This window comes from Saccharopolyspora sp. CA-218241 (genome assembly GCF_050954615.1).
GTDB lineage: Bacteria > Actinomycetota > Actinomycetes > Mycobacteriales > Pseudonocardiaceae > Saccharopolyspora > Saccharopolyspora cebuensis.
In genome coordinates this window covers 1,969,226-2,026,222 of record NZ_CP191860.1, presented here as the reverse complement: position 1 = coordinate 2,026,222, position 56,997 = coordinate 1,969,226, and the positions used below count along the sequence as shown (strand labels likewise).

General features: G+C 72.0%; 52 protein-coding genes, 3 rRNA genes and 1 pseudogene (2 of these 56 only partly in view). 14 read left to right on the top strand and 42 right to left on the bottom strand.

Annotation, left to right across the window (positions count from 1 at the left end):
* From ACQP0T_RS09880 to cutA, 3 genes are all read left to right on the top strand, one after another.
* Positions 1 to 123, top strand: partial view of an FAD-binding domain-containing protein gene (locus ACQP0T_RS09880; protein WP_433872376.1) — the 3' portion only. It extends 78 nt beyond the left edge of the window; 123 of the gene's 201 nt are visible here — the last part of the coding sequence; its start codon lies off the left edge, out of view; its stop codon occupies positions 121 to 123.
* Between the two features lie 197 nt (positions 124 to 320).
* Positions 321 to 1,304 (top strand): CobW family GTP-binding protein, encoded by a 984-nt coding sequence (locus ACQP0T_RS09875; protein WP_433872375.1) that lies wholly within the window; start codon positions 321 to 323, stop codon positions 1,302 to 1,304.
* Positions 1,305 to 1,329: 25 nt separating this feature from the next.
* A complete protein-coding gene (gene cutA / locus ACQP0T_RS09870; protein WP_433872374.1) occupies positions 1,330 to 1,647 on the top strand; it encodes a divalent-cation tolerance protein CutA in 318 nt (105 codons plus the stop codon).
* A 34-nt stretch (positions 1,648 to 1,681) separates the two neighbouring features.
* Here cutA and ACQP0T_RS09865 read toward each other — a convergent pair whose 3' ends face one another.
* Positions 1,682 to 1,948: a DUF3817 domain-containing protein gene (locus ACQP0T_RS09865; protein ID WP_433872373.1), complete on the bottom strand. Its 267-nt coding sequence runs from the start codon at positions 1,946 to 1,948 to the stop codon at positions 1,682 to 1,684.
* A 3-nt stretch (positions 1,949 to 1,951) separates the two neighbouring features.
* Positions 1,952 to 2,410 (bottom strand): DUF2269 family protein, encoded by a 459-nt coding sequence (locus ACQP0T_RS09860; protein ID WP_433872372.1) that lies wholly within the window; start codon positions 2,408 to 2,410, stop codon positions 1,952 to 1,954.
* 176 nt (positions 2,411 to 2,586) lie between these two features.
* Here ACQP0T_RS09860 and ACQP0T_RS09855 point away from each other — a divergent pair, with 176 nt between their 5' ends.
* The 3 genes from ACQP0T_RS09855 to ACQP0T_RS09845 all read left to right on the top strand — a co-directional run bounded on the left by ACQP0T_RS09855 (position 2,587) and on the right by ACQP0T_RS09845 (position 4,878).
* Complete coding sequence (locus ACQP0T_RS09855; RefSeq protein WP_433872370.1) at positions 2,587 to 3,525, top strand: GlxA family transcriptional regulator; 939 nt, start codon at positions 2,587 to 2,589, stop codon at positions 3,523 to 3,525.
* A gap of 77 nt (positions 3,526 to 3,602) precedes the next feature.
* Entirely contained in the window at positions 3,603 to 4,286 is a 684-nt protein-coding gene (locus tag ACQP0T_RS09850; protein WP_433872369.1) for a hypothetical protein, read from the top strand.
* The gene (locus ACQP0T_RS09845) at positions 4,273 to 4,878 is read left to right on the top strand and encodes a TetR/AcrR family transcriptional regulator (RefSeq protein ID WP_433872368.1); all 606 of its coding nucleotides are present in this window, start codon (positions 4,273 to 4,275) and stop codon (positions 4,876 to 4,878) included. Before ACQP0T_RS09850 ends, ACQP0T_RS09845 begins: the two co-directional genes overlap by 14 nt.
* A 73-nt stretch (positions 4,879 to 4,951) precedes the next feature.
* Here ACQP0T_RS09845 and ACQP0T_RS09840 read toward each other — a convergent pair whose 3' ends face one another.
* Positions 4,952 to 5,464 carry a hypothetical protein gene (locus ACQP0T_RS09840; RefSeq protein WP_433872366.1) on the bottom strand — a complete coding sequence of 171 codons (513 nt, stop codon included), beginning with the start codon at positions 5,462 to 5,464 and terminating at the stop codon, positions 4,952 to 4,954.
* 260 nt (positions 5,465 to 5,724) lie between these two features.
* Here ACQP0T_RS09840 and ACQP0T_RS09835 point away from each other — a divergent pair, with 260 nt between their 5' ends.
* Complete coding sequence (locus tag ACQP0T_RS09835; RefSeq protein ID WP_433872365.1) at positions 5,725 to 6,984, top strand: hypothetical protein; 1,260 nt, start codon at positions 5,725 to 5,727, stop codon at positions 6,982 to 6,984.
* 371 nt (positions 6,985 to 7,355) lie between these two features.
* Here the strand turns inward: ACQP0T_RS09835 and ACQP0T_RS09830 are convergent, their stop codons facing one another.
* The 6 genes from ACQP0T_RS09830 to ACQP0T_RS09805 form a co-directional block, all read right to left on the bottom strand.
* A complete protein-coding gene (locus ACQP0T_RS09830; RefSeq protein ID WP_433873655.1) occupies positions 7,356 to 8,027 on the bottom strand; it encodes a class II aldolase/adducin family protein in 672 nt (223 codons plus the stop codon).
* Between the two features lie 11 nt (positions 8,028 to 8,038).
* Positions 8,039 to 8,512: a ribose-5-phosphate isomerase gene (locus tag ACQP0T_RS09825; protein WP_345363114.1), complete on the bottom strand. Its 474-nt coding sequence runs from the start codon at positions 8,510 to 8,512 to the stop codon at positions 8,039 to 8,041.
* A gap of 73 nt (positions 8,513 to 8,585) precedes the next feature.
* Positions 8,586 to 10,313: a dihydroxyacetone kinase family protein gene (locus ACQP0T_RS09820; RefSeq protein WP_433872364.1), complete on the bottom strand. Its 1,728-nt coding sequence runs from the start codon at positions 10,311 to 10,313 to the stop codon at positions 8,586 to 8,588.
* Positions 10,314 to 10,371: 58 nt separating this feature from the next.
* Positions 10,372 to 11,841 (bottom strand): FGGY family carbohydrate kinase, encoded by a 1,470-nt coding sequence (locus ACQP0T_RS09815; RefSeq protein ID WP_433872363.1) that lies wholly within the window; start codon positions 11,839 to 11,841, stop codon positions 10,372 to 10,374.
* Positions 11,838 to 12,896: a 2-hydroxyacid dehydrogenase gene (locus ACQP0T_RS09810; RefSeq protein ID WP_433872362.1), complete on the bottom strand. Its 1,059-nt coding sequence runs from the start codon at positions 12,894 to 12,896 to the stop codon at positions 11,838 to 11,840. The genes ACQP0T_RS09815 and ACQP0T_RS09810 overlap by 4 nt, the downstream gene beginning before the upstream one ends.
* A 25-nt stretch (positions 12,897 to 12,921) precedes the next feature.
* Positions 12,922 to 13,620, bottom strand: coding sequence for an HAD family hydrolase (locus ACQP0T_RS09805; RefSeq protein ID WP_345363106.1), 699 nt, complete (start codon positions 13,618 to 13,620; stop codon positions 12,922 to 12,924).
* Positions 13,621 to 13,756: 136 nt separating this feature from the next.
* On the opposite strand from ACQP0T_RS09805, the gene ACQP0T_RS09800 reads away from it, so the two are divergent.
* The 3 genes from ACQP0T_RS09800 (at position 13,757) to ACQP0T_RS09790 (ending at position 18,178) form a co-directional block, all read left to right on the top strand.
* A complete protein-coding gene (locus ACQP0T_RS09800) occupies positions 13,757 to 14,545 on the top strand; it encodes a DeoR/GlpR family DNA-binding transcription regulator (protein ID WP_433872360.1) in 789 nt (262 codons plus the stop codon).
* A 145-nt stretch (positions 14,546 to 14,690) separates the two neighbouring features.
* Positions 14,691 to 15,998, top strand: a complete 1,308-nt coding sequence (locus ACQP0T_RS09795) for an MFS transporter (protein ID WP_345363102.1) — start codon at positions 14,691 to 14,693, stop codon at positions 15,996 to 15,998.
* 101 nt (positions 15,999 to 16,099) lie between these two features.
* Entirely contained in the window at positions 16,100 to 18,178 is a 2,079-nt protein-coding gene (locus ACQP0T_RS09790; RefSeq protein WP_433872359.1) for a prolyl oligopeptidase family serine peptidase, read from the top strand.
* Between the two features lie 8 nt (positions 18,179 to 18,186).
* On the opposite strand, the gene ACQP0T_RS09785 is transcribed toward ACQP0T_RS09790, so the two are convergent.
* The 6 genes from ACQP0T_RS09785 to cmk all read right to left on the bottom strand — a co-directional run bounded on the left by ACQP0T_RS09785 (position 18,187) and on the right by cmk (position 23,719).
* A complete protein-coding gene (locus tag ACQP0T_RS09785; RefSeq protein WP_433872357.1) occupies positions 18,187 to 19,008 on the bottom strand; it encodes an aldo/keto reductase in 822 nt (273 codons plus the stop codon).
* A 17-nt stretch (positions 19,009 to 19,025) separates the two neighbouring features.
* Positions 19,026 to 20,060, bottom strand: a complete 1,035-nt coding sequence (locus tag ACQP0T_RS09780) for a sensor histidine kinase (protein ID WP_433872355.1) — start codon at positions 20,058 to 20,060, stop codon at positions 19,026 to 19,028.
* Between the two features lie 38 nt (positions 20,061 to 20,098).
* Positions 20,099 to 20,785, bottom strand: a complete 687-nt coding sequence (locus ACQP0T_RS09775; protein ID WP_345363086.1) for a response regulator transcription factor — start codon at positions 20,783 to 20,785, stop codon at positions 20,099 to 20,101.
* A gap of 68 nt (positions 20,786 to 20,853) precedes the next feature.
* Positions 20,854 to 22,293 carry a ribosome biogenesis GTPase Der gene (gene der, locus ACQP0T_RS09770; RefSeq protein WP_433872353.1) on the bottom strand — a complete coding sequence of 480 codons (1,440 nt, stop codon included), beginning with the start codon at positions 22,291 to 22,293 and terminating at the stop codon, positions 20,854 to 20,856.
* Entirely contained in the window at positions 22,290 to 22,970 is a 681-nt protein-coding gene (locus ACQP0T_RS09765) for a lysophospholipid acyltransferase family protein (RefSeq protein ID WP_433872352.1), read from the bottom strand. The genes der and ACQP0T_RS09765 overlap by 4 nt, the downstream gene beginning before the upstream one ends.
* The gene (gene cmk / locus ACQP0T_RS09760) at positions 22,967 to 23,719 is read right to left on the bottom strand and encodes a (d)CMP kinase (RefSeq protein WP_433872351.1); all 753 of its coding nucleotides are present in this window, start codon (positions 23,717 to 23,719) and stop codon (positions 22,967 to 22,969) included. Before cmk ends, ACQP0T_RS09765 begins: the two co-directional genes overlap by 4 nt.
* Before the next feature lie 89 nt (positions 23,720 to 23,808).
* Here cmk and ACQP0T_RS09755 point away from each other — a divergent pair, with 89 nt between their 5' ends.
* Both ACQP0T_RS09755 and ACQP0T_RS09750 read left to right on the top strand, forming a co-directional pair.
* On the top strand, positions 23,809 to 24,291 hold the full coding sequence (locus tag ACQP0T_RS09755) for a cation:proton antiporter regulatory subunit (RefSeq protein ID WP_433872350.1): 483 nt from the start codon (positions 23,809 to 23,811) through the stop codon (positions 24,289 to 24,291).
* An 82-nt stretch (positions 24,292 to 24,373) separates the two neighbouring features.
* The gene (locus tag ACQP0T_RS09750; protein WP_345363078.1) at positions 24,374 to 25,546 is read left to right on the top strand and encodes a cation:proton antiporter; all 1,173 of its coding nucleotides are present in this window, start codon (positions 24,374 to 24,376) and stop codon (positions 25,544 to 25,546) included.
* Between the two features lie 161 nt (positions 25,547 to 25,707).
* On the opposite strand, the gene ACQP0T_RS09745 is transcribed toward ACQP0T_RS09750, so the two are convergent.
* From ACQP0T_RS09745 to xerD, 6 genes are all read right to left on the bottom strand, one after another.
* Positions 25,708 to 26,466, bottom strand: a complete 759-nt coding sequence (locus ACQP0T_RS09745) for a pseudouridine synthase (protein ID WP_433872349.1) — start codon at positions 26,464 to 26,466, stop codon at positions 25,708 to 25,710.
* A 254-nt stretch (positions 26,467 to 26,720) separates the two neighbouring features.
* The gene (gene scpB / locus ACQP0T_RS09740) at positions 26,721 to 27,386 is read right to left on the bottom strand and encodes an SMC-Scp complex subunit ScpB (RefSeq protein ID WP_369774743.1); all 666 of its coding nucleotides are present in this window, start codon (positions 27,384 to 27,386) and stop codon (positions 26,721 to 26,723) included.
* Positions 27,383 to 28,228 carry a segregation and condensation protein A gene (locus tag ACQP0T_RS09735; protein WP_433872348.1) on the bottom strand — a complete coding sequence of 282 codons (846 nt, stop codon included), beginning with the start codon at positions 28,226 to 28,228 and terminating at the stop codon, positions 27,383 to 27,385. Before ACQP0T_RS09735 ends, scpB begins: the two co-directional genes overlap by 4 nt.
* The gene (locus tag ACQP0T_RS09730) at positions 28,225 to 28,551 is read right to left on the bottom strand and encodes a hypothetical protein (protein ID WP_433872347.1); all 327 of its coding nucleotides are present in this window, start codon (positions 28,549 to 28,551) and stop codon (positions 28,225 to 28,227) included. The genes ACQP0T_RS09735 and ACQP0T_RS09730 overlap by 4 nt, the downstream gene beginning before the upstream one ends.
* A gap of 73 nt (positions 28,552 to 28,624) precedes the next feature.
* Entirely contained in the window at positions 28,625 to 29,569 is a 945-nt protein-coding gene (locus ACQP0T_RS09725; protein ID WP_433872346.1) for a ParA family protein, read from the bottom strand.
* 153 nt (positions 29,570 to 29,722) lie between these two features.
* Positions 29,723 to 30,673, bottom strand: a complete 951-nt coding sequence (gene xerD / locus ACQP0T_RS09720; RefSeq protein ID WP_433872344.1) for a site-specific tyrosine recombinase XerD — start codon at positions 30,671 to 30,673, stop codon at positions 29,723 to 29,725.
* A 40-nt stretch (positions 30,674 to 30,713) separates the two neighbouring features.
* On the opposite strand from xerD, the gene ACQP0T_RS09715 reads away from it, so the two are divergent.
* Positions 30,714 to 31,232 (top strand): DUF1707 domain-containing protein, encoded by a 519-nt coding sequence (locus tag ACQP0T_RS09715; RefSeq protein ID WP_433872342.1) that lies wholly within the window; start codon positions 30,714 to 30,716, stop codon positions 31,230 to 31,232.
* A 4-nt stretch (positions 31,233 to 31,236) separates the two neighbouring features.
* Here ACQP0T_RS09715 and ACQP0T_RS09710 read toward each other — a convergent pair whose 3' ends face one another.
* The 10 genes from ACQP0T_RS09710 to ACQP0T_RS09665 form a co-directional block, all read right to left on the bottom strand.
* Positions 31,237 to 31,899 carry an NUDIX domain-containing protein gene (locus ACQP0T_RS09710; RefSeq protein ID WP_433872341.1) on the bottom strand — a complete coding sequence of 221 codons (663 nt, stop codon included), beginning with the start codon at positions 31,897 to 31,899 and terminating at the stop codon, positions 31,237 to 31,239.
* Between the two features lie 25 nt (positions 31,900 to 31,924).
* On the bottom strand, positions 31,925 to 33,631 hold the full coding sequence (locus ACQP0T_RS09705; protein WP_433872340.1) for a CTP synthase: 1,707 nt from the start codon (positions 33,629 to 33,631) through the stop codon (positions 31,925 to 31,927).
* 236 nt (positions 33,632 to 33,867) lie between these two features.
* Complete coding sequence (locus ACQP0T_RS09700; protein WP_433872338.1) at positions 33,868 to 34,806, bottom strand: copper transporter; 939 nt, start codon at positions 34,804 to 34,806, stop codon at positions 33,868 to 33,870.
* The gene (steA, locus tag ACQP0T_RS09695; RefSeq protein WP_433872336.1) at positions 34,803 to 35,987 is read right to left on the bottom strand and encodes a putative cytokinetic ring protein SteA; all 1,185 of its coding nucleotides are present in this window, start codon (positions 35,985 to 35,987) and stop codon (positions 34,803 to 34,805) included. Before steA ends, ACQP0T_RS09700 begins: the two co-directional genes overlap by 4 nt.
* Before the next feature lie 91 nt (positions 35,988 to 36,078).
* Positions 36,079 to 37,860, bottom strand: coding sequence for a DNA repair protein RecN (gene recN, locus ACQP0T_RS09690; RefSeq protein WP_433872334.1), 1,782 nt, complete (start codon positions 37,858 to 37,860; stop codon positions 36,079 to 36,081).
* An 89-nt stretch (positions 37,861 to 37,949) separates the two neighbouring features.
* Positions 37,950 to 38,843 (bottom strand): NAD kinase, encoded by an 894-nt coding sequence (locus ACQP0T_RS09685; RefSeq protein ID WP_345363053.1) that lies wholly within the window; start codon positions 38,841 to 38,843, stop codon positions 37,950 to 37,952.
* On the bottom strand, positions 38,840 to 39,682 hold the full coding sequence (locus ACQP0T_RS09680; protein ID WP_433872332.1) for a TlyA family RNA methyltransferase: 843 nt from the start codon (positions 39,680 to 39,682) through the stop codon (positions 38,840 to 38,842). Before ACQP0T_RS09680 ends, ACQP0T_RS09685 begins: the two co-directional genes overlap by 4 nt.
* A 1-nt stretch (position 39,683) precedes the next feature.
* On the bottom strand, positions 39,684 to 39,908 hold the full coding sequence (locus ACQP0T_RS09675) for a hypothetical protein (protein ID WP_433872330.1): 225 nt from the start codon (positions 39,906 to 39,908) through the stop codon (positions 39,684 to 39,686).
* Positions 39,909 to 39,981: 73 nt separating this feature from the next.
* On the bottom strand, positions 39,982 to 40,977 hold the full coding sequence (locus tag ACQP0T_RS09670) for an HAD-IIA family hydrolase (protein WP_433872328.1): 996 nt from the start codon (positions 40,975 to 40,977) through the stop codon (positions 39,982 to 39,984).
* Complete coding sequence (locus ACQP0T_RS09665; protein ID WP_433872326.1) at positions 40,974 to 41,951, bottom strand: hypothetical protein; 978 nt, start codon at positions 41,949 to 41,951, stop codon at positions 40,974 to 40,976. Before ACQP0T_RS09665 ends, ACQP0T_RS09670 begins: the two co-directional genes overlap by 4 nt.
* Here ACQP0T_RS09665 and ACQP0T_RS09660 point away from each other — a divergent pair.
* The gene (locus ACQP0T_RS09660; RefSeq protein ID WP_433872324.1) at positions 41,916 to 43,259 is read left to right on the top strand and encodes a hypothetical protein; all 1,344 of its coding nucleotides are present in this window, start codon (positions 41,916 to 41,918) and stop codon (positions 43,257 to 43,259) included. The genes ACQP0T_RS09665 and ACQP0T_RS09660 overlap by 36 nt on opposite strands.
* A gap of 166 nt (positions 43,260 to 43,425) precedes the next feature.
* On the opposite strand, the gene rrf is transcribed toward ACQP0T_RS09660, so the two are convergent.
* The 11 genes and pseudogenes from rrf to argB all read right to left on the bottom strand — a co-directional run.
* Positions 43,426 to 43,542, bottom strand: a 5S ribosomal RNA gene (gene rrf / locus ACQP0T_RS09655).
* Between the two features lie 155 nt (positions 43,543 to 43,697).
* A 23S ribosomal RNA gene (locus ACQP0T_RS09650) occupies positions 43,698 to 46,782 on the bottom strand.
* A 258-nt stretch (positions 46,783 to 47,040) separates the two neighbouring features.
* A 16S ribosomal RNA gene (locus ACQP0T_RS09645) occupies positions 47,041 to 48,563 on the bottom strand.
* The 16S, 23S and 5S rRNA genes sit together here, the layout of an rRNA operon.
* A 510-nt stretch (positions 48,564 to 49,073) precedes the next feature.
* Positions 49,074 to 50,348 carry a tyrosine--tRNA ligase gene (gene tyrS / locus ACQP0T_RS09640; protein ID WP_433872322.1) on the bottom strand — a complete coding sequence of 425 codons (1,275 nt, stop codon included), beginning with the start codon at positions 50,346 to 50,348 and terminating at the stop codon, positions 49,074 to 49,076.
* Between the two features lie 45 nt (positions 50,349 to 50,393).
* Positions 50,394 to 51,017, bottom strand: coding sequence for a DNA-3-methyladenine glycosylase (locus ACQP0T_RS09635; RefSeq protein ID WP_345368024.1), 624 nt, complete (start codon positions 51,015 to 51,017; stop codon positions 50,394 to 50,396).
* A gap of 34 nt (positions 51,018 to 51,051) precedes the next feature.
* Complete coding sequence (gene argH, locus ACQP0T_RS09630) at positions 51,052 to 52,473, bottom strand: argininosuccinate lyase (protein WP_433872320.1); 1,422 nt, start codon at positions 52,471 to 52,473, stop codon at positions 51,052 to 51,054.
* 73 nt (positions 52,474 to 52,546) lie between these two features.
* A complete protein-coding gene (locus ACQP0T_RS09625) occupies positions 52,547 to 53,740 on the bottom strand; it encodes an argininosuccinate synthase (protein ID WP_433872318.1) in 1,194 nt (397 codons plus the stop codon).
* The gene (locus ACQP0T_RS09620) at positions 53,733 to 54,266 is read right to left on the bottom strand and encodes an arginine repressor (RefSeq protein ID WP_433872316.1); all 534 of its coding nucleotides are present in this window, start codon (positions 54,264 to 54,266) and stop codon (positions 53,733 to 53,735) included. The genes ACQP0T_RS09625 and ACQP0T_RS09620 overlap by 8 nt, the downstream gene beginning before the upstream one ends.
* Positions 54,263 to 55,189, bottom strand: coding sequence for an ornithine carbamoyltransferase (argF, locus tag ACQP0T_RS09615; RefSeq protein WP_433873653.1), 927 nt, complete (start codon positions 55,187 to 55,189; stop codon positions 54,263 to 54,265). Before argF ends, ACQP0T_RS09620 begins: the two co-directional genes overlap by 4 nt.
* Positions 55,189 to 56,379, bottom strand: coding sequence for an acetylornithine transaminase (locus tag ACQP0T_RS09610; RefSeq protein ID WP_433872314.1), 1,191 nt, complete (start codon positions 56,377 to 56,379; stop codon positions 55,189 to 55,191). Before ACQP0T_RS09610 ends, argF begins: the two co-directional genes overlap by 1 nt.
* A gap of 22 nt (positions 56,380 to 56,401) precedes the next feature.
* Positions 56,402 to 56,997: pseudogene (argB, locus tag ACQP0T_RS09605) on the bottom strand (acetylglutamate kinase); its annotated part runs 295 nt beyond the window's last position; the annotation flags it as partial.

The following is a 56,997-nucleotide window of genomic DNA, read 5'->3' as shown; positions in this document are numbered from 1 at the left end:
GCGCGGGTGCACGACCCGCACCGGCTCGGCGAGGACGAGCTCGACCGCCTCGGCTACCCGCCGCCGCTGGTCGACCTCGCCGAGGCCACCAAGCGGTTCCGCCGCGCCCGGGGCAAGGCATGACGCTCGCCGACCAGGTGCGCGCGGTGCTCCGGGAACGCGCGGCTGGTCGAACAGCACGGCGCCGCGAGGCCACGCATGCGACCCGCCGCGGCCACCGAGGCGTCGGCGAGCGCCCCGGGGGACCGCGCCGCCCGCGGTCGGCGCGGCCCTAGACTCGCCGCCGGAGCCGAGGTCGAGGGCGGGGAGGCGATCGCGCGGTGTCCCGGAAGAAGGTGCCGGTGCTCGTCGTCGCGGGATTCCTGGGCGCGGGCAAGACGACTCTGCTCAACCACCTGCTGCGCCACCCGCGGGGCGCGCGGATCGGCGTGGTGGTCAACGACTTCGGCAAGATCGGCATCGACGCGATGAGCGTGGCCGGGCAGGTCGACGCCGCGGTGTCGTTGAGCAACGGATGCCTGTGCTGCGCCGTCGACCCGGAGGGGCTCGACGAGATGCTGGGGCGGCTGACGCGGCGGCCCATCGACGTGGTGGTCGTCGAGTCCAGCGGGCTGGCCGATCCCCGGACGCTGATCAAGATGCTGCTCAACAGCACCGACGAGCGGATCAGCTACGGCGGTCTGGTCGAGGTCGTCGACGCCGCCGAGTTCGCGACCACCCGCCGCGACCACCCCGAGCTCGACGGGCACCTGCGGTTCGCCGACCTGGTGCTGCTGAACAAGGCCGACCGGGCCGCCGACCTCGACGGCGTGCTGCGCCTGGTGCGCGAGCTCGCCGGGGGCACCCCGGTGCTGCCGACCAGCCACGGGCGGGTCGACCCGGAGCTGCTGGTCGACGCCCGCGCGGCTCCGGTGGCCCAACAGCTCTCGTTCGACGAACTGCTCGCCGACGACGAGGACGACCACCCGCACGCGGCCTACCAGAGCGTCGAGTTCAGCACCGGCGAACCGCTGCACCCGCGCCGCTTCATGCGCTTCCTGGACGAGCGGCCCGCCGGCGTCTACCGGATGAAGGGGTTCGTCCACTTCGGACCGGCGGACCCGCGCGCGTTCTCGGTGCACACGGTCGGCAACTTCGTGCGCTTCGCGGCGACGCGCCGACCGGCGACCCCGGGCACCCACCTGGTGCTGATCGGCGCGGGCATCGACACCGACCGGTTGCACGCCGACCTCGCCGCGTGCCGGGGCGTCCCGGACGACACCGACGAGCACGCCATGCTCGACGTCCTGCGCTACCTCCGCTGACGCCGGCGGCCGATAGCCTGGGCGCATGGGTGATTACGTGCAGGTCGTGACCACGACCGACTCCGAGGAAGCCGCCGCGGCGCTGGCCCGCGGGATCGTGGAGTCCCGGACCGGCGCCTGCGTGCAGGTCGTGCCGATCCGCAGCTTCTACCGGTGGGACGGCGCCGTGCAGGACGACCCCGAGTGGCAGCTCCAGGTCAAGACGCCCGCCGGGCGGCTGGACGCGCTGGTGGCGCACATCCAGGAGCACCACGGCTACGACGTGCCGGAGATCATCGCCACGCCGATCACCGGGGGCGGCGACGCCTACCTGCGCTGGCTGGACGACGCGACCCGGGTCTGACGACGCGCACTTCCCCGGCCGGTCGCGGCGTCGCTCAGCACCCGCTCGGCGGCCCGGTCGGCGCCGGGCACCGGTCGAGCCGCCGCAGCGCGAGCAGGCCGCCGACCGCGGGCAGCAGCGCGAGGGCCCTCGACCCCGCGTCGGGCCACCGCCACGTCCCGAGGACGACGACCAGGTAGGCGCAGCCGTGCGCGGGCCCGAGCAGGGCGGACACCTGCGGGAGGTGCGCGGTGGCGAGGTTGGCCAGCATCAGCGCCAGCGTGACGAGTTCGGCCCGGGCGGCCCAGCGCAGCACGCGCACCGATCACACCCCCGTGGTGGAACCGGGGCGGACGATCATCAGCACGGTGACCACCGCCCACAGCAGGTTGAAGACTCCGGTGAGCATGGCCAGCCGCGCGGTGGTGCGCCGTTCCAGCACCGCGCCGGGCGCCTCGGCCGCCGCCAGGGCCGCGTCCTGCCGGGGCAGGACCAGCAGCCCCAGCACGACCGCGGCGATCCCGGTGAGCACCACCGAAGCGATCAGCCACGGGTCGCCGAGCACCCCGAGGCTGCTCGCGGTGGCGAACCCGAGGACCAGGACGGCGAGGCCGACCAGGGCGTACACGCGGCAGATCCGGTGCACGGTGCGCAGCGCGGGCAGGGCGGCGCGGTCGGCGTGCGCGCGGCGCAGCACCGCGGGGAACATGCTGGCGGCGACCGCGACCGGGCCGATCGCGAGGATGGCGGCGAGAACGTGCAGGGACAGCAGGAGCTTCGGCATGGCGGGGGGTTCCTGGTAGTCGGGCGGTGGGACCGGCACCGACGCTAAGCGGAGCGCGACCGTCGCCCCAGTGGCATTCCCGCCGATCCGCAACGGGATCCCGCCAACACCGGTTCGCGCAGGTCACCGCCCGGAGGCCCGGTGACGCCGGAGCAGCGGACGGGTAGGTTCCGGCCATGCACGTCGTCGCCGTCCTCGCCCTCGACCAGGTGATCCCCTTCGACCTCTCGACGCCGATCGAGGTCTTCACCCGCACCCGGCTGCCCGACGGCCGCCCGGGCTACCAGGTGCGGATCTGCGCCGAGCGGCCCGAGGTCGACGCCGGGGCGTTCACCCTGCGGGCGCCCCGGGGGCTGGACGGGCTGGTGGACGCGGACACCATCGTCGTGCCCGGCACCGCCTCCCCCACCGCGCCGCCGCCGCGCGCGGTCGTCGAGGCGCTCACGTCGGCGGCCGCGGCAGGCACCCGGATCGCCTCGATCTGCTCCGGCACGTTCCCGCTGGCCGCCACCGGACTGCTCGACGGCCTCCGCGCGACGACGCACTGGTCCGCCGCCGGGCTGCTCGCCGAGTCCTTCCCGGACGTCGAGGTCGATGCGGACGTGCTGTACGTGGACAACGGGCAGGTCCTCACCTCCGCGGGCGCCGCCGCCGGGCTCGACCTCTGCCTGCACCTGATCCGCCGCGACTACGGTTCCGCGGTCGCCGCCGACGCCGCCCGGCTGTCCGTGATGCCGCTGGAGCGCGAGGGCGGCCAGGCGCAGTTCATCGTGCGTCCGCTGCCACCGACCCCGCGCGGCTCCGAGCTGGAGCCGCTGTGCGCCTGGCTCCAGGACAACCTCGCGCGGGAGCTCACGCTGGCCGACATCGCCGCCCGGGCGCACACCAGCCCGCGCACCCTGATGCGCCGCTTCCGCGAGCAGACCGGGAGCACGCCGCTGCAATGGCTGCACCGCGCCCGGATCCGGCAGGCGCAGCACCTGCTGGAGACGACCGGGCACACCGTCGAGCGCATCGCCGCGCAGGTCGGTTTCGGTTCTCCCACCGCCTTCCGGGACCGGTTCAAGCGCACCACCGGCGTCAGCCCCCAGGCCTACCGCCGCTCCTTCGCCTGAGCCCTCACCTGGAACGGGGCGGCTCGATTTCGACGGATCGCATTCATAGACCGAGCGCTCGGTTTACGATAGGTGCCATGAGGGCCGCGGGGCATGTGCTGGAACGGGATGGGACGCACTTCGAGCTGGCGGTGCGGCGCACCGGCGCGCGGACCGAGGTGGAGCTGTTCCGCGACGCGGAGCGGGTGGGCTCGGCCACCGGACTCGGGCCGCTGCGGATCCCGCTCGACGAGGACGATCCGACTACCGCCGTGCGGGTGCTCAGCCCGCTGCCCGGTCTCGTCGTCGGCGCGCACCTGCGGGTGCCGGAAGCCGACGACCGGGCCGCCGAGCAGGTCCCGTTCGAGCCGCCCGCCGGAACGCCCGCCGCCCGGCTGCTGGCGTTCCAGCGGGCGCACCCCGCGCTGTACGCGTCGCGGCACGTGGTCGGCGCGGTGGCCAAGGTGCTGCTGGGCGTGCTCGGCGTCGCGCTGCTCGGGCAGCTCGTGCTCCGGCGGATCGTCGAGTGGGTCCTCGACCGGTTGCCCCCGATCGAACTGCCTCGCATACCCTGGCCGGACATCGATCTGCCGTCGATCCCGTGGCCGGACATCCCGTGGCCGGAGATCGAGTTCCACCCGCCCGGATGGCTGCTCGCGGTGCTCGGCACCGCGAAGTACTGGGGCCCGGTGCTGCTCGCCGCCGCCGTGGCGGTGCGGGAATTCCGGCGGCGGAACCGGCGAGCGGGTGGGGAGGACGAACGCGACGATGCGCACCGCTGATCCGGAGCTGCACCGGCAGCGCAGGCAGCAGATCGTGGGCGCAGCGGTCGAGCTGTTCGCGACCAAGGGCCTGGCCAAGACCACCACGGCCGAGATCTGCCGGGCCGCCGGGGTCAGCACCGGCAACCTCTTCCACTACTTCCCGTCGAAGCTGGCGATCTTCTACGCGCTGTTCGAGATCGACCGCGACGAGTGGGACGAGCTCTTCGCCGCCACCGCCGCCGATCCGGATCCGTGGGCGGGGCTGATGCGGGTGGTCGACCAGCTCGCCGCCGACGCCGCGCACCCGGTGCTGGCCGGGTTGCTGGTGGAGATCTTCGCCCAGGCGCACCGCGACCCGGAGTGCGCGGCGCTGGTGGCCGAAGGCGACCGGCGGATGCTGCGCGGCATCACCGCGCTGGTCGAGCGGCTGGTGGCGGACGGCCGGGCGGATCCGGTGGTGCCCCCGCCGGACGCCGCGCGCTGGGTGCTCACCACCACCGACGCGTTCCACACCCGCGGCTACCCCGAACCGGACCGGGACCGCACGACCGAGATCGCCCAGGCCAAGCGAGTCATCGCCCGGCTGCTCGGTCACCCGGAAGGGCGGTGAGTGGGGGGCACTTCGAGCGGGCTCGCGCTGGGGTCGGTCGTGACCTGCACGGACGTGGTGGGACGGGCGAACCTCACGTCCGCGCCCCAGCGATCTGCTCGCACTCAGCGCACATCGGCCACTCACCGGGGACGATCGTCCGTGGCCCCCAACCGAGCCCGCCGCACTGCCCGATCACGAGCGGACGACCGTCGATTCGGGTGCGGGCGGCGTCGGGCGCGACGCGGTGAACCTCCCGCTCGCGCCAAGACAGCGCGTAGAGCTCGCCCGGCGCGGAAGCGCCGACGATCTCCTCCGGCTGCGACTCGTCGAGCTCCCGCACCGACGGTGCATCGAGCTCGGCGCGGGAGACCGGCGGGGCGTCGCTGGACAGCGCGGCGATCATCGCGCACTGGGCGCACGGCGCCCCGGTGAACGCCTGCACGACCTCGGCAGCGTCCGGCTTGATCCGCGCCCCACACGGAGCCCGCCAGACATCTTCGCCGTCAGGTACCCGGTAGGCGTGCACCTCCGGCGGGTGCCCGGGCGGTGCGTACTCCGCCCGGAGCCGCGCCAGGATCACCGGCCCGGAACGCTGCCCGATCATGCGGCACGCCCCTGAGCGCGGCGGCGCAGCCGTTCCTGCCGGTGTAGGTGCGGCCGCCTTGAGCGCTCGCTTCTTCCGATGCCCTGGCAGCCACCACGCGATGAAGAGGGGAAGGAAGATCACCGACCAGACCAGCAGCCCGAGCAACATCGCCAGCGCGTCATTCATGCCTGGAACATCGCCCCCTAGAACGCGCCACACCTAGGGCATTCGGGTTGGGCAGGTTGGGGCAGGCAGGGGCACCTGGCAGCATCACCAGCATGGCCCGCGCCCGCAACGACCGACTCCGCGCCGCCCGCGAGGCGACCCCCTCGCCACGGGTACCAGGCGATGCGCTGTCCCGTGCCGAGCTCGCCGAAGCCGTCAACACCTGGGTCGCGCAGCACGCCCGCAGGGCCGGAGCGCTGGACGTGCACTACATCGCCCGCCTGGAACGCGGCGCGGTGCGCTGCCCCGGACGCGACTACCGCGCCGGATTCCGGGCCGTGCTGGGCGCTGCCGACGACGCCGAACTCGGGTTCGCCGCAATCACCCCGCCGGCCGCGAAGGTTCTGATAGCTCCAGAGTCGGCCGAACTCGCCGAGACCGGATCCCCCCCGATGGCCGATCCGGACGCACCAGCAGCGAGTGACTACCTCGACGAAATGCGCCGGACGATCTCCCACCTAGTCGCCCTCGATGGCGTGCACGGGGGCGCCGAAGTCGCCTCGATCGCGCTGCGGTGCTTCCGGCGGGCGCAACGCATCCTCGCCGAAGGCCACTACCTCCCGACCATCGAACGAGACCTCGAAGCCGTCACCGCCGAGCTTGGCGAACTCTCCGGATGGCTGCTGTTCGACGCTGAACGGCACGACGAGGCACGAGCGGTCAACGCTGAAGCGCTCGAACTCGCCCACGTCGCGGGCGACGCCTCAATGCAGTGGTTCATTCTCACGAATCAAGCACTCGCCAGCGTGCACGTCGGCCGCGACCGCGAAGCGCTGCGGATCTCGACCCGCATGAGCGACCGCGCCGACCTACCGGGACGGGTCCGGGCACTGTTCGACGTGCGCGCCGCCCGAGCCCTGGCCTCACTCGGCGACGAGACCGGAGCCCTGCGGGTCTTCGATCGCGCCCGCTCCGCATTCACCGGCGGCACCACCGGCCGCGACCCCGTATGGTCCTGGTGGTTCGACGAACGCGAACTCGCCGGACACGAAGGCATGGTGCACGCCAGCCTCGGCAACCACGCCAAGGCGCTTCCCCGCCTGGCAACCGCCGTCGAACGTTCCACAGGGCGCGAACACTTCCGGTGGGCGCTCTACATCCATCGAGCGAACCTGCTCCGGGCATACCTGCGCGCCGGATCGTGGTTCGATGCCGAACAGGTCGCCGTCGACGTGGCCCCGATGGTCGGCGAGATCGCATCAGCACGGACGGAAGGCATCCTTCACCGGACCGTGGCGATCCGGGACCGGCCACTGTCGTTGCCGTCCACCCTGAGCGACGCACTCGACCACATCGCACGTCGCATCTCGTAGCTTGCAATCCGCTCGGGGGCATCACCACCCACCGCACCCGCCGTAGTCTCAGCTGCCCGGTTCGTAGCGGGAGCCATGCCGACGACCGGGCCGGGCACTGGGGCAGACAACGTCCTCCCGCCCTGTCGTCCCGTGGGGCACGGGCCAATCACAACCTGGGGCGAACGTGGGTCCGAAACCGTCGCACCACGTACTGACCACAGGTCGGCTACGTCTGGACTGCGTACGCCCAAACCGCCGGTCACACCACCCGTGACCAGTTTTTCCCCAGGTCAGCGCCAAGCCTCCGCGAGGAGGGGCATCCTCGTCCCAGATGCTCGGACGAGGGTGCCCCTCACCTCGACGAAGAGCACGCGATCGGGGGCGTGGGGTCAGCGCGGGGTCTGGCCGTAGCCGCTGAACAGGTCCACGCAGCGGGCCAGCTCGGCGTCGTCGAGCAGCCGCGGCTCGCCGACCCGCGAGGCGGTCAGCCACAGCTCGCACAACCACTCCAGCTGCCGGGCCCGGTTGTAGGCCTTGCCCAGCGTGTCGCCGGTGGTCACGGTCCCGTGGTTGCGCAGGATGCAGCCGGTGCGCCCGGCCAGCGCGGCCGACACCGACCTCGCCAGCTCGTCGCTGCCGAAGGTGGCGTACTCGGCCACCGCGACGCTCCCGCCGTAGTCGGCGAGCTGGTAGTGCACCGCGGGCACGTCGTCGCGCAGCAGCGACAGGGCGGTGGCGTGCAGCGAGTGGGTGTGCACCACCGCGCCCGCGTCGTGCTCCCGGTAGGCCACCAGGTGCATCGGCAGCTCGGAGGTCGGCTTCAGCGCGCCGTCCACCACCACGCCGTCGAGGTCGACCAGCGGGACGTCCCGCAACCGCAGCAGTTCGTAGTCGACCCCGGACGGCGTCACCGCCACCAGGTCGCCGCAGCGCACCGAGACGTTGCCGGAGGTGCCCACGACCAGCCGGTCGTCGGTCATCCGGCGGGCGGTGGCGATGACCTCGCGGCGTTCCCGCGCGCAGCGCACCTCGTCGGCTTCCGCGTCGGCTTCCGGATCCATCGCCGACCCGCTCAGCACGCCGACGGCTCGTAGCCGTCGATCGCCGCGACCTTCTTCGCCGACGACGAGTTCTCGTCGAACCGGTGGTCGAGCCACTCGGAAGCCAGCTTGCGGGCCAGTTCGAGGCCCACCACCCGCTGGCCGAAGCAGAGCACCTGGGCGTTGTTGCTCAGCACGGCCCGCTCCACCGAGTAGCCGTCGTGCGCGGTCACCGCGCGCACGCCCGGCACCTTGTTGGCGCTGATCGCCACGCCGAGCCCGGTCCCGCACACCAGCAGCGCGCGGTCGGCCTTGCCCTCGGCGACCAGCCGGGCGGCGGCGACCGCGACGTGCGGGTAGTCGGTGTGCTCGTCGCTGCCGACCCCGACGTCGGTCACCTCGGCGACCCGCGCGTCCGCGCCGAGGTCCGCCTTCAGCGCCTCCTTGTACTGCAGTCCCGCGTCATCGCAGCCGACCACGATGCGCCACGGCGCCTGCTCGGTCATCTCGACCTCCTCCTCCGATGCTTGTCCGCGATCTCGTCGTGCTCGCCCGCCGGGCTCCACCGGCGGCGAGTGCTCAGGATTCGGCGAGCACCCCGCCGATCCAGGTCAGCGCCATCGCCAGCGAGGTCGCCCCCGGGTCGGGGGTGCCGACGCTGCGCTCGGCCAGCGGCCGGGCGCGGCCGGTGCGGGGGCGCAGCTCGGCGGTCCCCGCCGCGGTCTCGGTCGCGACCTCGGCAGCCCGCTGCCAGGCCCGCGCCACGCCCGACCCCGACCCGGCGGCCTCGCGCAGCGCATCGACGAACGGCACCAGCGCGTCCACCAGCGTCTTGTCCCCGAGCTCGGCCCGGCCGAGCCGCTGCACCGAGGCCAGCGCCGCCGCCGCGCCGGAGGTCACGTCATCGGCCGTCACCGCGCGGTCGGCAGGCAGCAGGTCGCCGAAGGAGCGCAGCGCGGCGCCCCACAGCGCACCCGAGGTACCGCCGGCCTTGCTCGCCCAGGCATCCCCGGCCGCGAGCAGGACGGCCGCCGGGCCGACCCCCCGCGCGGCTTCCTCGGTCGCCGCCTCCGCCGCCGCCGCACTGCCCTTGGTCATGCCTCGGCCGTGATCGCCGTCGCCCGCGATCGCGTCCATCCGGCCGAGCTCGTCCTCCGCGTCGCGGAGCCGCTCGGCGACCACGTCCAGCGCGCGCACCACGAGCGCGGCGGTCGCCTTCCCCTCGGCCGGGGCCTCGACGACCTCCTGCTCGACCGGCGCGGGCGGTTCGTAGGCCGGTTCGGACCCGTCGGCGACCGGGATGCCCACGTCGCCCTTGCGGTAGGCCGGGGAATCGGCGGGGGCCTGCCACAGCCGCTCCAGCTCCGGGTCCAGCCAGGTGACGGTGAGCGAGCACCCGGCCATGTCCAGGCTGGTCACCAGCTCCCCGACCTCGGGGGCGACGACCTCCACCCCGGCCTCGGCGAGCAGCCGGGACGCGGTGCGCCACACCACGTACAGCTCCTCGTACTTGGTGGCGCCGAGGCCGTTGAGGATGGCGGTGACGCGCGGGCGCTGCCCGGCGTCGGTTGGGGCCTCCGCCAGCACGCCGTCCACCAGGATCGTCGCCAGTTCCGAGGCCGAGGGCAGATCCCGCTCGGAGACGCCCGGCTCACCGTGGATGCCCAGCCCGAGGCCCATCCGGCCCTCCGGCACCTCGAACAGCGGCTCGTCCTGCCCGGGCAGGGTGCAGCCGTCGAAGGCCACGCCCAGGCTCCGGGTCCGGTCGTTGGCGTGCTCGGCGACCCGGACCACCTCGTCGAAGTCGTAGCCCTCCTCGGCGGCGGCCGAGGCGACCTTGAACACCACGAAGTCGCCGACCACGCCGCGCCGCTTGCTCGCCTCCGAGCGCGGCGCGCTGGCCACGTCGTCGGTGACCACCACGTTGTGCGCCCGGACGCCCTCCCGCTCCAGCCGTTCCACGGCGAGGCCGAAGTGCATGTTGTCGCCCTGGTAGTTGCCGAACGAGAACACCACCCCGGCGCCGTTGTCGGCCGCCCGCGCGACGGAGTAGGCGTCCTGCGCCGACGGCGAGGTGAAGATGTTGCCGATGACCGCGCCATCGGCGAAGCCCGGTCCCACCACCCCGCAGAACGCCGGGTAGTGCCCGGAACCGCCGCCGGTGACCACGGCGACCTTGCCGCGCCGGGGTCGGCGGGACCGCACCACGCCGCCCGGGACCTGCCGGACGTGGTCGGGGTGGGCGGCGACGAAGCCGGCCACCATGTCCTCGGTGAACGTCGCCGGGTCGTCGTACAAGCGCGTCATCGCACTGCTCCTCGTACAGGGTTCATCGCGGCCTCGGTGGTTGCCGGACGGGCGGTCCTCAGTCGGTCGGGCGCTGCCGCCACAGCGGGCGGGCGCGGTCGATGGAGTCCAGGTACTCGCGGTAACCCCGCTCGTAGAACTCGACCGCGCTCGGGTGCGGCTGCACCACCCGCCGGGCCTGCGCCCAGCGCTGCCGGTCCACGGGTTCGCCCAGCGAGTCCCAGGCGGTCATGGCCGCGCCCCGCGCCCCGACGCCCTCCTCGTGCGGCACGTGCAGCGGACGACCGAGCACGTCGGCGAAGATCTGGCTCCACGCAGCCGACCGGGCACCGCCGCCGCACGCCGAGACCTCACCGGTGAGCCCGGCGGTCTCCAGGTTGTGCCGGGCGGCGTAGGCCACCGCCTCGCACATGGCGCGCACCAGGTCGGCCGGGGTGGTCTCCAGCGACAGCCCGGTGAACTGGCCCCGCGCGTAGGGCTCGACGAACGGGGCGCGCTCGCCGGAGTTGGACAGGAAGGACAGCGCCGAGACCCCGCCCGCACCCGGTCGGCTGCCGCCCAGCAGCGGTTCCAGTTCCTCGATGCCCGCGCCGACGGTGCGCAGCACCCAGTCCAGGTTGGCGGTGCCGACCATCGCGGGCATCACGCTGAGGTAGCGCTGCGGCTGCGGGGTGGCCAGCCACATCCCGGCGGCCTCGCCGTCGGGGTCGAAGTCGACCTCGTCGCGCAGCACCTGGCAGCCCAGCGTGGTGCCGATGACCAGGGTGCCGTCGCCGGGTTCCCGGATGCCCGCGCCGAAGGCGCACGCGGGAAGGTCGAACGGTCCGGCCGAGACCGGCAGCCCGCTGGGCAGCCCGAGCTGCTTGGCGGCGCGCCCGCTGAGCGCGAACAACTTGCCCAGCGGCGCCGGATCGGCCAGCAGCTCCCGGTACCCGGACAGGCCCGCCGCCGCGATCGCCCGCTCCGAGTACGCGCGGGCGGCGACGTCCAGGAACGGCAGCGAGGCGTCGGAGGCGTCCACCGTGATCTCCCCGGTGAAGCGCTGCACGATCGCGTCCACGCAGTACCCGGCCACGGCGGCTCGCCGCAACCGGTCGGGGTCGTGCTCGGCGAGGTGGGCCAGCAGCGGACCGGCCGAGCCGGAGAACATCCCGGAGCCGGTCAGCCGGTAGACCTGCCGCAGCACCCCGGTCTCCGCCCAGCGGTCCATCACCCCGGAGGCCCGCGCGTCCAGCCAGGACAGCGCGGGACCGACCTGGTCGCCCTGCTCGTCGCGCAGCCAGAGGCCGTCGCCCTGGCCGGTGATGGCCAGCGCCTCGATCGGCTGCCGCTCGCGCTCGGCCTCGGTCACGACCTGCCGCACCACGCGCACCACCGAGTCGACGACCTCGTCGAGGTCCTGCTCGACCCGGCCACCGGGGGCGCGGCGCAGCGTGCTGCGCACGCTGTGGGTGACCATCGCCGAACCTTCCCGGTCCAGCAGCGACGCCTTGGTCACCGACGTCCCGACGTCGACTCCGATGATCATGGCCGCAGACCCTCGATCCGGTCCAGCACCTCCGGGTTGGCCACGAAGCGGGGCCGCCGGCCGTCCAGGTACCGGGCCACTTCGCCCGCGACGATGTCGGCGGCGCGGTGCGCGGTCTGCCGGGTGGCCCCGGCCAGGTGCGGCGTGGTGATCACGTTCGGCGCGTCGAACAGCGGCCAGTCCCGCGGCGGCGGCTCGATGTCGTAGACGTCCACCGCCAGGGCGCCGAGCTTGCCGGACTTGAGCAGCTCCGGCAGCGGCGCGTAGTCCAGCAGCCCGCCCCGCGCGGAGTTGATCAGCGCGGCGCCCTCGGGCAGCAGCTTGAGGTTCTCGGCGTTGAGCAGGTGGTGGGTGTCCTCGGTCAGCCGGGCGTGCAGGCTGACCACCGAGCTGCGGCGCAGCAGGTCCTCCAGGCCGACGAGCTCGACCCCGTCGCGGCGGACGTCCTCGGGGTCGGCGAACGGGTCGGACACCAGCACGTGCGCGCCGAAGGCGGACAGCACCCGGGCCACGATCCGGCCGATCGCGCCGTAGCCGACGAGGCCGGCGGTGGAGCCCTCCAGCTCGATGCCCGCGTTCTCGTAGGCGTAGTAGTCGCCGCGCCAGTTGCCCGCCTTGAGCTCGGCGTCGGAGCCGGGGATGCGGCGCAGCGCGGCCAGGATCAGGCCGACGGCGAACTCGGCGGCGGCCGCGGCGTTGCGCCCCGGGGCGTAGCTGACGATCACGCCGTGGTCGGTCGCGGCCTCGAGGTCGACGTTGACCGGGCCGCCCCGGCAGACGCCGACGAACTTCAGGTCGGGGGCGGCGGCGAGCACCTCGGCGGTGAACGGCGCCATCTGGGTGGCCACGATCTCGGCCCCGCCGAGCGCGTCGAGCAACTGCTGCTCGGTGCCGCTGGCCTCCTGGACGTTGCCGACCGGGCCGAACGGCTCCACCGGCCACGGCAGCCGCAGGGTGCTGAAGTCCAGGTCGTGCGCGCCCGCGCTGCGGCGCAGGGCGTCGACGAACACCTGCGGTGCGACGAAGTGGTCGCCCGCGGCGAGAACACTGGTCATGACGACTCCTTTGTCTGTCGTGGGGTCAGCGGCCGACCGGCTCGACGAGCTCGCCCAGCAACCGCTCGCGCACGTCGTCGAGGTCGGCGGCGACGTAGGCGGCACCGGCGAGGGCGTCCTCGGCGGGCGGGTAGTCGGAGTTGGGGATGGCCACCACGGTCATCCCGGCCGCCGCGGCGGCCCGCAACCCGTTGCTCGAGTCCTCCACGGCCAGGCAGGCCGCTGCCTCCTGCCCCAGCTTGCCAGCCGCCGCCAGGTACACGTCCGGGCTCGGCTTTCCCTTGGGGACCTCGGCGCTGGAGACGGTCGCGGTGAACCGCTCGGTGAGCCCGTGGCGGTCCAGCACCGCGTCGATGAGCCGACGCGGCGCCGAGGAGGCCAGCGCGATCGAAGCCCGGTCGGAGACCTCGACGACCATCCGCTCGGCGCCGGCGAGCAGTTCGATCTCACCGCCGTCGAGGGCGCCGATCATGCCGTCGACGACCTCGCGCTCGGTCTCGGCCGCGGTCTTGCCGGTACCGCTGAAGCGGGCCAGGAAGGAGGCCCACTCGGGAGCGCTCATGCCCTGGACCTGCCGGGTCTGCTCCCCCGTCCAGGTCGTGCCGTGGTCGGCCGCGAACCGGGCCCACATCCGTTCCCACAGGTGCTCGCTCTCGACCAGAACGCCGTCCATGTCGAACACCACGGCGCGGTGGACGCCGGTCGGCCCCTCGGGCTGGGTCATGCTCACTACCTCCCGCGAATCACGTCTGAGCGTCAAATTAACACGAGGATAGTTAATTGTCACCGTTGGTGTGATAGTTCGCCGATCCGCCGCTCCGGGCCCCGCTCCGCGGCGCGGAGCAGGCAAGATTGACCGCATGGCGTCCGCACCGAAGAAGCAATCGCCCCGCCTGCTGCGGCAGCAGAAGATCATCGACCACGTGGTCGCCCAGGGGTTCGCCAGCGCGGCGGAGCTCTCCGCGCTGACCGGGGTCAGCCTGATGACGGTGCACCGGGACCTCGACGACCTGGCCACCCGGGGCCTGCTGCGCAAGTACCACGGCGGGGTGTCGGCCCAGCCCTCCACGGTGTTCGAGAGCAGCTCGGACTTCCGGCTGCACACCCACACCGCGGAGAAGGACGCGCTGGCCCGGGACGCGGTCCGGTTCATCCACCCCGGCATGTCGGTGATGCTGGACGACTCCACCACGGCGCTGGCGCTGGCCCGGCTGCTGCCCGACGTGGGCCCGCTGACCGTGGTGACCAACTACCGGCAGGTCGTCGACGCGCTGCGCGAGGTCCCCGACATCCGCCTGATCGGCCTGGGCGGGGAGTACTCCCGCACCCACGACTCCTACCTCGGGCTGCCCTGCCAGGAGATGGTGCGCTCGTTCTCGGTGGACATCGCGTTCCTGTCCACCTCGGCGATGAACGCCCGCCTGACCTTCCACCAGGAGCAGGAGATCGTGCTGGTCAAGCGGGCGATGATGGACACCGCGGCGACCAGGGTGCTGATGATGGACGCCAGCAAGGTCGGCCGCGCGGCGCTGCACCAGTTCGCCCCGGTGGACTCCTTCCACCACGTGCTGCTGGCGGGCGAGCTGGACGCCGAGCTCGTCGAGGCCATGCGCGAGCACACCGACGTCCGGCTCGCGGCGGTGGAGTGAGGTTCCCTCCATCACAGCGATGCGCTCGTTATTAACATGGGTGTTGAGATTTTTATCTAGACGTATGAGGATGGTGCGCACGTAAGCGAGGGCGGAGGCCGTTGCACCACGCCCCTGCACCAGCACCTCAACGTGGAGGTTTGGCGTGTCTACAGCCACTCCTGCGGGATCGACATCCCTGCTCGACCGATGGGGCCTGCCCAAAGCGCTGGTCTACGGCTACATCGGCGTTCTGCTGTTCATGATCGGCGATGGGGTCGAATCGGGCTTCATCGCGCCGTACATGGCCGACCACGGCGCGGGCACCGACGTCCGCGCCGGCTACGTCATCACCGTCTACGGCATCGCCGTGATGATCGCCTCGTGGTTCTCCGGCGCCCTGTCCGACGTGTGGGGCCCGCGCCGGGTGATGTTCCTCGGCTTCGCCATCTGGGCCGTGTTCAACGTGCTCTACCTGGTGTTCGCCCTGGGCACCGAGAACTACGTCCTGATGATGGTCTTCTACGGGCTGCGCGGATTCGGCTACCCGCTGTTCGCCTTCGGCTTCCTGGTGTGGATCACCGCCACGGCGCCCACCCCACGGCTCGGCGCGGCCGTCGGCTGGTTCTACTTCGCCTTCACCGGTGGCCTGCCCACCCTGGGCTCGCTGTGGTCGAGCTTCACCATCCCGTTCCTGGGCCAGTACGGCACCCTGTGGTCGGCCATGGTCCTGATCCTGGCCGGTGGCGCGTTCGCCCTGCTCGGCGTCAAGGAGCGCACCGGCTACCAGCGGCTCATCCCGGCCGACGTGACGCTCGGCGAGAGCCTGCGCAACAGCGTGTCGATCATGTGGACCCACCCGCGGGTGCTGGTCGGCTGCCTGGTGCGCATCATCAACACCACCCCGCAGTTCGGGATGCTGGTGTTCCTGCCGCGGATCTTCTCCGACGACATCGGCTTCGGCGAGAGCAAGTGGTTGCAGCTCCTCGCGATCATCTACGGCACCAACATCGTGTTCAACCTGATCTTCGGCGCCCTCAGCGACCGGATCGGGTGGCGCACCACCATCGCCACCTTCGGCGGGCTGGGCTGCGCGGTCAGCGTGACGCTGCTGTACTTCATCCCGACCGCGCTGGGCCCGGACTACTACTGGGCCGCGGTGCTGGTGGGCATGTTCTTCGGTGCGACGCTGGCCGGGTTCGTCCCGATCTCGGCGCTGATCCCGTCGATGGCCCCGACCAACAAGGGCGGCGCGATGGCGCTGCTGAACCTGGGCGCCGGCGGCGCGACCTTCGTCGGCCCGGCCATCGCGAGCCTGTTCTTCCCGCTGGTCGGCGCGGGCGGCGTGACGCTCATCTTCGCCGCGCTGTACGTCGTCGCCATCGGGCTGACCATGCTGCTCAAGCTGCCCCAGGACGCGGAGGCCGCGATCGCCCGCGGCGACACCCTGCAACAGGCGGCTGCCAAGAGCTGACGGTCCCCGACGCCGCCCGCACCCGACCGGTGCGGGCGGCGTCGTGTTCGGCGCCCCACCTGCCTGCTCGCCGGGCCGCGCGGTTTGGCAGGCTGCCGGACATGCCCGCAGCGTCCTTCCCCCGCCGAAGCGCCCGCACGCAGGGATTCACCCTGGGCGCGCCTCGTGACCTCACCACCGCAGGTGACGGTTCCGCCGTGTTCTTCCTGCGGTCGGCGAGCGGCACCGACCGCAGCAACGCGCTGTGGGCGCTGGACGTCGCCACCGGCTCGGAGCGGCTGCTCGCCGACCCCGCGACCCTCCAGGAGCAGGAGCAGGTGTCGGCGGAGGAGCAGGCGCGCCGGGAACGCGCCCGGGAACGCGCGGGCGGCATCACCGGCTACGCCACCGACCGCACCGGCGCCCTGATCACCTTCGCGCTCGCCGGGCGGCTGTTCGTCACCGCCACCGGCACCGGCACCACCCGCGAACTGGCCGTGCCGGGCCCGGTCGCCGATCCCCGGCTCGACGCCGACGGGCGGCAGGTCGCCTACCTCGCCGCCGGAGCGCTGCGGGTGATCGCCGTGGACGGCACCGGCGACCGGCCGCTCGCCGAGCCCGACGGGTCCGACGTGACCTGGGGCGCCGCCGAGTTCATCGCCGCCGAGGAGATGTCGCGCCACCGCGGCCACTGGTGGAGCCCGGACGGGGCGGCGGTGCTGGCCGCCCGGGTCGACGAGTCCCCCGTGGGGCACCTGCACCTCGGCGACCCGGCCGAGCCCACCCGGCAGCCGACCGTCCTGCGCTACCCCTTCGCGGGCACCCCGAACGCCGACGTCGGGCTGGCCGTGCTCGGGCTCGACGGCGGGCGCACCGACGTGCGTTGGGACCGCAGCGCCTTCCCGTACCTGGTCAACGCGCACTGGTCGGACCGGGGCCGACCGCTGATCGCGGTGCAGAGCCGCGACCAGCGCACCCAGCTCGTGCTGGCCATCGACCCGGCGACCGGCGCCACCGAGGAGCTGCACCGCGACGAGGACCCGCACTGGGTGGACATCAAGACCGGGGTGCCGGCCTGGACCCCGCGCGGCGAGCTGGTGCGCGTCGAGGCCGCGGCGGGCAGCTACCGGCTCGTCGTCGGCGACCGGCCCTGGACCTCCGCACCCCTGCAGGTCCGGTCGGTCCTCGACGTCGGCGAGGACGACGTCCTGGTCTCCACCTCCGGGGACGACCCGGCCGAGGTCCACCTGCACCGGGTCACCGCCGCCGGCGCGGAGCCGCTGACCACCGCCGCCGGCGTGCACGGCGGCACCCGCGGCGGCGGCCTCCTGGTGGTCACCAGCACCACCCTCGACGAGCCGCACGCGCGGGTCCGGGTCTTCCGCGACGGCGTCCACGTCGCCGAACTCGGTTCCCACGCCGAGGACCACGGGCTGCGGCTCACCGCGGAGCTGCTGCGGCTCGGCGACCGCGAGCTGAGCAGCGCCCTGCTGTTGCCCGCCGACCACGGCCCCGGCGACGGACCGCTGCCGGTGCTGCTGGACCCCTACGGCGGGCCGAAGTCCCAGCGCGTGCTGTCCCGCCAACAGGGCTACCTGACTTCGCAGTGGTTCGCCGACCAGGGCTTCGCGGTGCTGATCACCGACGGGCGCGGGATGAACGGCCGCGGTCCGGAGTGGGAGCGGGCCATCGCCGAGGACCTCGCGGGGCCGGTGCTGCAGGACCAGGTCGACGCGCTGCACGCGCTGGCCGAACGGCGCCCCGAGCTCGTCGACCTCGACCGGGTGGCGATCCGCGGCTGGTCCTTCGGCGGCTACCTCGCCGGGCTCGCCGTGCTGCGCAGGCCGGACGTCTTCCACGCCGCGGTGGTCGGCGCCGGGGTGGTGGACTGGCGGCTCTACGACACCCACTACACGGAGCGCTACCTCGGCGACCCGAACGAGCGGCCCGAGACCTACCGGGCGAATTCGCTGCTCGACGACGCCGCCCGGCTGGACCGGCCGATGCTCGTCGTGCACGGCACCGTCGACGACAACGTCGTCCCGGCGCACGCGCTGCGGCTCTCCGCCGCGCTCACCGCCGCCGCCCGGCCGCACACCGTGCTCCCGCTGCCCGGCGTCAGCCACTTCCCCACCGACGAGGTCACCACCGAGAACCTGCTGCTGATGGAGGTCGACTTCCTCCGCCGCGCCCTGGGCTGAGGCGGCGGTCAGAGGATCTCCAGGGGGACCGGGTTCGCCGGGGGTGGGAAGGCCGCGTCCAGCGCGGCGAGGTCGTCGTCGTCCAGGCGCACGTCCAGCGCGGCCCGGTTCTGCTCGACGTGCTCGGTGGTGGCCGCCTTCGGGATCGCGCAGACGTCCTGCGCCAGGACCCACGCCAACGCGATCTGGGCGGGTGTCGCACCGCGCCGCCGGGCGACGTCGACCAGCTCCGGGCGGTCCAGCAACCGGCCCTGCTCGATCGGCGAGTACGCCATCACCGGCATGCCGCGCTCCCGGCACTGCGGCAGCAGGTCCAGCTCGATGCCGCGCCGGGTCAGGTTGTAGAGGACCTGATCGGTCACCGCCTCCCGGCCGAGCGGGAGGCCGGCGAGCTCGTCGAGGTCCGCCGGGTCGAAGTTGCTCACCCCGAAGGCGCCGATCCGGCCCGCCTCGCGCAGCTCGGCGAACGCCTCCAGGGTCTCCGCCAGCGGCACCCGGCCGCGCCAGTGCAGCAGGTACACGTCGAAGCGGTCGGTGCCGAGCCGGCGCAAGCTGGCCTCGCACGCCTCGACCGCCGCGCGCCGCCCCGCGTTGCCCGGCAGCACCTTGCCGACCAGGAACACCTCGTCGCGCCGGCCCCGGATGGCCTCCCCGACGACCTCCTCGGCCCCGCCCGCGCCGTACATCTCGGCGGTGTCGATCAGGCCGAGCCCGAGGTCGAGGCCGTGGCGCAGCGCGTCGACCTCGGCGCGGCGGGCGTCCGGCCGCTCCCCCATCCCCCAGGTGCCCTGGCCGAGCACCGGCAACATCCGTCCGTCCGGCAGGCGCATCGCGATCCTCCTCCTGGTCAGGTGCGCGGGAGCTCGGCGACCACGTCGAACCCGCCGTCGGCGCGCGTACCGGCGTCCAGGGTCCCGCCGGCCACCCGCACCCGCTCGGCCAGGCCCGCCAGCCCCGAACCGGTGCCGCCGACGTCGACCGCCGGCGCCGCCGGGGGCTCGTTGGCGACCACCACCCGCAGCGCGTCGTCCCGCTCCGCCAGCTCTACCACGACCACCGCCCCCGGCGCGTGCTTCGAGGCGTTCGTCAACGCCTCCTGGACCACCCGGTAGGCCGCTCGTCCGGCGGCCGGGGCGACCGCGTCGTCGGCCACCGCACCCCGCAGCTCGATCGGCAACCCCGCCGCCCGCGCCGACTCGACCAGGCCCGGGACCGCCGACAGCGCCGCCCGGTCCCGGGCGGCCTCACCCAGGCCGAGGGCGCTGCGCACCTCGTCGAGGGCCTGCTTGGCCAGCCCGCGCAACCGGTCCGCCGCCTCGGCGGTCCGGGGGTCCGGTGCGGTGGCGCCGAGCGCGGCGGACTCGACCGCGATCAACGTGACCTGGTGGCCGACCGCGTCGTGGATCTCGCGGGCGATGCGGGACCGCTCCTCGGCGCGGGCCCGCTCCGCGTTGGCCTCCAGCGCCGCGTCGGTGGCCTCCTCCAGCCGGCGCAGGCTCTCCGCGAGCCGCGCGCGCAGCGACACCAGCGCGCCGAGCGCCACCGGCGCCCCGGCCGCCAGCAGCACGAAGGCGACCGTCAGCACCACCGCGCCCGGGGCGAGGGACTGCACGAGCAGCACCGGCGCGAGCGCGGCCACCGACACCAGCAGCACCCACCCGCTCAGCGGGCCGACGCTGGGCCGAGCCCGGCCCAGCGCGAACAGCGCCACGATCGCCGGAGCCCAGCCCAACCCGCCGGCCATCGCGGGCAGGCACACCAGCACCGCCGTCCGCGGCCAGTGCCGCCGCAGCACCAGGCCCGCCGCACCGACCAGCCCCGCGACCAGCGGCCAGACCCGATCCGAGGAGGCGAACCACACCGCGAGCGCGGGCACTCCCACGGCCGGCACCTCGACCAGCAGCCGCGGCCACCCGGTCCTCACCGGACCCCGCCACCGGCCGCCCGCTGCGCGATCAACGCCGCCTGCACCCGGTTCTGCGCGCCGAGCTTGGTCAGCACCGTGGACACGTAGCTCTTCACCGTCGCCTCGGTCAGCCCCAGCCGGTCACCGATGTCGGCGTTGGCCCGGCCGTCCGCGAGCAGCCCCAGGACCTGCTGCTCGCGCGCCGACAGCGCCCGCACCAGGCGGTGCTCGTGGTCGCGGTCGCCCACCGCGCGCAGCTTCGGCAGCAGCCGGGCCGCCACCCTCGGGTCGAGCACCGCACCACCGGCCGCCAGGTCGTGCACCGCGCGGACCAGCACCTGCGGGTCGGCGTCCTTGAGCAGGAAGCCGTGCGCCCCGGACCGCAGCGCACCGGCCACGTAGTCGTCGAGGTCGAAGGTCGTCAGCACCGCCGCCACCGGGGCGTCGGGCAGCGCCGCCAGGTCGCGCAGCGCCTCGATCCCGTCCTTGCCCGGCATCTGCACGTCCACCAGCACGACGTCGGGCCGGTGCGCGCGGACCTCGGACAGCATCTCGTCGGCGGTGCCCGCCTCACCGACCACCCGGACGGTGCCCGCCGTCTCCAGCAGCACCCGCAGGCCGCGCCGCAGCACGGCCTCGTCGTCGGCGAGCACCACCCGAACCGGTTCGGCGGCGGTGCCCGCGCCGTCGTCGATTCGCACTCCCAGCCCCCTCCCCCAGAGGTCCGGCCGCAGATCGTCGGGACGCGGCGACCGCGAGGTGGACCGGATCACCTCCGGCCGTGCTTGTCCTTCCGGCGTTCCCGCACCCGCACCGAGATCCGCACCGGGCTGCCGGTGAAGTCGAAGGCCTCGCGCAGCTTGCGCTCCAGGAACCGGCGGTACCCGGCCTCCAGGAAACCGGTCGTGAACAGCACGAACGTCGGCGGCCGGCTCTGCGCCTGGGTGGCGAACAGGACCTTCGGCTGCTTGCCGCCGCGCACCGGCGGCGGTTGGGCCGCGACCAGGTCGGACAGCCACGAGTTGAGCTGACCGGTCGGGATCCGGGTGTCCCAGGAATCCAGCGCGGTGCGCAGCAGCGGCGCCGTCTTGGCCACCGCGCGACCGGTCAGTGCCGAGACGTTGACCCGCTCCGCCCAGCGGACCCGCACCAGGTCCCGGTCGATCTCCTTCTCGAGCTGGCGCCGCCGGTCGCCGTCGACCAGGTCCCACTTGTTGTAGGCGATGACCAGGGCGCGCCCCGCCTCGACCACCATCGTCAGCACCCGCAGGTCCTGCTCGGTGAGCGGTTCGGAGCCGTCGATGAGCACGATCGCCACCTCGGCGGCCTCGATCGCCGCCTTGGTGCGCAGCGACGCGTAGTACTCGGTGCCGCTGGCGGTCTTGACCCGCTTGCGCAACCCGGCGGTGTCGACGAACCGCCACACCTCGCCGTCCAGCTCGACCAGTGAGTCCACCGGGTCCACGGTGGTGCCCGCGACCGAGTCCACCACCGCGCGGTCCTCACCGGTCAGCCGGTTCAGCAGGCTGGACTTGCCGACGTTGGGCTTGCCCACCAGCGCGACCCGTCGCGGACCGGCACCCCGGCCGGTCTGCTCGCGCGGGGTCGCCGGGAACGCCTCCAGCACCGCGTCCAGCAGGTCACCGGACCCGGTGCCGTGCAACGCGCTGATCGGCATCGGCTCGCCCAGCCCGAGCGACCACAGCGAGTGCACCTCGGAGGCCATCCGCTGGTCGTCGACCTTGTTCGCGGCCACCAGCACGGGACGCTTCGAGCGGCGCAGCACCCGCGCCACCGCCTCCTCGGTCGCGGTGGCGCCCACCCGGGCGTCGACCACCAGCAGCACCGCGTCGGCGGCCTCCATCGCCCGCTCCGCCTGCGCCGCCACGGCGCCCTGCAGGCCCTTGGCGTCGGGCTCCCAGCCACCGGTGTCGAGCACGGTGAACTCGCGGCCGTTCCACAGCGCCTCGTAGGCGATGCGGTCCCGGGTCACCCCGGGAACGTCCTGCACGACGGCTTCGCGGCGGCCCAGCAGCCGGTTCACCAGCGTGGACTTGCCCACGTTCGGGCGGCCCACGACGGCGAGCACGGGCTTGGGCACCGGCGCCGATCCTTCGTCGGTGCTGCCGGTGCCCTCGAACTCGGCCCACTCGGCCTCGTCGGACCAGGTACCGTCCAGTCCCGCGTCATCCAGCGGTTCGTCGGTCACGCCTGCTTCCCTCTCACATCGTCCACGGGTTGATCGGCGATCAGCGCGTCCAGCTCCGCGATCAGATCGACCAGTCCGGTGCGCACCTGCTCGGTCGCCGCCACCAGACCGGCGCGGCCCTTGGCCGACGACAGCGCGATGGGCTCTCCGAAGAGCACGTCGACCCTGGGCATCAGCCTACGGCGCCGCCCGGCGGGACGACCGGTGCCCCGGCACGCCACCGGCAGCAGCACCGCACCGGAGCTGCGCGCCAGCCACGCCGCGCCGTTCTGCGCGGAATCCACCGCACCGGTCCCGCGGGTGCCTTCCGGGAACACGCCCACCAGACCACCGGCGCGCAGCACCCGCAGCGCGGCCAGCAACGGCGCCCGGTCCGCTTCGCCGCGCCGCACCCCGAGCTGGCCGATCTTCCGCAGGAACCAGCCCAGCGGTCCCCGGAACATCTCCGCCTTGATCAGGAAGACGGTGTTGCGCCCGAACATGCCGTACAGCAGCGGGCCGTCCACCAGCGAGGTGTGGTTGGCCACCACCACGACCCCGCCGGTGCGCGGCACGCGGTCGGTGCGGTGCATCCGCACCCGGTAGGGCAGCCGCACGAACAGCCGCGAGATCCACCAACCCAGCCGGTGCGCCCGTTGCGAGGCGCCCTCGGGCAGCGTTCCGCCGTGCCCGCTCACGACGCGGTCCGATCCGCGAGCAGACCGCGCCGCTCCACCAGCTTGTGGAGCTGCTCGATGACCTCGCCCACGCCGAGCTCGGTGGTGTCCAGCTCCACCGCGTCGTCGGCCCGGCGCAGCGGCGACACCGCGCGCCCGGAGTCCAAGGCGTCGCGGCGCTGGACGTCGGCTCGGGTGCTGGCCACGTCGCCCGCCCGGCCCTCGGCGTTGTCCTGGGCGGACCGGCGCAGCGCCCGCGCGTCCGAGGACGCCGTCAGGAACACCTTCAACCCGGCGTCGGGCGCCACCACGGTGCCGATGTCGCGGCCTTCCACGACGATCCCGCCCGGCTGGTCGAGCGCCGCCCGCACCACCGCGCGCTGGTGCTCCACCAGCAGCTCGCGCACCGCCGCGACCGCCGACACCGCCGACACCGCGCCGGTGACCTCCGCGCCGCGGATCTCGGCGGCGACGTCGGTGCCGTCCAGCGCCACCCCGGGGCCCAGCGGGTCGGTGCCCATCACCAGCTCCACCGCGCGCGCCACCCGCTCGACCTCGACGCCGTCGGCCGGATCGACCGCGGCGCGCAGCACCGCCAGCGTCACCGCCCGGTACATCGCGCCGGTGTCCAGGTAGCGGGCCCCCAGCGCGGACGCCAGCTCGCGCGACACCGTGGACTTGCCGGTGCCCGATGGGCCGTCGAGGGCCACCACACCGCGGAGCTGGACCACGTCGCTTTCCTTTCCTCGTCCTGCCGACCAGCTCTCCATTCTGCCTGTTCCGGAGACGGCGGTGTGCGGCGCGTCCCGGCACGCCGGAAGCCCCGGCGGCGGTGGTCGGTGTACTAGGGTCGGCCCCCGTGGACGTCACCGTGACACCGCTGCCCGGACTCGGCACGCAGCAGGACTTCACCACCCGATCCGGCCACCGCATCGGCGTGATCACCTACCGGGACGGCCGGTTCGAGCTGATCGTCTCCGGCCACGAGGACCCGGACAAGGTCGCGGCGTCGGTGGCCCTGACCACCGAGGAGACCAGCGCGCTGGCCAACCTGCTCGGCGCCCCGCAGCTCGTCGCCCAGCTCACCGAGCAGCAGCGGGAGGTCGCCGGGATCACCACCTGGCAGCTCGGGGTCGCCCCGGGATCGCCCTACGACGGCCGCGAGCTCGGCGAGACCGAGATGCGCACCCGGACCTCGACGTCGATCGTCGCGGTGGTCCGGGGAGGCACCGCGCACCCGTCGCCCCGGCCGGACTTCCGCTTCGCCGCGGGCGACCTGGTCGTGGTGGTCGGCACCGCGGCCGGGCTGCGGGCGGCCGCCGAGATCCTCGAACGGGGCTGAGGCTCGACGCCCACCGCGCCCCGGTCACCGACGCCCCCGCAGCGCGGACACAACTCCATAGCAGCGAAGGGTAGGGAAACAGGTGCACGAGACGGCGATCTCCCTCATCGAGCTGGGGGCGGTGTTCTTCGGTCTCGGCGTCCTCGGCCGACTCGCCTGGCGGATCGGGGTCTCGCCGATCCCGCTGTACCTGCTGGGCGGTCTCGCCTTCGGCGAGGGCGGACTGCTGCCGCTGCACGGGATCGAACCCTTCACCCACCTCGCCTCCGAGATCGGCGTGGTGCTGCTGCTGCTCCTGCTCGGCCTGGAGTACTCCGCGGGCGAGCTGGTCACCGGGCTCCGGCGGTCCTGGCCCGCCGGGCTGATCGACATCGCGCTCAACGCCGCACCCGGCGCGGTGGTGGCGCTGCTGCTGGGCTGGGGCCCGGTCGGCGCCCTGTCGATGGCCGGGGTCACCTACATCTCATCGTCCGGGATCGTCGCGAAGGTGCTCGGCGACCTCGGTCGGCTCGGCAACCGGGAGACCCCGGTGGTGCTGTCCATCCTGGTCTTCGAGGACCTGGCGATGGCCGTCTACCTGCCGATCCTGACCGCGCTGCTGGCCGGGGTGAGCTTCCTCGGCGGGCTGACCGCGGTCGGGATCTCGCTGGTGGTCATCACCCTGGTGCTGGTCATCGCGCTGCGGTTCGGCAGGTACGTCTCGGCGCTGGTGGACTCGCCCGACCCGGAGGTGTTCCTGCTCCGGCTGCTCGGCGCGGCGCTGCTGGTGGCCGGGATCGCCTCGGAGCTGCAGGTCTCGGCCGCCGTCGGCGCGTTCCTGCTGGGCATCGCCATCTCCGGGTCGACGGCGGTGAACGCCACCCGGATGCTCGAACCGCTGCGCGACCTGTTCGCGGCGGTGTTCTTCGTGGTGTTCGGGCTCAACACCGACCCGGCCCGGATCCCGCCGGTGCTGCTGGTGGCCCTGGCGCTGGCCGCGATCACCACCGCGACCAAGGTGCTGACCGGCTGGGCCGCGGCGCGGATGCAGGGCATCGGCCGGATGGGGCGGGCCCGCGCGGGAGCGGCGCTGGTGGCGCGGGGCGAGTTCTCGATCGTCATCGCCGGGCTCGCGGTGACCTCGGGCGCGGTCACCGAGCAGCTCGCCGCGCTGGCCACCGCGTACGTGCTGCTGATGGCCATCCTCGGCCCGGTCGCCGCCCGCGTCGTGGAACCCGTCGCCCACCGCGCCCTCGCCGTCGTCGCGAAGCGCTGAGCCGCGCGAACCCAGCAGCCGGGACCGCGACTCCGAAGCGAATTAATTTCACTTCACCCTGAAACCATTAACCCGTTCGAGCGTTCTTGTGCTGAGTGAGGGGCACCCTTGTCCGAGATACTCGGGCAAGGGCGCCCCTCACTCAGGCCCCGAACGGGTGATCACATGTTGACGGCGCGGTAGAGGGAGCCGATCTCCTGCCGGTTCAGCGGGCGGATGGCGCCCTGGCGCTCGTTGGTCAGGCGCACCTCGCCCACGGCCGTGCGGACCAGCCGCTGCACCGGGTGCCCGACGTGCTTGAGCAGCCGCCGCACGATCCGGTTCCGGCCTTCGTGCAGCACGAGCTCGACCAGCGCCCGGTTCTGGTTCACGTCGACCAGCTTGAAGCGATCCACCTTCACCGGACCGTCCTCCAGCTCCACACCGCGGCGCAGCTGCTTGCCCAGGTCCTTCGGGATCGGCCCCAGCACTTCGGCCAGGTAGGTCTTGGGCACCTGGTACGACGGGCGCATCAGCCGGTTGGCCAGCTCGCCGTCGTTGGTGATCAGCAGCAACCCCTCCGTGTCGACGTCCAGCCGCCCCACGTGGAACAGCTTGCCCTGCCGCTCCCGCAGGTAGTCGCCGATGCACGGGCGGTCCTGGTCGTCGGACATGGTGCACAGGATGCCCTTGGGCTTGTTCAGCAGCAGGTGCGTCAGCTCGTCGTTGACCATCACCCGCATCCCGTCCACGTGGATCACCGCCGACGCGGGGTCCACCCGGGAGCCGAGCTCGGTGACGACTTCGCCGTCGACCTCGATCCGGCCCTCGACGATCATCTGCTCGGCCGCGCGACGGGAAGCCACGCCGGCCTGGGAGAGCACCTTCTGCAACCGCACCCCCTCATCTTCGGAGGAGGCCGGGGAATGCTTGGACGTCATCAATCGAATCCACTTCTCGGTGAGCAAGCTCGAACGCCACGCGCGGGAGCCCGCCGCCGACCGGCTCCGGATCATTCCTCCCGCCGGCCGCGGGGCGTCCCCGCTGGCTGCCTCCGACCAGTGTCCCACGCGCGCACCGGTGACCTCCGGCGTCCTTTCCGAACGCCCCGCGGCGGGCTCGGCTCCGGAGCCACCGGACGCCGACCGGCACCCGCCGCGGGGGCCTCGGCGGCCTTCGCGCGCAGGCGGGTGGCTCAGACGTCGTCGATCGAGTCGACCTCGGGCAGCAGCGGCGCCAGCGGCGGCAGGTCCTTGAGCGAGGACAGCCCGAGCCGCTCCAGGAACAGCTCCGTCGTGCAGTACAGGTGCCCGCCGGTCTCCGCGTCGGCACCCGCCTCCTCGATGAGCCCGCGCCCGACCAGCGTGCGGATCACGCCGTCGACGTTGACGCCGCGCACCGCCGCGACCCGCGAGCGGGTCACCGGCTGCCGGTAGGCGATCACCGCGAGGGTCTCCAGCGCGGCGCGGGTCAGCTTGGTGCGCTGGCCGTCGAGCAGGTAGCGCTCCACGTACGGCGCGTACTTCTCCCGCGTGTAGAAGCGCCAGCCGTCCCCGGCGCGGCGCAGGTCGATGCCGCGCTCGGCGACGGCGTAGGCGTCGGAGAGCCGGTGCAGCGCCTGGCGGACCCGCGCGACCGGCTGCCCCAGGGTGTCGGCCAGCAGCTCCTCGCCCGCGGGCACGTCCACCACCAGCAGCAGCGCCTCCAGCGCGGCGTCCAGCGCGTCGTCGGTGTCCAGGTCCGGAACGGCCGAGACCTCGGCCTCGGGCGGCGCGTCGGCCTCCGGGGTCGCCGCCACTTCGGCCGGGTCCGACGCCGGCGCGTCGACCGCCGGGTAACCGCCGGGATCGGTGTCGCTCACCCGTACTCCTCCTCGTCCTGCCTGGCCCGCTGCGCATCGGCCTCGGCCTGCGCCTGCTCGACGGACCCGCCGACCCAGTGCACGACCAGCTCACCGAGCGGGTCCTCCTGGTCGAAGCGCAGCACCTGCTCCCGGTAGAGCTCCAGCAGTGCCAGGAACCGGGCCACGATCTCCACCGCGTGCCCGCAGTCGGCGACCAGCTCGGTGAACGTCGCCACGCCCCGCTCGGCCAGCCGCACCCGCAGCAGCGCGGCGTGCTCGCGCACCGACACCTGGTGCTGGTGCAGGTGCTCCAGCGACACCGCCGGCGGCGGCTTCGGCCGGAACACCGCGGCGGCCACCTCGGCGAATCGCTCCGGGCCGACGCCGATCACGACTTCGGGCAGCAGGCTCTCGAAGCGCTCCTCCAGCGACACGGCGCGCGGGTAGCGGCGCAGCGCACCGGCCTCCAGCTCGCCGAAGAGGGCCGCGACCTGCTTGTAGGCGCGGTACTGCAGCAGCCGGGCGAACAGCAGGTCGCGCGCCTCCAGCAGCGCCAGGTCCTCCTCGTCCTCCACGTCCGCGGCGGGCAGCAGCCGGGCCGCCTTGAGGTCCAGCAGCGTCGCGGCGACCACCAGGAACTCGGTGATCTCGTTGAGGTCCCAGTGCTCGCCCAGCGTCCTGGTGTAGGCGATGAACTCGTCGGTGACCTGGTGCAGCGCCACTTCCGTGACGTCGAGCTGGTGCTGCGAGATGAGCTGGAGCAGCAGGTCGAAGGGGCCTTCGAAGTTGTCCAGCCGCACCGTGAAGCCATCCTGCTGCACCGGCTCGGAGGCCTGCCCCGCGAGGTCGGTCCCGGTCACCCGGCTGATTCCTCCCCCAGCCGCTGGACCAGGACCGAATCGGCGCCGCGCCGGTCCAGATCGGCGAGCACCACGGCGACGGCCTCGCGCACCACCCGACCGCGGTCGACCGCGATGCCGTGCTCGGCGCGCAGCGCCAAGCGGGCCTGCTCCAGCGCCAGCAGCTCGTCGTCGGACAGGTACACGGTGATCTTCGCGTCGTGCTTGCGCCGACCCGACCCGGTGCGCGCCGGCCCCGGCGGCACCTCCTCGATCCGGGCCGGGCGAGCGGCCGTGGTGCGGAACAGCTCGGCGGCACCGGGCAGCGGAGCCCTCCGGGTCACCCCGCCTCCCCCGCGCTCGTCACGACTCCACCCGCTGCGCGTCCCGGGCCACCCGGGCACGGTCCCACGCCGCTCACCGGGCGATCACCTCGCGGGCCAGGGCGCGGTAGGCCTGCGCACCCGCCGAGCGCGGCGCCCACCGGGTGATCGGCTCCCCGGCGACCGTGGTCTCCGGGAACCGGACGGTGCGGTTGATCACGGCGTCGAAGACGGTCTCGCCGAACGCCTCCACCACCCGCGCCATCACCTCCCGGGAGTGCAGCGTGCGCGGATCGAACATGGTCGCCAGGATGCCGCTGATCTCCAGCGAGGGGTTCAGCCGCTCCTGGACCTTCTCGATCGTGTCGATGAGCAGCGCGACCCCGCGCAGGCTGAAGAACTCGCACTCCAGCGGGATGATCACGCCGTCGGCGGCGGCCAGCGCGTTGACCGTCAGCAACCCCAGCGAGGGCTGGCAGTCGACCAGCACGTAGTCGTACTCGCCCATCACCGGGTGCAGCACCCGGCGCAGCGTCTGCTCGCGGCCGACCTCGGCGACGAGCTGCACCTCGGCGGCCGACAGGTCGATGTTGCTGGGCAGCAGGTCCATGCCCGCCATCGTGGTCGGCCGCACCACGTCCTGGATGCTCACCGACCGCTCCATGATGACGTTGTAGATCGTCTGCTCGAGCTGGTGCGGTTGGACGCCCAGCCCCACCGACAGCGCGCCCTGCGGGTCGAAGTCCACCAGCAGCACGCGGCGGCCGTACTCGGCCAGCGCGGCGCCGAGGTTGATCGTCGACGTGGTCTTCCCGACGCCGCCCTTCTGGTTGCACATCGCCAGCACCGACGCGGGACCGTGCCGGTCCAGCAGCGGGGGTTCGGGAATGCGCCGACGTGGCCGACCAGTGGGACCGATGCCACCGGAGGAACCCGGCGTGAGGTCCACCTCCTCCGGGGGCCCGGCTGCTTCCGGGGCGATGCTCAGGTCGACCGCGCCCCGGTTCCGCCCATCGGCGGAGGGCTGCGGTACCGACATGGCGATCTGACTCCTTCTCTGCCGGTGGCGATCAAAAGCAGCCTAAGCGGCATTCACGACCAGCGGCAACGTGCCCCGCCGAGGTGTCGGAAATGCGGTTGAGGTGCTGTGATCAGCTTTACCCCCATTCCCGCCGCCCCGCCATTCCGGCGATCACCCCGTCGCGTGGGCCCGGGGGTGCGCCGTCGCGTAGACCTCGCGGAGCGTGTTCGCGGTGATCAGGGTGTAGACCTGGGTCGTGGTGACCGAGGCGTGGCCGAGCAGTTCCTGCACCACGCGGACGTCCGCCCCGCCTTCGATCAGGTGCGTGGCGAAGCTGTGCCGCAGCACGTGCGGTGAGACGTCGTGGCCGATCCCGGCCCGCGCGGCCGCCGCCTTCAACGCCTGCCAGGCGCTCTGCCGGGACAACCGGGAACCCCTGCGGTTGAGGAACAGCGCCGACGAGCCCCGGCCCGCCGCCACCAGCCCGGGCCGCGCCCGCACCAGGTAGGCCTGCACCGCATCCAGCGCGGGCCGCCCCACCGGGACCAACCGCTGCCGGCCGCCCTTGCCGTCGAGCAGCACCGTGCGGTCGGTGTCGTCGAGGTCGTCGAGGTCGAGCCCGATCGCCTCGGAGATCCGCGCGCCCGAGGAGTAGAGCAGCTCCAGCAACGCGCGATCGCGCAGTCCGCGCGGATCGTCGGCACTGCCGGTGTGCTCCAGCAGGCGGGCGACGTCGTCGACCGGCAGCGCCTTGGGCAGCCGGCGCGGCGGGGCGGGCGGCGAGAACTCCCGGGCGACGTCGACCTCCACCAAGCCCTCGGCGAGCGCGAAGCGGTGCAGCCCGCGCGCGGCCACCAGCGTCCGGGCCGCCGAGGAAGCGGCCAGCGGCGGTCGCTCCGCGGACCCGTCGCGCAGCTCGGCGAGGAAGTCGGTGAGGTGCCCGGGCCGGACCTGGGCCAGCTCGCCGACGCCCCGGCGCACCAGGAACTCCCCGTAGCGCCGCAGGTCGCGGGTGTAGGAGTCGAGCGTGCTGCGGGCGGCGCCGCGCTCCACCGCGAGGTGGTCGAGGTATCCGGCCAGCGCGTCGCGCACCCCGTCCGGGACACCCTCGAATGCGTTCACCCGGCTCTCCTCGGTTGCCGAACGTACTACTGTGGTGGATGTGACGCATGGGGGCTCCGGGGAGATCCGGATCGGGGACAACGAGCGCCAGTCGACCATCCAGCTGCTGGGTGAACACTACGCGCAGGGTCGGCTGGACCTGGAGGAGTACGAGCAGCGGGTCTCCACCGCCTCGTACGCCCGGACCACGGCCGAGCTCGCCGGGCTGTTCGCCGACCTGCCCGCGCCGCACCCGCCGTTCCTGGCACCGACGCCGGGGTTCGCCCCACCGCCCCCGCCGCCGACCGGTTTCGGGCCGGCCCCGCCGCCGGGCTACGACTTCGGCCTGTCGGACAAGACGAAGGTCGCCGCCGGGCTGCTGCAGATCTTCCTGCCGTTCGGCATCGGCCGGTTCTACACCGGGCACACCAACGTCGCCGTCATCCAGCTCCTGCTGTTCTGGCTCGGCATCCTGCCGTGCGGGCTGGGCACCCTGGCCGCGGTCATCTGGTGCCTGATCGACGGGATCGTCCTGCTGAGCACCGAGAGCACCGACTCCGACGGGCGCAGGCTCCGCTGACCGGTCAGCCGCGGGCCCGGAATCTGCTCGGCCGGTCGGTCCACGGCGCGTCGGCCGGACGTCCCCGCGCCTGGCCGGTGCGGACCGCCTGCGCCGCGAGCAGACCGCCCACCGCCGGGCCGTTGACGATCTCCCCGGCCAGCACCATCGCCACCGCCTCGGCCAGCGGGAACCGCCGGACGACCAGGTCGGCCTCCTCGTCGCCGACCGCGTCCGGCAGCGCCACGTCGGACAGCCCGGTGGCCAGGAAGACCCGCACGCTCTCGTCGCTGAACCCCGGCGAGGTGTCGACGTCGACGAGCAGTTCCCAGTGCTCGGCGGCCACCCCGGCCTCCTCGGCCAGCTCGCGCTGCGCGGTCCGCAGCGGTGGCTCGGCCTCGACGTCGAGCAAGCCCGCGGGCAGTTCCCACAGCCGTCGCCCGAACGGGTAGCGGTACTGGTGGACGAGCACCACCCGGTCCGCGTCGTCCACCGCGACGACGGCGACCGCGCCGTAGTGCTCCACCACCTCGCGGCGGGCCTGGCCACCGCCGGGCATCGCGACCTCGTCCGCGCGCAGCGCGAGGATCTTGCCGACGTAGACGTCGGTGCTGCTGACCGTGCTGAACTCGTGCGCACCGCCGGTGCGGGCGACCGGGCCGGAGCCGGGGTGATCGGTGGGGGTCACCGGATCACCCTACGACCCGCACCGATCACACGCTCGCGGCCGGTTCCTCCGCGTTCTCCGGCAGCTCCACCGGCAACCGGCCCTGCGCCTGGTAGTCCAGGGCCGCCTTGACGAACGCCGCGAACAGCGGGTGCGGCCGGGTCGGGCGGCTCTTGAGCTCCGGGTGCGCCTGGGTGCCGACGAAGAACGGGTGCTGCTCCTCGGGCAGCTCCACGAACTCCACCAGCCGCCCGTCCGGCGAAGTCCCGGAGAAGACCATCCCCGCCTTGCCCAGCTTGTCCCGGTAGCTGTTGTTGACCTCGTAGCGGTGCCGGTGCCGCTCGGCGATCTCGGTCTCCTCGTAGGCCTTGGCCACCACCGAACCGGACTTGAGCAGCGCCGGGTAGGAACCCAGCCGCATCGTCCCGCCCATGTCGCGGTCCCCGGCGAGCACGTCGCGCTGATCGGCCATCGTGCTGATCACCGGGTGCTTGCAGGGCTCCTCGAACTCCGTGGAGTTGGCCCGTTCCAGCCCGGCCAGCGACCGCGCCGTCTCGATCACCATGCACTGCAGGCCCAGGCACAGGCCCAGCGCCGGGATGCGGTTGGTGCGGGCGTAGCGGATCGCGCCCAGCTTGCCCTCGATGCCGCGGACCCCGAACCCGCCCGGGATCAGCACACCGTCCATCCCGGACAGCGCCTGCGCCGCACCGGCGTCGGTCTCGCACGTGTCGGAGGGCACCCAGGCGATCTCCACCTTCGCGCGGTGGGCGAAGCCACCGGCGCGCAGCGCCTCGGTGACCGACAGGTAGGCGTCGGGCAGGTCGACGTACTTGCCGACGAGCGCGATCCGCACCTTCTCCGCCGGGTTGTGGACGCGGTCCAGCAGATCGCCCCACACCGACCAGTCGACGTCGCGGAACGGCAGGCCCAGCCGCCGCACCAGGAAGGCGTCGAGGCCCTCGCGGTGCAGCACCTTCGGGATGTCGTAGATCGACGGGGCGTCCGGGCAGGCCACCACGCCGTCGGACTCGACGTCGCACATCAGCGCGATCTTGCGCTTGAGATCCTCCGGGAGGTCCCGGTCGGCCCGGCAGACCAGCGCGTCGGGCTGGATGCCGATGTTGCGCAGCGCCGCCACCGAGTGCTGGGTGGGCTTGGTCTTGAGCTCGCCGGAGGGGGCCAGGTACGGCACCAGGGAGACGTGCAGGAAGAAGCAGTTGTCCCGACCGACGTCGTGGCGCACCTGGCGGCAGGCCTCCAGGAACGGCAGCGACTCGATGTCACCGACGGTGCCCCCCACCTCGGTGATCACCACGTCGGGCGTGCGACCGTCCTCGTCCGGCTCGGCCATCGCGCGGATGCGGCTCTGGATCTGGTCGGTGATGTGCGGGATGACCTGCACCGTGTCGCCGAGGTACTCGCCGCGCCGTTCCTTGGCGATCACCGACGAGTACACCTGGCCGGTGGTGACGTTGGCGTTGCGGGTCAGGTCGCGGTCGAGGAACCGCTCGTAGTGCCCGATGTCCAGGTCGGTCTCGGCACCGTCCTCGGTGACGAAGACCTCGCCGTGCTGGAACGGGTTCATCGTTCCCGGGTCGACGTTCAGATATGGATCGAGCTTCTGCATCGTCACCCGCAGACCGCGGGAAGTGAGCAGTTCACCCAGGCTGGATGCCGTGAGCCCCTTGCCCAAGGAGGAGGCGACGCCTCCCGTAACGAACACATGCTTGATCGTGCGTGCGTGCGGCACCAACAAAAGCTCCCCGTGGTCAAGCCGTCGCCGGGCTGGAAGTTTGCGCTGGCAGGACGGCTGATCCGTCGCTCCCACGGGATTCCAGCCTAACGCACATCCCAGCACCCGCCCACCAGGCCCCGCTCCGGCCGCCCCGGCTCACGCCCCAGCGGACGCGGCCGTCACGTTCGTCACAGCCGCCCCGGCACCGGCGGACCGACCGCGGCCGCCCGGGACGTGCGCGGGCTGGGGCGTCAGCCCCGTTCGTCGGGCACCGGCCCCTGGGCGTTGGCGGCGACCCCGTAGTGCCCGGCCCGGCCGTCGCGCTGCTCCCGCAGCGCCAGCACCACCGCGACCCGGCCGGCCGCCGCGTCGAGGTTGTCGACGGTCGAGACCACCGAGGAGATCGAGGGATCGGCCCGGGCGGCGCCCACCGGGACCGAAGTGCCCGCGACCGCGCCCGCCCCGGCGAGCACCGCCCCACCACCGGCGGCGTCGAGCTGGGTGGTGAACCGGGCCAGCGTGATCGCGCGGTCCTCGGCATCGTCGGCGCCGGGACGGCCACCGGTGAGCACCACGGCCTGCTGGGCGGGCCGGAGGTCGGCTGAGGCGGTGAGGAAACCACCGGTGGCCAGGCCGGCGAACGCCGCGGCCCGCTCCTCGCCGGAGGTGCGCGGTCGTCCGTCGGCCGGGTCCACCAGCGCCAGCGGCGCGACCAGGGCACCGGCCAGCGTGCCCGGATCGGCGGCGGTGGGCAGCTGCGCCCCGGCGGGCAGCAGCTCGGTGACCACCCGCCGGAGCTGGTCGACGCGGCTCGGGTCGGTGATGCCGCCGGTGAGCTCCAGCGCGCCGGTGACCTCGGCACCCGCGGCGCCGAGCAGTTCCCGGACCTGCTCGCGCTGCTCCGGACCGACGTCGGGGGTGCTGATCAGCACGACGCTGCCGCCGTCGAGCAGCCCGGACACCGCGCGCGGACCGACCGCCGCGCTGAACCCGTCGGCGTCGGCGAGGCGGGCCTGCAGCACCGCGCGCTCGGCGCGCAGCTCGTCGACCTGCTCCCGCAACGAGCCCGCGTCCCCGGCCACCGCCGTGAGCAAGCGTTCGCTGACCGAGGTGGAACCGAGCACCACGCCCAGCGCCAGCGCCAGGAAGACCGCCGTGATCGACACGACGTGCCCGCGCATCGAGATCACCCGAACAACCCCCTCAGGTAGGTCCACGTCGAACCGCCCGCGTCACCGAGCACCAGCAGCATCCCGTCGGCCACCCCGGTCACCACCAGCGCGAGCACCGCCACCAGCAGCACCGCCAGGACCAGCGCGAGCACCGAGGCGGTGGAGATCCGGGCCCGCTGCAGCGCGACCACCGCGGCCCCGTCGAGGACCTTGCTGCCCAGCCGCAGCCGGGTCAGGAACGTCGACGGGTTGGACCCCAGCCGCCCCCGGTCCAGGAACTCGTGCAGGGTGGCCTGGAACCCGACGGTGACCACGAGTTCGGCGCCGTGGGCGTCGGCCAGCAGCAGCGCCAGGTCCTCGGGGTTGCCGGAGGCGGGGAAGGTCACCGCGCCGACCCCGAGGTCCTGGATCCGCTCCAGCCCCGGGGCGTGGCCGTCCAGGTGCGCCGGGACGACCACCTCGGCACCGCAGCGCAGCGCTTCGGCGCTGATCGCGCCCGGGTCGCCGACGATGAGGTCCGGGCGGAACCCGGCGGCGCGCAGCGTCTCCGCACCGCCCTCAACGCCGACCAGCACCGGCCGGTACTCGCGCAGGTAGCGCCGGAGCCGCTTGAGGTCGTCGGCGTGCCCGTAGCCCGGTGCGACGACCACCACGTGCCGGCCCACCACCGAGACGTCCACCTCGGGCACGCCGACGCCGTCCAGGATCAGCGTCCGCTCCCGGCGCAGGAACTCGATGGTGTTGGCCGAGAAGGCCTCCAGCTGGGTGGACATCCCGGCCTTGGCCTCGATCAGCAGGTCCGCCACCGAGTCGGGGGTCTGCTCGGTGCCGCGCGCGATCTCGCGGTCGCCGGCGAACACCGCACCCTCGTGCACCCGGACCCGGGTGCCGTCCTTGAGCCGGTGCAGCACCCCGGTGCCGACGCCGTCGACGAGAACGACCCCGGCAGCCAGCAGCACCTCCGGGCCGAGGTTCGGGTAGCGACCGGAGATCGACGGGGCCGCGTTGACCACCGCGACCACGTCGGCGGCGACCAGCGCCTCGGCGGTGCGCCGGTCCAGGTCGGCGTGGTCGATGATCAGGACGTCACCCGGCCGGGCCCGCCGCAGCAGGTCGTCCGACCTGCGCTCGACCCGGGCGGGTCCGGACACCCCGGGCAGGTCCACCTGCAGCCGGGGGAGCAGACCGCTGAGCTTCATGCGGCGATGGTGACAAACCGAACACCGCAGCCCGGTCCGCCACGCCGTAACCGATCGGCCAGATCGCCGGTAGACCCTTCAACCGTTCGGCCTAACCGTTACGGGTGGCGGATCGGCCTTTCGGCCATCGTCCCCGCTCGGCCTTGTGCTCGGCGGCGGTGTTCAGCAGCTCCTCGGCGTGGGCGCGGCCGGTCTCGGTGGACTCCAGCCCGGCGAGCATCCGGGCCAGCTCCACGACCCGCCGGTCGTCGTCGACGACCCGGACGTCGCTGCGGGTGAGCCCGCCGTCGGCCGAGCTCTTGTCCACCACCAGGTGCCGGTCGGCGTAGGCGGCGACCTGCGGCAGGTGGGTCACCACGACGACCTGGTGGGTGCGCGCCAACCGGGCCAGCCTGCGGCCGATCTCCACTGCCGCCCGGCCACCGACCCCGGCGTCCACCTCGTCGAAGACCAGCGTGGGCACCGTGTCCGCGTCGGCGAGCACCACCTCCAGGGCCAGCATCACCCGGGACAGCTCACCGCCGGAGGCGCCCTTGTGGATCGGCAGCGACGGGGCCCCGGAGTGCGCGACCAGGTGCAGCTCGACCTCGTCGACGCCCTCGGTCCCGGCGTGCACGGTCGCGCCGTCCAGCGGCAGCGCGCAGGAGTCCTCGTGGTCGGTCTCCCGCAGCCGCACCACCACCTCCAGCCGGGCCTGCTGCATCGCCAGCCCGGCCAGCTCGGCGGTCACCGCCTCGGCGAGCCGCCCGGCGGCCTCGGCGCGGGCCGCCGAGACCACGCGCGCGTGCTCGGCCAGTTCGACGGCCAGCTCGTCGCGCCGGGCGGCCAGCGCCGCGATCGCCTCCTCCGAGGTGTCCATCCCGGACAACCGGCCGCGGGCGTCCTCGGCCCACGCCAGCACCCCGTCGACGTCCGCGGCGTACTTCCTGGTGAGCTGCTTGAGCTCGGCCTGCCGGGCGAGCACCTGCTCCAGCCGGGCCGGATCGGCGTCCAGCCGGTCCAGGTACGCGGCGAGCTCGCCGCCGACGTCGGCCAGCACCGCCGCCGCCTCGGCCACCCGGGGTTCGAGTTCGCGCAGCACCGGGTCCTCCGCCCCGGCGAGCCGACGCCGCGCCTCACCGACCAGGCCGATCGCGCCGGGCGCGTCCGGATCCCCGTCCACCGCGCCGGACAGCGCCAGCTGCGCTCCGGTGGCGAGCTCGCGGAGCTGGTCGACGTCGGCGAGCCTGCGGGCCTCGTCGACCAGCGCGGCGTCCTCGCCCGCTTCGGGGTTCACCGCTTCGATCTCGGAGAGCCCGTGGCGCAGCAGATCCGCCTCCCGGGCCAGTTCGCGGGACCGCTCGGTGCGTTCCGCCAGCTCCCGGACGGCCGCCACCCACTCGGCCCGGACCCGCTGGTACTCCGCGAGCGGGTGCAGCACCGGCGAACCGGCGAACCGGTCCAGCACGGCGCGCTGCTCGCCGGAGCGCGTCAACCGGAGCTGGTCGTTCTGGCCGTGCACCGCGAGCACCTGGTCGGCGAGCTCGGCGAGCACCGCGTTGGGCACCGAGCGACCGCCGAGGTGGGCGCGGGACCGGCCGTCGGCGGTCATCGTGCGCAGCGCGAGCAGGCTGCCGTCGTCGTCGGGCTGGGCACCGGCACCGGTGGCGACCTTCGCCGCCGGGGAATCCGGGGTCGTCTCGAACCGACCCTCCACCACCGCGCGCTGCGCGCCCGTCCGCACCCGCGACGCGTCCGCGCGTCCCCCGCTGAGCAGGTGCAGGCCGGTGACCACCATCGTCTTGCCCGCGCCGGTCTCGCCGGTGACCACGGTCAACCCCGTGTGCAGTTCGAGCGTTGCGTCGTCGATGACGCCCAGTCCCTGGATCCGCATCTCCGCCAACACATCACGCACCCTAGTCCCCCGGGATCGCGACCGGGGGCCCGCCAGTGCGATCAGCGCGCTGTGCCCGAGCGGCGCGATCAGTCGACGACCGGGCCGCGCCATCCGTGCACGGGCAGCTCGAACTTGCGCACCAGCCGATCGGTGAAAGCGGTGTCGTGCAGCCTGACCAGGCGCAGCGGACTACCGCCCGCGACCACCTCGACCCGCGCTCCCGGCGGCAGGTCGACGTGCCGCTGGCCGTCGCAGGACAGCACCGCGTCGGGCCCGTTCTGGTCGAGCTCCAGGGCGACCTGCGAGCGGCGGGACACCACCAGCGGCCGGGCGAACAGCGCGTGCGCGTTGCTCGGCACCACCAGCAGCGCCTCCACCTCCGGCCACACCACCGGCCCGCCCGCCGAGAACGCGTAGGCGGTGGAGCCGGTCGGCGTCGAGCACAGCACCCCGTCGCAGCCGTAGGTCGAGACCGGGTGGCCGTCGACCTCGACCACCACGTCCAGGATGCGCTCCCGCAGGGTCTTCTCCAGGCTGGCTTCGTTGAGCGCCCAGGTCTGCGCCAGCAGTGCGCCGTCCAGGGTGGCGGTGACCTCCAGGGTCATCCGCTCCTCGACGTGGTAGCGGCCCTCGACGACCGCGTTGATCGCCTCGTCGAGGTCGTCGGAATCGGCCCCGGCCAGGAACCCGACGCGCCCCAGGTTGACGCCGAACACCGGCACCCCGGTGGGCCGCGCCAGTTCGGCGGCGCGCAGCAGCGTGCCGTCGCCGCCCAGCACCAGGACCACCTCGGTGCCCTCGGCGGCACGTCCGCCCGGCGCCACCACCTGCGCGTAGCAGTCCGGGTCGAGCTCGGGCGCCTCCTCGGCGAGCACCCGGACCCGCATCCCCGCCTCGATCAGCCGGGTCGCCACGTGGTCGGCGGTGCGGAGGTTGTGCTGCCTGCCGGTGTGCACCACCAGCAGCACCTGCCGGGTCACCGGGCGCCGCCCTTCGCGCCCTTGACCGGGGTCTGCGGGCCGGACCGGACGGCCTCGGCGACCAGTTCCGCCGCGTCGACCGCACCCGGGCCCGAGCGCAGCCAGGCGAAGTACTCGACGTTGCCGGACGGTCCGGGCAGCGGGCTGGCCACCACGCCGCGCAGGCCGAAGCCGTGCTCGGCGCCGAAGCGCACCACGTCCAGCACCGCCTCCTCGCGCAGCGCCGGGTCGCGCACCACGCCACCGGAACCGAGCCGCTGCTTGCCGACCTCGAACTGCGGCTTGACCATCGGCACCACGTCCGCACCCGGCCCGGCGCAGCCGATCAACGCGGGCAGCACCAGCTTGAGCGAGATGAAGGAGAGATCGGCGACCACCAGGTCCACCGGGCCGCCGATGTTCTCGGCGGTCAGCGAGCGGACGTTGGTGCGGTCCCGCACCACGACCCGGTCGTCGGTGCGCAGCTTCCAGTCGAGCTGGCCGTACCCGACGTCGACGGCCACCACCGCGGCGGCCTCGCGGCGCAGCAGCACGTCGGTGAACCCGCCGTTGGACGCGCCCGCGTCCAGGCACCGCCGGCCCGCGACCGCCAGCCCGTCGGGCTCGAACGCCTCCAGCGCACCGACCAGCTTGTGCGCACCGCGCGACGCCCAGCCCGGGTCGTCGACGTCCTCGGCGACCACCACCGGCGCGTCGGTCGCCACCGCGGTCGCCGACTTGTGCGCGACCATCCCGCGCACGCTGACCCGGCCCGCCGCCACGAGTTCGGACGCGTGCTCGCGGGAGCGCGCCAACCCGCGCCGGACGAGCTCGGCGTCCAATCGCAACCTGCGCGGCACGTCAGCTCCTGTCGCCGCTGGTCGTCGACAGCAGGTGGTCGGCGTGGGAGAGCGCACCGGTCAGCGCCGAGTGCACCGCCTCGAACCGCTCGACGTGCTCGGCGACGGGCGCCTCGCGCACCGCGTCCAGTTCGGCCACGGCGGCCTCGACCGCCTCCACCGCCGCCTGGCCATCGTCGCTGCGCCGCGCCAGCACCGCCGGAGTCGGGTGTTCCGGAGAGGTCATGGTTCCTGCCTTCGATCGCGCCGCTGATCACCCACGGCGACCCGTCCACGCTATCCGACGCGAGCGGAACGGGTCAGCTCAGACCCAGCTCCACCAGCACCGCACCGGCCCGCGCGTCGGTGGCGCGGACCGGTATCGGCCCGCTGCCCGCAGCCCACCGCCGCGCGCACAACGCGCGCAGCGCCGACAGCGCGTCACCATCGCCGGACAGCTCCAGCGCACCGCCCTCGACCCGCGCGGCCCAGCCCGACGCGGCGGCGATCCGGGTCTCCGCGGCCGGCCGGTGCAGCGCGCTCAGATCGGCGGCGAGGTGGTCGGGCCGCAGGCCCTCCGGCGCGGCGAGCAGGTCGACCGCCTGGTGCACCCCGGTGAGCACCATCAGCGACGGCATCCCGGCGGTGACCGCGCCCGCGATGTCGGTGTCGAGCCGATCGCCCACCATCAGCGGCGATCGCGCCCCCGCCGAGGCCACCGCGGCGTCCAGCAACGGCCGTTCCGGCTTGCCAGCGACGAGCGGCTCCCGATCGGTGGCCGCCCGCAGCGCGGCGACCATCGCGCCGTTGCCCGGCAGCAGACCGCGCTCGGTGGGCAACGTCCGGTCCTCGTTGCAGGCGACCCACCGCGCACCGGCCCGGATCGCCAGGCACGCCTCGGCGAGGTCGGCCCAGCCCGTACCAGTGGAGTGGCCTTGCACCACCGCCACCGGTTCGTCGGCGGCCCGGCGCACCGGCGCGAGCCCGACGGCGGCCACCTCGTCGGCCAGCGACGCGGAGCCGACCACCAGCACCGCCGCCCCGGCGGGCAGTTCCGCGGCGAGCACCGAGGCACCGGCCTGGGCGCTGGTGCTCACCTCCTCCGGAGCCGCCGCCAAGCCCAGCCCGGTCAGGTGGTCGGCGACCGCGCGAGCCGGCTTGGACGCGTTGTTGGTGACGTAGCGGACCGGCACGGCGCGCTCGTGCACCGAGCGCACCGCTTCCAGCGCCCCGGCGACGAGCTCACCGCCCCGGTAGACGGTGCCGTCCAAGTCGAACAGCACCACGTCGTGATCGTCGAGCAGGGTGGAGCTCACCGGTCGCGCGCACTTCCCGGCTCGTCGGCACCGGCGCCCGACTCCGACCCGTCCTCGCCCGAGGAGCGCTCGGTCGCGTCCTCGTCGGAGGGCTCGGCATCGGCCCCGGCCCGCTCCGCCTCGTCCGCGCGGTGCTCCTCGGCGTCGGCCGCGGACGTCTCGGACCCGGTCGGACCGGACCCGGACGCGCCGGACTCGGACGGGCCGGACTCGGACGCGCCGGACCCGGTCGGGCCGGACCCGGTCGGGCCGGACCCGGTCGGGCCGGACCCGGTCGGGCCGGACTCGGACGGGCCGGAGTCCTCGTCGTCCTCCTCGAACTCGATGCCGAGCGCGGCTTCGGCCTCGGTCACGAGCTCCTCGGCCGCCTCGGGCCCGCCGAGCTTCTCGACCAGCTCGTCGAGGCGCGCGGGGGCGTCGGTCTCGCCCTCGTCGTCGGCGTGCGCCGCGTGGACGAACCAGGTGAACGCCTCCTGGATCCGGTCGGCGGCCAGCAGGTTGTCGGCGTAGGCGTAGAACAGCCGGGCGCTCCACGGATCCTCGCGCTGCGGATCGAGCTCCGGGAGCTGCAGCCCGACCACCGCGGCGTCGATCTCACCGAGATCGCGCCGGGCGCCGGCCATCACGATGCGCAGCTCCACCGTTTCCTCGCGGTCGAGCTCGGTGGCCTCCTGGCTGCGGCCGATCTCCAGCGCGCGCTCCGGTCGACCCATCGCGCGCTCGCAATCGGCCATGATCGCCATGTTGCCCGGACCACCCGTGAGCCGCCGAGCCGTGCGCAGCTCGCTCAGCGCCTCGTTCCACTCACCGGCGAGGTAGGCGGCGAGCCCGTTGGCCTCCCGCACCGGTGCGATCCGCGAGGCCTTCTGCCGCGCGTAGCGGGTGTGCTCCAGCGCGCGCTGCGGGTCCTCGTCGATGAGCTGGCCGGAGGCGACCAGGTGCAGCGCCACGTTGTCCGCCAGACCGCGCGGCAAGGTGCGCAGCTCGCGCCGGACCTCGTCGTCCAGATCGGCGACCTGGACGCCCTCCGGGAGCTGCGGCTCCTTCGGCTTGGCCTGGGTGGACTCGGCCTTGGCCGCGTTGCGCTCCTCGCGCTGCGGACGCGGTCCCCGGTCGTCCCGGTCGCGGCGCGGCCCCCGGTCGTCCCGACGGGGCTTGCGATCGTCTCCGCGCGGGCCGCGGTCGTCCCGGCGCGGTCCCCGGTCATCCCGCCGGGGCCCGCGGTCGGCCCGGTCATCGCGACGCGGACCGCGATCGTCGCGGTCGCGACGCGGTCCCCGGTCGTCCCGACGCGGACCTCGGTCGTCGTCGCGGCGCGGTCCGCGTTCGTCCCGGCGGTCTCGGAAATCCCGGTCCCGCGGGCCGCGGTCGTCCCGCCGGTCCCGACGACCGTCCCGGTCATCGCGCGGACGACCCGTGAAGTCCCGACCCCGGCGGTCCTCGCCGCGGCGGTCGCCACCCCGGTCGTCGCGGCGGAAGTCGCCGCCCCGGCCCCGGTCGTCGCGACGGCGGTCGTCGTCCCGCCCGCGCCGGTCGTCCCGGCGGTCGAAACCACGGCCACCGCGATCGTCCCGGCGATCGTCGCGCCGGAAATCGCCACGTCCCCGGTCATCATCGCGACGTCGGTCGAAACCGCCCCGATCGTCGCGGCGCCCGGAATCGCGCCCCCGGCGGTCGTCGCGGCGGAAGTCCCCGCGCCCGCGGTCGTCGTCACGGCGGAACCCGCCGCCTCGGTTGTCCTGCCCGCGCCGGTCATCGCGGCGGAAGTCGTTCCCCCGGCCCCGGTCGTCGCGACGGCGGTCGTCGTCCCGCCCGCGCCGGTCGTCCCGGCGGTCGAAACCACGGCCGCCACGATCGTCGCGCCGGTCGAAACCACGGCCACCGCGGTCATCCCGGCGATCGTCGCGCCGGAAATCGCCACGTCCCCGGTCATCGTCGCGACGCCGGTCGCCGAAACCGCGCCCCCGGTCGTCGCGGTGATCGAACCGGCGGGACCGGTCGTCGCCGCGGAACCGGTCTCGGCCCGAGTCGCGGCGGTCGCCGCCCCGGTTGTCCCTGTTGTCGCGCGAACCACCAGGGCGCCGGTCACCGCCGAAGCGGTCGTCCCTGCCCCGGCCATCGGACCGACGACGCGGGTCACCACCGCGTCCGCGGTCGTACCCGCCTCCGCCTTGGCCGCGGTGTCCAGCACCGCTGCGGCCGGTACCGGCCCCGCGGCGGAAATCGCCACGATCGTCGTTGGAACCGGACACCGGACCTCCTGGAACGCCTGGAAAAACTGAGCACCACCAGCGTAAACCCACTGGCGTTGTGAGCTGCGCCGGGCACCGCGCCACGATGATCAACGGTGCCGGGACAGAACATGATGAAGGAACAAAAAAGGGCGGGGGCCGGTCGATTTCTGCCCTTACCGGACAAAATCGACCAGCCCCCGCCCTGTTGGTAATGTGTCGGCGGTGTCTTACTCTCCCACACCCTCACGAGTGCAGTACCATCAGCGCTAAGGAGCTTAGCTACCGGGTTCGGAATGGGACCGGGCGTACCCTCCCCGCCATCGCCACCGACAACCCACACCCCCCACACACAGTGGGGGAAACCCATGAGCAGCCGCCAACCAGCGGACACACAAAACAATCCAGTTATCAACAACCCACCACACACAGTGAGCCAACACGTCCTGGGTTGTTGTCCCAGAACCATACAGTGGGTGCAAACATCTCGTGAACAAGCCCTCGGCCTATTAGTACCCGTCCACTCCATCCGTTACCGAACTTCCATGCCGAGCCTATCAACCCAGTCATCTCCTGGGAGCCTTAACCCCACAAAGGGGGCAGGAGACCTCATCTAGGAACAGGCTTCCCGCTTAGATGCTTTCAGCGGTTATCCCTCCCGAACATAGCCAACCAGCCATGCACCTGGCGGTACAACTGGCACACCAGAGGTTCGTCCATCCCGGTCCTCTCGTACTAGGGACAGCCTTCCGCAAGTCTCCAACGCGCGCGGCGGATAGGGACCGAACTGTCTCACGACGTTCTAAACCCAGCTCGCGTGCCGCTTTAATGGGCGAACAGCCCAACCCTTGGGACCAACTCCAGCCCCAGGATGCGACGAGCCGACATCGAGGTGCCAAACCATGCCGTCGATATGGACTCTTGGGCAAGATCAGCCTGTTATCCCCGGGGTACCTTTTATCCGTTGAGCGACACCGCTTCCACCAGCCAGTGCCGGATCACTAGTCCCTGCTTTCGCACCTGCTCGACCCGTCAGTCTCACAGTCAAGCTCCCTTATACACTTACACTCAACACCTGATTGCCAACCAGGCTGAGGGAACCTTTGGGCGCCTCCGTTACCCTTTAGGAGGCAACCGCCCCAGTTAAACTACCCACCAGGCACTGTCCCTGAACCCGATCAGGGCCCGAAGTTAGATGCCCAGAACGACCAGAGTGGTATTTCACCAACGACTCCACACCCACTAGCGTGAATGCTTCCCAGTCTCCCACCTATCCTACACAAGCCGAACCAAACACCAATACCAAGCTATAGTAAAGGTCCCGGGGTCTTTCCGTCCTGCCGCGCGAAACGAGCATCTTTACTCGTACTGCAATTTCACCGGGCCTGTGGTCGAGACAGCGGAGAAGTCGTTACGCCATTCGTGCAGGTCGGAACTTACCCGACAAGGAATTTCGCTACCTTAGGATGGTTATAGTTACCACCGCCGTTTACTGGCGCTTAAATTCTCCGCTACACCCCAAAGGGGTTCACGGGTCCTCTTAACGTTCCAGCACCGGGCAGGCGTCAGTCCGTATACCTCGCCTTACAGCTTCGCACGGACCTGTGTTTTTAGTAAACAGTCGCTTCTCCCTGGCCTCTGCGACCACCACCAGCTCCCCCAGCACGTGGGTTCACCAGCAATGGCCCCCTTCTCCCAAAGTTACGGGGGCAATTTGCCGAATTCCTTAACCACAGTTCACCCGACCGCCTCGGTATTCTCTACCTGACCACCTGTGTCGGTTTCGGGTACGGGCCATGCACACACTCGCTAGAGGCTTTTCTCGGCAGCACGGGATCACTCACTTCACCACCACGGCTACGCATCACCCCTCACCCCCATGGTGTGCGGATTTCCCTACACACCGGGCTACAGGCTTACACCAGTACAACCACTCACTGGCAGAGCTACCCCCTGCGTCACCCCATCGCTTGACTACTCCGGCATCAGGCCCCATGCCAACCACGACACAAACCCGAAGGTCCACGCCGCGTCGGGATGGTTAGTCTCAACCGTTCCATCACGGACGCGTGCACACGGGTACGGGAATATCAACCCGTTCTCCATCGACTACGCCTGTCGGCCTCGCCTTAGGCCCCGACTCACCCTGGGCGGACGAACCTTCCCCAGGAACCCTTAGTCATCCGGCGGCAGAGATTCTCACTCTGCACTCGCTACTCATGCCTGCATTCTCACTCCCGCACACTCCACACCACGATCACTCGGGCGCTTCACCGCATACAGGACGCTCCCCTACCCAACAACACCCCACAGGGCATCGCCGGCATGGCTTCGGCGGTGCGCTTCAGCCCCGCTACATTATCGGCGCAGGACCACTTGACCAGTGAGCTATTACGCACTCTTTCAAGGATGGCTGCTTCTAAGCCAACCTCCTGGTTGTCTCAGCGATCCCACATCCTTTTCCACTAAGCGCACACTTAGGGGCCTTAGCCGATGCTCTGGGCTGTTTCCCTCTCGACGACGAAGCTTCTCCCCCGCCGTCTCACTGCCGCGCTCCAACCCGGGCGTATTCGGAGTTTGGCTGACCTCAGTAACCCGCGAAGGCCCATCAGCCAACCAGTAGCTCTACCCCACCCGAGCACCACACGACGCTGCACCTAAATGCATTTCGGGGAGAACCAGCTATCACGAAGTTTGATTGGCCTTTCACCCCTACCCACAACTCATCCCCCAGGTTTTCAACCCTGGTGGGTTCGGGCCTCCACACGGTCTTACCCGCGCTTCACCCTGGCCATGGGTAGATCACTCCGCTTCGGGTCTGCACCACGCGACTCCACGCCCTCTTCAGACTCGCTTTCGCTCCGGCTACCCCCCAACGGGTTAACCTCGCCACGCAGCAGCAACTCGCAGGCTCATTCTTCAAAAGGCACGCCATCACCCACCACAAGGACAGGCTCTGACGGATTGCAGGCACACGGTTTCAGGAACTCTTTCACTCCCCTCCCGGGGTACTTTTCACCATTCCCTCACGGTACTATCCACTATCGGTCACCAGGAAGTATTTAGGCTTAGCGAGTGGTCCCGCCAGATTCACAGCACCCTCCACGGAAACGCTGCTACTCGGGAACACCACCACACACCCAGCATGCATTTTCGCCTACGGGACTCTCACCCACTCCGGCCAGGCATCCCAACCTGTTCAACTAACACACACCGACGGTGCTGAAGGGCAGACAGACCCCTCCAACAGTGCCCCACAACCCCGCACACGCAACCCCTGTCCGGTCTCCCACGCGCACGGTTTAGCCTCCTCCGCTTTCGCTCGCCACTACTCACGGAATCACCAGTGTTTTCTCTTCCTGCGGGTACTAAGATGTTTCACTTCCCCGCGTTCCCCCAACACCCTATACATTCAGATGCTGGTAACCCGGCATCACCCGGGCTGGGTTACCCCATTCGGACACCCTCGGATCACAGCTCGGTTGACAACTCCCCGAGGACTCTCGCGGCCTCCCACGTCCTTCATCGGCCCCTGGTACCAAGGCATCCACCATGTGCCCTACATTACTTGGCCACAAAGATGCTCGCACCCACTATACAGTTCTCAAACAACAACCCAAGACAACACACCCACACAGAGCGTGCCCTCTCAGACACCCAACAGCGAACCATTCTTGATCACACCAGTGCTGTTCCACAATCCCTCAAGCACCCCACGGCAGGAACACACACGGTCCCTCCACCACAGGCCACTCCACCACCCCCACCACAGCACCACCAACAAAGGGCGACCACTGCACAGGGCTTCGGCGGGTGTTTTCGTGCTCCTTAGAAAGGAGGTGATCCAGCCGCACCTTCCGGTACGGCTACCTTGTTACGACTTCGTCCCAATCGCCAGTCCCACCTTCGACCACTCCACCCCAACAGGGTTAGGCCATGGGCTTCGGGTGTTACCGACTTTCATGACGTGACGGGCGGTGTGTACAAGGCCCGGGAACGTATTCACCGCAGCACTGCTGATCTGCGATTACTAGCGACTCCGACTTCACGGGGTCGAGTTGCAGACCCCGATCCGAACTGAGACCGGCTTTAAGGGATTCGCTCCACCTCACGGTATCGCCACCCTCTGTACCAGCCATTGTAGCATGTGTGAAGCCCTGGGCATAAGGGGCATGATGACTTGACGTCATCCCCACCTTCCTCCGAGTTGACCCCGGCAGTCTCCCGCGAGTCCCCACCATTACGTGCTGGCAACACAGGACAAGGGTTGCGCTCGTTGCGGGACTTAACCCAACATCTCACGACACGAGCTGACGACAGCCATGCACCACCTGTACACCAACCACAAGGGAAACCCCCTCTCAGGGGCAATCTGGTGCATGTCAAACCCAGGTAAGGTTCTTCGCGTTGCATCGAATTAATCCACATGCTCCGCCGCTTGTGCGGGCCCCCGTCAATTCCTTTGAGTTTTAGCCTTGCGGCCGTACTCCCCAGGCGGGGCGCTTAATGCGTTAGCTACGGCACAGAAACCGTGGAACCGGTCCCCACACCTAGCGCCCAACGTTTACGGCGTGGACTACCAGGGTATCTAATCCTGTTCGCTCCCCACGCTTTCGCTCCTCAGCGTCAGTATCGGCCCAGAGACCCGCCTTCGCCACCGGTGTTCCTCCTGATATCTGCGCATTTCACCGCTACACCAGGAATTCCAGTCTCCCCTGCCGAACTCAAGTCTGCCCGTATCGACCGCACGCCCACAGTTAAGCTGCAGGTTTTCACGGCCGACGCGACAAACCGCCTACGAGCTCTTTACGCCCAATAAATCCGGACAACGCTCGCACCCTACGTATTACCGCGGCTGCTGGCACGTAGTTAGCCGGTGCTTCTTCTACAGGTACCGTCACCCGAAAGCTTCGTCCCTGTCGAAAGAGGTTTACAACCCGAAGGCCGTCATCCCCCACGCGGCGTTGCTGCGTCAGGCTTTCGCCCATTGCGCAAGATTCCCCACTGCTGCCTCCCGTAGGAGTCTGGGCCGTGTCTCAGTCCCAGTGTGGCCGGTCACCCTCTCAGGCCGGCTACCCGTCGTCGCCTTGGTAGGCCATCACCCCACCAACAAGCTGATAGGCCGCGGGCTCATCCTGCACCGCCGGAACTTTCCACACCCCACCATGCGGCAGAATGTCCTATCCGGTATTAGACCCCGTTTCCAGGGCTTATCCCAGAGTGCAGGGCAGATTACCCACGTGTTACTCACCCGTTCGCCACTCATCCACACCCGAAGATGCTTCAGCGTTCGACTTGCATGTGTTAAGCACGCCGCCAGCGTTCGTCCTGAGCCAGGATCAAACTCTCCAACAATGACTGTTGAAACAATCCCAGCAGACACTCCAACCACACCCCCACACACAGTGCAAAGGCCGGCGAGCGCCATACTCAAAGAAAACCCAAAAAAGGGGCTGTTCATCATGAACACTAGCCAAAAACAGTTCGCTGTTGAGTTCTCAAAGAACACACCCACACCACAACCACACACCCAACAAGGCGCACAGTCGCAGGGAGCAATTCCCATGTCGTTTCGGTGCTGATCACCCTAGCAGGCCCGAAACACCGGCTTTCCCGGGGGGTCCCCGTTCCAACCCGGCCGCTTCACGCCACCGCATCGAGTTCTCAACGGACAGCCCACTCTACCACCCGAAAGCAGGAGCTTGGTTCGCCATCCACCGCCAGCACCCGGTCCGTTTCCCGGCCCGTTCCGCGCTGACCTGAACTAATTTACGCATCCGCCGAGCCGAAGTCAAATCGACCCGGCTCAGCACCGGACGGAAGCGAACATGCAGGTCAGCGCCCCGTTCCGGTGCTGAATCCAGGCTAGTGCAGGACCCGCACGCCCGCAGTGTGACGCTTGCCACGACGCAGCACCAGCCAAGTGCCGTGCAGCAGGTCGTCCTCGCTCGGCGACCAGTCCTCACCTGCGACCTTGGTGTTGTTGACGGACACGCCGCCCTCCTTGATGGTGCGCCGCGCGGCACCCTTGCCCGACTCCAGTCCCGTCGCGACGAGCAGGTCGACGATGGTCGGGGCGTCGGCCAACCGGGCCTCGGCGACGGGCACCTCGGCCAGCGCGGCGTCCAGGGTCTGCTCGTCGAGTTCGGCGAATTCACCGCGGCCGAACAGCGCCTGGCTGGCCGCGACCACCTGGGCGGTCTGTCGCTCGCCGTGGACCAGCGTGGTCAGCTCCTCGGCGAGCCTGCGTTGCGCGGCGCGCTGCTGCGGACGTTCTGCGGTGAGCCGTTCCAGCTCGTCGATCTCCTCGCGGTCGAGGAAGGTGAACAGCTTCAGGTAGCGGATCACGTCGGCGTCGGCGGAGTTGACGAAGTACTGGTACCAGGCGTACGGCGAGGTCATGGCGGGATCCAGCCACACGTTCCCGCCACCGGTGGACTTGCCGAACTTGCGGCCCTCGGAGTCGGTGACCAGCGGCAGGGTCAGCGCGTGCGCGGCGACGCCCTCCTGCTTGCGCACCAGGTCGACGCCCGCCACGATGTTGCCCCACTGGTCCGACCCGCCGAGCTGGAGCCGCACACCGTGCCGCCGGTGGAGCTGCACGTAGTCGTTGGCCTGCAGCAGCATGTAGCTGAACTCGGTGTAGGACATGCCGTCGGTCTCCAGGCGGCGCTTCACGGTGTCCCGGGCCAGCATCGTGTTGACCGAGAAGTGCTTGCCGACGTCGCGCAGGAACGCGGTGACCGGCAGCTCGGCCGTCCAGTGCGCGTTGTTCTCCATGATCGCGCCGGTCGGCGAGTCGTCGAAGTCGACGAACGCGGCGAGCTGCGCGCGGATCTTCTCGGTCCAGTCCAGCACGGTCGTCTCGTCGTGCAGGTTGCGCTCCCCGACGTCGCGCGGATCGCCGATCAGCCCGGTGGCACCGCCGGCGAGGACGACCGGGCGGTGCCCCGCCCGCTGGAAGCGGCGCAAGGTCAGGATCGGGATCAGGTGCCCCGCGTGCAGGCTGGGCCCGGTCGGGTCGAAGCCGGCGTAGAGGGTGAGCGGCCCGCCGTCGAGCTCCCGCCGCAGCGAGTCGAGGTCGGTGGACTGCGCGATCAGGCCGCGCCAGGACAGTTCGTCAACGATGTGCTCACTCACGCGTCCAGTTTCGCGCATCGCCGCGACCGGGTTCGACGGGCCCTGTCAAGCCCGGGTGCGCGGTCCCTTCCGGCCGCCGCGCCGGTAGGTGCTCACCGCCGGGGAGCCGTCCAGCCAGGTCCGCCACGGCAGGTCCATCGCCGCGGTGACGCCGACCCGGGGACCGCTGCGCATGTCGTCCTCGGCCACCGGCGCGCCGTGGTGCAGCCGCACCGGCGAGTCCGGGTCGGTGAGGTCGACGCCGTTGTGCTCGCGGGTGATGCCCAGCGCACCCGCCAGCCGGGCCGGGCCGCTGGCCAGCATGTCGGGCTTGCGCACCGCGGGGCGGCGCTGCCGGGCCAGGTCGTGACCGGTGGTGATCTCGCCGGCCCGCAGCAGGACCGCGCCGGGTACCCCGTCGCTGAGGCACACCACGTTCATGCAGAAGTGCAGCCCGTAGACGAAGTAGACGTAGAGGTGCCCGGCGGGGCCGAACATGACCGCGTTGCGCTCGGTGCGCCCCCGGTAGCAGTGCGAGGCCGGGTCGTCGCCTCCCCGGTAGGCCTCCACCTCGACCAGCCGGACGCCGACCTCGCCCTGCCCGGTGTCGGACCTCAGCTCGCAGCCGAGCAGCCGTCGGGCGACCCACAGCGGATCGTGGGCGAGTTCGTCGCGCGTCACCTGTTCCACGTCACCGCACACTACCGTCGTGTCCGAAACGTGATCACGCCGACAGCCATCCGCGATGCTCCGCCACCGCGGCGACGACCCGTTCCCGCTGTTCGGCGACCCGCTGCGGCGCGGTGCCGCCCCGCGCGTCCCGGGAGGCGATCGAGCCGGGCACGGTGAGCACCTCGCGGACCTGCGGGGTCAGCGCCGGGTGGGCTTCGGCGAGTTCGGCGTCGGTGAGCTCGTCGAGCCCGACGCCCCGGTTCTCCGCCGTGCGCACGCAGGCGCCGCTGGCCTCGTGCGCGACGCGGAACGGCACGCCCTGCCGGACCAGCCACTCGGCGATGTCGGTGGCCAGGGTGAAGCCCGCCGGGGCGAGCTCGGCCATCCGCTCGGTGCGGAAGGTGAGCGTGCCGAGCATGCCCGCCATCGCGGGCAGCAGGAGCCCGAGCTGCTCGACGGAGTCGATGACCGGCTCCTTGTCCTCCTGCAGGTCCCGGTTGTAGGCAAGCGGCTGCGCCTTGAGGGTGGCCAGCAGGCCGCTGAGGTTGCCGATCAGCCGACCGGACTTGCCCCGCGCCAGCTCGGCGACGTCCGGGTTCTTCTTCTGCGGCATGATCGAGCTGCCGGTCGCCCAGGCGTCGTCGAGAACGACGTAGCCGAACTCGGCGGTGTTCCAGATGATCACCTCTTCGGCGACCCGGGAGAGGTTCACGCCGAGCATCGCCAGGCAGAACGCGGCCTCGGCGGCGAAGTCGCGCGAGGCCGTGCCGTCGATCGAGTTGTCCACCGCACCGGTGAAGCCGAGCTCGGCCGCGACCGCCTCCGGGTCCAGCCCGAGGGAGGAGCCGGCCAGCGCGCCGGAGCCGTAGGGCGAGAACGCGGTCCGGGCGTCCCAGTCCCGGATGCGCGCCACGTCGCGCAGCAGCGCCTGGCAGTGCGCGAGCAGGTGGTGCGCGAGCAGCACCGGCTGGGCGTGCTGGAGGTGGGTGCGCCCGGGCAGCACCGCCTCCGGGTGCGCCGCCGCCTGGGAGACCAGCGCGTCGACCACGTCGAGGACGCCGGAGGCGACCTGGCGGCAGGCGTCGCGCAGCCACCTCCGGAACAGGGTGGCCACCTGGTCGTTGCGGGACCGCCCGGCGCGCAGCTTGCCGCCGAGCTCGGTGCCGACGCGCTCCAGCAGCCCGCGCTCCAGCGCGGTGTGCACGTCCTCGTCGTCGAACACCGGCTGGAAAGCCCCGGACTCGACGTCGGCGGCCAGCACGTCCAGCCCGGCCAACATCCGCTCGAGCTCGTCGGCGTCGAGCAGGCCCGCCTGGTGCAGCACCCGGGCGTGCGCCCGCGAACCCGCGATGTCGTGCGGGGCCAGGCACCAGTCGAAGTGCGTCGACAGGCTCAGCGCCGCCATCGCCTCGGCCGGGCCGGAGGCGAACCGGCCGCCCCAGAGCTTGGTCGGCTCACTACCTTGCTGCGTCACGGTCTTCCTCTTGATCGGTGGCGGTTCGAGGGGCGTCGCCCGCGCGGCGCACGACCGCGCGGGCGACGCGGGCTCAGCGCTGGGCGCGCTTCGCGGCGATCTTGCTCGGCAGGCCCCAGAGCTGGACGAAGCCCTTGGCCAGGCTCTGGTCGAACGAGTCGCCCTCGTCGTAGGTGGCCAGGTTGAAGTCGTACAGCGACTCCTCGCTGCGCCGACCGTTGACGACGGCGCGACCGCCGTGCAGCTTCATCCGGACTTCACCGGAGACGTGCTGCTGGGACTGGGCCAGGAAGGCGTCCAGCGACTCCTTCAGCGGCGAGAACCACAGGCCGTCGTAGACCAGCTCGCCCCAGCGCTGGGCGACGGTCCGCTTGAACCGGGCCAGGTCGCGCTCCAGGGTGACGTCCTCGAGCTCCTGGTGCGCGGTGATCAGCGCGATCGCGCCCGGGGCCTCGTAGATCTCGCGGCTCTTGATCCCGACCAGCCGGTCCTCGACCATGTCCAGCCGCCCGATGCCCTGCGCACCGGCCCGACGGTTGAGCTCCTGGATCGCCTGCAGGACGGTGACGGTCTCGCCGTCGATGGCGACCGGCACGCCCTTGTCGAAGGTGATCACGAGCTCGTCGGCGTCGCGCGGCTGGGACGGGTCCTGCGTGTAGGAGTAGACGTCCTCGATCGGCGCGTTCCAGATGTCCTCCAGGAAACCGGTCTCCACGGCCCGGCCCCAGACGTTCTGGTCGATCGAGTACGGCGACTTCTTCGACACGTCGATCGGCAGGTCGCGGTCCTCGGCCCACGCGATCGCCTTCTCCCGGGTCCAGGCGAAGTCGCGCACCGGCGCGATGACCTTGAGGTCGGGCGCCAGGGCGCCGATGCCGACCTCGAAGCGCACCTGGTCGTTGCCCTTGCCGGTGCAGCCGTGCGAGACGGTGCTCGCGCCGAACTTCGCGGCCGCGTCGGTGAGGTGCTTGACGATCAGCGGCCGGGACAGCGCCGAGACCAGCGGATACCGGTCCATGTAGAGCGCGTTGGCCTGCATCGCCGGCAGGCAGTACTGCTCGGCGAACTCGTCGCGGGCGTCGGCCACGACGGCCTCGACGGCACCGCACTCCAGCGCCCGCTTGCGGACCGACTCCAGGTCCTCCCCGCCCTGGCCGACGTCGACGGCGACCGCCACGACCTCGGCTCCGGTCTCCTCGGCGATCCAGCCGATGGCCACGGACGTGTCCAGGCCACCGGAGTAGGCCAGCACTACCCGGTCACTCATTGCCTTGCTCCTTCGATGTCGTGTCGTTGTCCTCCGGCTCCTCCGCCGACGGCCGCTCGGCCATCGCGCGGAACCGGTTCGCCAGGTCCTGTCCGGTCAGCGGCTCGCGGGCGATCACCATCACGGTGTCGTCGCCCGCGATCGAGCCGACCACCTCGACCAGCGCCGAGCGGTCGATGGCGCTGGCCAGGAACTGCGCCGCTCCCGGAGGCGTGCGCAGCACGGTGAGGTTGCCCGCCCCGTCGGCGCTGACCAGCAGCTCGGCCAGCAGCCTGCTCAGCCGGGAGGTCCCGCCCTGCACGCCGCGGACCGGACTGCCGTCCTCGGGGATGACGTAGACCGCCGCTCCGCCGTCCGCGCCGCGCAGCTTCACCGCGCCGAGCTCGTCGAGGTCCCGGGACAGCGTGGCCTGGGTGACCTCGACGCCGTCGGCGGCGAGCAGCTTCACCAGTTCGGTCTGGCTGCGGATCGTCGAGGTCGTGACCAGCTCGACGATCCGCGCCTGCCGTGCCGCCCGGCTGGTCATCGCCGCTCCACCAGCCAGGACAGCAGCGCCTTCTGCGCGTGCAGCCGGTTCTCCGCCTCGTCGAACACGGCGCTGGCCGGTCCGTCGAGCACCTCGTCGGTGATCTCCCAGCCGCGGTGGGCGGGCAGGCAGTGCAGCACCGAGGTGGCGGGCTTGCCGGTGGCGGCCAGCAATTCCGCGTTGATCTGGTACGGCCGGAACGGGCTGACCCGGTCCTTGCCGTCGTTCTCCTGGCCCATCGAGGTCCAGGAGTCGGTGACCAGCACGTCGGCGCCGTCCGCGGCGGCCCTCGGGTCGGTGAGCAGCTCGACGGTGCCGCCGGTCTCGCCGCCGCGCTTGCGGGCGTCGTCGAGCACGTGGTCCAGCGGGGCGAAGCCCTCCGGCGCGGCGATGCGGATGTGCATCCCCGCGGTCACCCCGCCCAGCATCAGCGAGTGCGCCATGTTGTTGGCGCCGTCGCCGAGGTAGGTCAGGGTCAGCCCGGGGAGCGCGCCGTGCCGCTCCCGGACGGTCTGCAGGTCCGCGAGCACCTGGCACGGGTGGAACTCGTCGGTCAGCGCGTTGACCACCGGGATGCCGGAGGCCGCGGCCATCGAGTCCAGCCGGGCCTGGGCGAAGGTCCGCCACACCACCGCGTCGACGTAGCGGGACAGCACCCGCGAGGTGTCCTCGATGGTCTCCTCGCGGCCGAGCTGCATCATGCGGCTGTCCATCATCACCGGGTGGCCGCCGAGCTGGGCGATGCCCACCTCGAAGGACAGCCGGGTGCGGGTGGAGTTCTTCTCGAAGATGACGGCGACCGACTTCGGCCCGGCCAGGGCGGTCGACCCCAGCGGGTCGGCCTTGAGCCGGTCGGCGAGGTCGAGCACCTCGGCCTGCTCGGCCGGGGTCAGGTCGTCGTCGCGCAGGAAGTGCCGGGGCATCAGGGTTTCTCCTCGTGCGAGCTGAGCAGCGCGGGCAGGTCGGTCACCAGGCGGCGCGCCTGGTCGGAGCGCAGCACCAGCGGCGGGCACAGCCGCAGCGCGTCGGGCTGGATCGGGTTGATCAGGTAACCGGCGCGCTGGGCGGCGGCGGCCACGCTCGCCGACACGGGCGCGGTGAGCCCGACCCCGAGCAGCAGTCCGACGCCGCGGACCTCGGCGACCAGGGGGTGCTCCAGCGCCCGGATGCCGTCGGCGAGCTCGGCGCCGACCTGCTCGACGTGCGCCAGCAGACCGTCGGCCGCGATGGTGTCGAGCACCGCCAGCGCGGCGGCGCAGACCACGGGGTTGCCGCCGAAGGTGGTGCCGTGCTGGCCGGGGTGGAGCAGGTCGGCCGCCGCGCCGATGCCGATGCAGGCGCCGATCGGCAGGCCGCCGCCGAGCCCCTTGGCCAGCGTGATGACGTCCGGCACGATGCCCGCGCGCTGGAAGGCGAACCACGTCCCGGTGCGGCCGATGCCGGTCTGCACCTCGTCGACGACCAGCAGCGCCCCGGTGCGGTCGGCGAGCTCCCGGGCCGCGCGGAGGTAGTCCGGCGGCGGGACCACGACGCCGTTCTCGCCCTGGACCGGTTCCAGGAAGATCGCGGCGGTCTCGGTGTCCACCGCGGACTCCAGCGCGGCGGCGTCCCCGTAGGGCACGTGCACCACGCCGGGCGGCAGCGGTTCGAACGGCTTCTGCTTGGCCGGCTGCCCGGTGAGGGCGAGCGCGCCCATCGTGCGGCCGTGGAACCCGCCCTCGGTGGCGACCACCTTCAGCCTTCCGGTCAACCGCGCGATCTTGAACGCTGCCTCGTTGGCCTCGGCTCCGGAGTTGCAGAACAGCACCCGACCGCGCCCGGCGGCTCCGGCCAGGTCGAGCAGCCGCTCGGCCAGTTCCAGGCCGCGCGGGTGGGCGTAGAGGTTGGAGACGTGGCCGAGCTCGCCGATCTGGTGGCGGACCGCCTCGACCACCGCCGGGTGGGCATGCCCGAGCGCGTTGACCGCGATGCCGCTGACGAAGTCCAAGTAGGTCTTGCCGTCGGCATCGGTGAGCTCGCAGCCCGAGCCGCGGGTGAAGGTCAGCTTCGGGGTGCCGTAGTTGTCCATCATGGACGACTGCCAGCGCTGGGTCCCCGCCGCGTTGCCGGTCATGATCCTCCGTCCGCTGCCGCCGGGGCAGCACCATCGTTCCGACTCCCGCGCTGGTGAAGACTTCGAGCAGCACCGAGTGGGCCAGGCGGCCGTCGATGACGTGGGCGCGCGGCACCCCGCCGCGCACCGCCCGCAGGCAGGCCTCCATCTTGGGCACCATTCCCGAGGACAGCCGGGGCAGCAGCGCTTCGAGCTCGTCGGCGTCGACGCGCGATACCAGCGAACCCCGGTCCGGCCAGTCGGTGTAGAGGCCCTCGACGTCGGTGAGCACCACCAGCTTCTCGGCGCCCAACGCCACCGCGAGCGCACCGGCGGCGGTGTCGGCGTTGACGTTGTGCACCACGCCGTCGGCATCCGGCGCCACCGTGGACACCACCGGGATGCGCCCGGCCTTGATCAGGTCCAGCACCGCGTCCGGGTTCACCGACACCACGTCGCCGACCAGTCCGACGTCCACCGGTTCGCCGTCGACCAGCGCCGAGCGGCGCTGCGCGGTGAACAGCCGGGCGTCCTCGCCGGACATGCCCACGGCCAGCGGGCCGTGCTGGTTGACCAGGCCGACCAGCTCCCGCCCGACCTGCCCGACGAGCACCATCCGGACCACGTCCATCGTGTCCG

Bases quoted from the DNA above. Each gene is read 5' to 3' on its own strand.
- cutA (WP_433872374.1), top strand. From the start codon at position 1,330: ATGGGTGATTACGTGCAGGTCGTGACCACGACCGACTCCGAGGAAGCC.
- ACQP0T_RS09860 (WP_433872372.1), bottom strand. From the start codon at position 2,410: ATGCCGAAGCTCCTGCTGTCCCTGCACGTTCTCGCCGCCATCCTCGCG.
- ACQP0T_RS09855 (WP_433872370.1), top strand. From the start codon at position 2,587: ATGCACGTCGTCGCCGTCCTCGCCCTCGACCAGGTGATCCCCTTCGAC.
- ACQP0T_RS09850 (WP_433872369.1), top strand. From the start codon at position 3,603: ATGAGGGCCGCGGGGCATGTGCTGGAACGGGATGGGACGCACTTCGAG.
- ACQP0T_RS09845 (WP_433872368.1), top strand. From the start codon at position 4,273: ATGCGCACCGCTGATCCGGAGCTGCACCGGCAGCGCAGGCAGCAGATC.
- ACQP0T_RS09840 (WP_433872366.1), bottom strand. From the start codon at position 5,464: ATGATCGGGCAGCGTTCCGGGCCGGTGATCCTGGCGCGGCTCCGGGCG.
- ACQP0T_RS09835 (WP_433872365.1), top strand. From the start codon at position 5,725: ATGGCCCGCGCCCGCAACGACCGACTCCGCGCCGCCCGCGAGGCGACC.
- ACQP0T_RS09830 (WP_433873655.1), bottom strand. From the start codon at position 8,027: ATGGATCCGGAAGCCGACGCGGAAGCCGACGAGGTGCGCTGCGCGCGG.
- ACQP0T_RS09825 (WP_345363114.1), bottom strand. From the start codon at position 8,512: ATGACCGAGCAGGCGCCGTGGCGCATCGTGGTCGGCTGCGATGACGCG.
- ACQP0T_RS09820 (WP_433872364.1), bottom strand. From the start codon at position 10,313: ATGACGCGCTTGTACGACGACCCGGCGACGTTCACCGAGGACATGGTG.
- ACQP0T_RS09815 (WP_433872363.1), bottom strand. From the start codon at position 11,841: ATGATCATCGGAGTCGACGTCGGGACGTCGGTGACCAAGGCGTCGCTG.
- ACQP0T_RS09810 (WP_433872362.1), bottom strand. From the start codon at position 12,896: ATGACCAGTGTTCTCGCCGCGGGCGACCACTTCGTCGCACCGCAGGTG.
- ACQP0T_RS09805 (WP_345363106.1), bottom strand. From the start codon at position 13,620: ATGACCCAGCCCGAGGGGCCGACCGGCGTCCACCGCGCCGTGGTGTTC.
- ACQP0T_RS09800 (WP_433872360.1), top strand. From the start codon at position 13,757: ATGGCGTCCGCACCGAAGAAGCAATCGCCCCGCCTGCTGCGGCAGCAG.
- ACQP0T_RS09790 (WP_433872359.1), top strand. From the start codon at position 16,100: ATGCCCGCAGCGTCCTTCCCCCGCCGAAGCGCCCGCACGCAGGGATTC.
- ACQP0T_RS09785 (WP_433872357.1), bottom strand. From the start codon at position 19,008: ATGCGCCTGCCGGACGGACGGATGTTGCCGGTGCTCGGCCAGGGCACC.
- cmk (WP_433872351.1), bottom strand. From the start codon at position 23,719: ATGGAGAGCTGGTCGGCAGGACGAGGAAAGGAAAGCGACGTGGTCCAG.
- ACQP0T_RS09745 (WP_433872349.1), bottom strand. From the start codon at position 26,466: ATGACGTCCAAGCATTCCCCGGCCTCCTCCGAAGATGAGGGGGTGCGG.
- ACQP0T_RS09725 (WP_433872346.1), bottom strand. From the start codon at position 29,569: ATGTCGGTACCGCAGCCCTCCGCCGATGGGCGGAACCGGGGCGCGGTC.
- steA (WP_433872336.1), bottom strand. From the start codon at position 35,987: ATGAAGCTCAGCGGTCTGCTCCCCCGGCTGCAGGTGGACCTGCCCGGG.
- recN (WP_433872334.1), bottom strand. From the start codon at position 37,860: ATGCGGATCCAGGGACTGGGCGTCATCGACGACGCAACGCTCGAACTG.
- ACQP0T_RS09675 (WP_433872330.1), bottom strand. From the start codon at position 39,908: ATGACCTCTCCGGAACACCCGACTCCGGCGGTGCTGGCGCGGCGCAGC.
- ACQP0T_RS09625 (WP_433872318.1), bottom strand. From the start codon at position 53,740: ATGAGTGACCGGGTAGTGCTGGCCTACTCCGGTGGCCTGGACACGTCC.
- ACQP0T_RS09620 (WP_433872316.1), bottom strand. From the start codon at position 54,266: ATGACCAGCCGGGCGGCACGGCAGGCGCGGATCGTCGAGCTGGTCACG.
- argF (WP_433873653.1), bottom strand. From the start codon at position 55,189: ATGCCCCGGCACTTCCTGCGCGACGACGACCTGACCCCGGCCGAGCAG.
- ACQP0T_RS09610 (WP_433872314.1), bottom strand. From the start codon at position 56,379: ATGACCGGCAACGCGGCGGGGACCCAGCGCTGGCAGTCGTCCATGATG.